Annotated in this window: 54 protein-coding genes and 1 riboswitch (2 of these 55 only partly in view); of the genes, 41 read left to right on the top strand and 13 right to left on the bottom strand. The window is 42.2% G+C overall.

The window, feature by feature from the left end; translation table 11 throughout:
- From NSQ25_RS15420 to NSQ25_RS15390, 7 genes are all read left to right on the top strand, one after another.
- A protein-coding gene (locus tag NSQ25_RS15420; protein WP_326135804.1) for a heavy metal translocating P-type ATPase crosses the window boundary here: on the top strand, positions 1 to 1,655 show its 3' portion. Its footprint begins 445 nt before the window's first position; only the last 1,655 of its 2,100 coding nucleotides appear in the window; the start codon falls outside the window, past its left edge; it ends in the stop codon at positions 1,653 to 1,655.
- A 141-nt stretch (positions 1,656 to 1,796) separates the two neighbouring features.
- Positions 1,797 to 2,483, top strand: coding sequence for a DsbA family protein (locus NSQ25_RS15415; protein ID WP_034280910.1), 687 nt, complete (start codon positions 1,797 to 1,799; stop codon positions 2,481 to 2,483).
- Complete coding sequence (locus tag NSQ25_RS15410) at positions 2,480 to 2,893, top strand: disulfide oxidoreductase (RefSeq protein WP_024423464.1); 414 nt, start codon at positions 2,480 to 2,482, stop codon at positions 2,891 to 2,893. The genes NSQ25_RS15415 and NSQ25_RS15410 overlap by 4 nt, the downstream gene beginning before the upstream one ends.
- A 149-nt stretch (positions 2,894 to 3,042) precedes the next feature.
- Complete coding sequence (locus tag NSQ25_RS15405; RefSeq protein ID WP_024423463.1) at positions 3,043 to 3,654, top strand: trimeric intracellular cation channel family protein; 612 nt, start codon at positions 3,043 to 3,045, stop codon at positions 3,652 to 3,654.
- A gap of 308 nt (positions 3,655 to 3,962) precedes the next feature.
- Entirely contained in the window at positions 3,963 to 5,978 is a 2,016-nt protein-coding gene (locus NSQ25_RS15400; RefSeq protein WP_041115673.1) for a Na+/H+ antiporter, read from the top strand.
- Between the two features lie 62 nt (positions 5,979 to 6,040).
- Positions 6,041 to 6,910 carry an ROK family protein gene (locus NSQ25_RS15395; protein ID WP_326135802.1) on the top strand — a complete coding sequence of 290 codons (870 nt, stop codon included), beginning with the start codon at positions 6,041 to 6,043 and terminating at the stop codon, positions 6,908 to 6,910.
- A gap of 69 nt (positions 6,911 to 6,979) precedes the next feature.
- Positions 6,980 to 7,825, top strand: a complete 846-nt coding sequence (locus NSQ25_RS15390; RefSeq protein ID WP_039181397.1) for an aldo/keto reductase — start codon at positions 6,980 to 6,982, stop codon at positions 7,823 to 7,825.
- Positions 7,826 to 7,864: 39 nt separating this feature from the next.
- Here NSQ25_RS15390 and modB read toward each other — a convergent pair whose 3' ends face one another.
- The 4 genes from modB to NSQ25_RS15370 form a co-directional block, all read right to left on the bottom strand.
- Positions 7,865 to 8,530, bottom strand: a complete 666-nt coding sequence (modB, locus tag NSQ25_RS15385; RefSeq protein ID WP_326135801.1) for a molybdate ABC transporter permease subunit — start codon at positions 8,528 to 8,530, stop codon at positions 7,865 to 7,867.
- Entirely contained in the window at positions 8,530 to 9,309 is a 780-nt protein-coding gene (modA, locus tag NSQ25_RS15380; RefSeq protein WP_326135800.1) for a molybdate ABC transporter substrate-binding protein, read from the bottom strand. Before modA ends, modB begins: the two co-directional genes overlap by 1 nt.
- Positions 9,310 to 9,424: 115 nt before the next feature.
- The gene (locus NSQ25_RS15375; protein WP_061110085.1) at positions 9,425 to 11,275 is read right to left on the bottom strand and encodes an LTA synthase family protein; all 1,851 of its coding nucleotides are present in this window, start codon (positions 11,273 to 11,275) and stop codon (positions 9,425 to 9,427) included.
- A 123-nt stretch (positions 11,276 to 11,398) separates the two neighbouring features.
- Positions 11,399 to 11,884 (bottom strand): metal-dependent hydrolase, encoded by a 486-nt coding sequence (locus NSQ25_RS15370; protein WP_034280902.1) that lies wholly within the window; start codon positions 11,882 to 11,884, stop codon positions 11,399 to 11,401.
- 171 nt (positions 11,885 to 12,055) lie between these two features.
- Here NSQ25_RS15370 and NSQ25_RS15365 point away from each other — a divergent pair, with 171 nt between their 5' ends.
- The 3 genes from NSQ25_RS15365 to NSQ25_RS15355 all read left to right on the top strand — a co-directional run bounded on the left by NSQ25_RS15365 (position 12,056) and on the right by NSQ25_RS15355 (position 14,608).
- Positions 12,056 to 12,484, top strand: a complete 429-nt coding sequence (locus NSQ25_RS15365; protein WP_034280901.1) for a MarR family transcriptional regulator — start codon at positions 12,056 to 12,058, stop codon at positions 12,482 to 12,484.
- Between the two features lie 81 nt (positions 12,485 to 12,565).
- A complete protein-coding gene (sspJ, locus tag NSQ25_RS15360; protein WP_034280900.1) occupies positions 12,566 to 12,709 on the top strand; it encodes a small acid-soluble spore protein SspJ in 144 nt (47 codons plus the stop codon).
- 121 nt (positions 12,710 to 12,830) lie between these two features.
- Positions 12,831 to 13,009: riboswitch (Lysine riboswitch) on the top strand.
- A gap of 192 nt (positions 13,010 to 13,201) precedes the next feature.
- Complete coding sequence (locus NSQ25_RS15355; protein WP_326135784.1) at positions 13,202 to 14,608, top strand: amino acid permease; 1,407 nt, start codon at positions 13,202 to 13,204, stop codon at positions 14,606 to 14,608.
- Between the two features lie 40 nt (positions 14,609 to 14,648).
- On the opposite strand, the gene NSQ25_RS15350 is transcribed toward NSQ25_RS15355, so the two are convergent.
- Positions 14,649 to 15,587, bottom strand: coding sequence for an iron-hydroxamate ABC transporter substrate-binding protein (locus NSQ25_RS15350; protein WP_326135783.1), 939 nt, complete (start codon positions 15,585 to 15,587; stop codon positions 14,649 to 14,651).
- Positions 15,588 to 15,846: 259 nt separating this feature from the next.
- On the opposite strand from NSQ25_RS15350, the gene NSQ25_RS15345 reads away from it, so the two are divergent.
- The 20 genes from NSQ25_RS15345 to pdxA all read left to right on the top strand — a co-directional run bounded on the left by NSQ25_RS15345 (position 15,847) and on the right by pdxA (position 41,106).
- Complete coding sequence (locus NSQ25_RS15345) at positions 15,847 to 16,899, top strand: iron ABC transporter permease (RefSeq protein WP_065215170.1); 1,053 nt, start codon at positions 15,847 to 15,849, stop codon at positions 16,897 to 16,899.
- Positions 16,900 to 17,922, top strand: a complete 1,023-nt coding sequence (locus tag NSQ25_RS15340) for an iron ABC transporter permease (RefSeq protein ID WP_034280896.1) — start codon at positions 16,900 to 16,902, stop codon at positions 17,920 to 17,922.
- A gap of 20 nt (positions 17,923 to 17,942) precedes the next feature.
- Positions 17,943 to 18,758, top strand: a complete 816-nt coding sequence (locus NSQ25_RS15335) for an ABC transporter ATP-binding protein (RefSeq protein ID WP_024423449.1) — start codon at positions 17,943 to 17,945, stop codon at positions 18,756 to 18,758.
- Between the two features lie 175 nt (positions 18,759 to 18,933).
- Entirely contained in the window at positions 18,934 to 19,656 is a 723-nt protein-coding gene (locus NSQ25_RS15330) for a response regulator transcription factor (RefSeq protein WP_024423448.1), read from the top strand.
- A 3-nt stretch (positions 19,657 to 19,659) separates the two neighbouring features.
- Positions 19,660 to 21,414, top strand: coding sequence for a HAMP domain-containing sensor histidine kinase (locus NSQ25_RS15325; RefSeq protein WP_034280895.1), 1,755 nt, complete (start codon positions 19,660 to 19,662; stop codon positions 21,412 to 21,414).
- A gap of 135 nt (positions 21,415 to 21,549) precedes the next feature.
- The gene (gene uxaC / locus NSQ25_RS15320) at positions 21,550 to 22,989 is read left to right on the top strand and encodes a glucuronate isomerase (RefSeq protein ID WP_326135781.1); all 1,440 of its coding nucleotides are present in this window, start codon (positions 21,550 to 21,552) and stop codon (positions 22,987 to 22,989) included.
- 57 nt (positions 22,990 to 23,046) lie between these two features.
- On the top strand, positions 23,047 to 24,057 hold the full coding sequence (locus NSQ25_RS15315; protein WP_034280892.1) for a LacI family DNA-binding transcriptional regulator: 1,011 nt from the start codon (positions 23,047 to 23,049) through the stop codon (positions 24,055 to 24,057).
- A gap of 58 nt (positions 24,058 to 24,115) precedes the next feature.
- Positions 24,116 to 25,573 carry a tagaturonate reductase gene (locus NSQ25_RS15310; protein ID WP_326135779.1) on the top strand — a complete coding sequence of 486 codons (1,458 nt, stop codon included), beginning with the start codon at positions 24,116 to 24,118 and terminating at the stop codon, positions 25,571 to 25,573.
- Positions 25,570 to 27,063, top strand: a complete 1,494-nt coding sequence (locus NSQ25_RS15305) for an altronate dehydratase family protein (protein WP_034280890.1) — start codon at positions 25,570 to 25,572, stop codon at positions 27,061 to 27,063. The genes NSQ25_RS15310 and NSQ25_RS15305 overlap by 4 nt, the downstream gene beginning before the upstream one ends.
- 20 nt (positions 27,064 to 27,083) lie before the next feature.
- Positions 27,084 to 28,499 carry a glycoside hydrolase family 28 protein gene (locus NSQ25_RS15300; RefSeq protein ID WP_326135778.1) on the top strand — a complete coding sequence of 472 codons (1,416 nt, stop codon included), beginning with the start codon at positions 27,084 to 27,086 and terminating at the stop codon, positions 28,497 to 28,499.
- 148 nt (positions 28,500 to 28,647) lie between these two features.
- Complete coding sequence (locus NSQ25_RS15295) at positions 28,648 to 29,598, top strand: ABC transporter substrate-binding protein (protein ID WP_065215175.1); 951 nt, start codon at positions 28,648 to 28,650, stop codon at positions 29,596 to 29,598.
- Positions 29,564 to 30,622 carry an iron ABC transporter permease gene (locus NSQ25_RS15290; protein ID WP_252049804.1) on the top strand — a complete coding sequence of 353 codons (1,059 nt, stop codon included), beginning with the start codon at positions 29,564 to 29,566 and terminating at the stop codon, positions 30,620 to 30,622. Before NSQ25_RS15295 ends, NSQ25_RS15290 begins: the two co-directional genes overlap by 35 nt.
- Positions 30,619 to 31,905 (top strand): heme ABC transporter ATP-binding protein, encoded by a 1,287-nt coding sequence (locus NSQ25_RS15285; RefSeq protein ID WP_326135776.1) that lies wholly within the window; start codon positions 30,619 to 30,621, stop codon positions 31,903 to 31,905. The genes NSQ25_RS15290 and NSQ25_RS15285 overlap by 4 nt, the downstream gene beginning before the upstream one ends.
- Positions 31,906 to 32,085: 180 nt before the next feature.
- Complete coding sequence (gene dapA, locus NSQ25_RS15280) at positions 32,086 to 32,985, top strand: 4-hydroxy-tetrahydrodipicolinate synthase (RefSeq protein ID WP_326135774.1); 900 nt, start codon at positions 32,086 to 32,088, stop codon at positions 32,983 to 32,985.
- Between the two features lie 7 nt (positions 32,986 to 32,992).
- The gene (locus tag NSQ25_RS15275; RefSeq protein WP_326135773.1) at positions 32,993 to 34,165 is read left to right on the top strand and encodes an iron-containing alcohol dehydrogenase; all 1,173 of its coding nucleotides are present in this window, start codon (positions 32,993 to 32,995) and stop codon (positions 34,163 to 34,165) included.
- A gap of 63 nt (positions 34,166 to 34,228) precedes the next feature.
- Positions 34,229 to 35,635 (top strand): sodium:solute symporter family protein, encoded by a 1,407-nt coding sequence (locus NSQ25_RS15270; protein ID WP_034280883.1) that lies wholly within the window; start codon positions 34,229 to 34,231, stop codon positions 35,633 to 35,635.
- The gene (locus tag NSQ25_RS15265; protein ID WP_211043463.1) at positions 35,632 to 36,807 is read left to right on the top strand and encodes a sialidase family protein; all 1,176 of its coding nucleotides are present in this window, start codon (positions 35,632 to 35,634) and stop codon (positions 36,805 to 36,807) included. Before NSQ25_RS15270 ends, NSQ25_RS15265 begins: the two co-directional genes overlap by 4 nt.
- Positions 36,808 to 36,954: 147 nt before the next feature.
- The gene (locus NSQ25_RS15260; protein WP_326135771.1) at positions 36,955 to 38,736 is read left to right on the top strand and encodes a PrpR N-terminal domain-containing protein; all 1,782 of its coding nucleotides are present in this window, start codon (positions 36,955 to 36,957) and stop codon (positions 38,734 to 38,736) included.
- A gap of 25 nt (positions 38,737 to 38,761) precedes the next feature.
- Positions 38,762 to 40,105 carry a four-carbon acid sugar kinase family protein gene (locus NSQ25_RS15255; RefSeq protein WP_046313231.1) on the top strand — a complete coding sequence of 448 codons (1,344 nt, stop codon included), beginning with the start codon at positions 38,762 to 38,764 and terminating at the stop codon, positions 40,103 to 40,105.
- Complete coding sequence (gene pdxA / locus NSQ25_RS15250) at positions 40,081 to 41,106, top strand: 4-hydroxythreonine-4-phosphate dehydrogenase PdxA (RefSeq protein WP_326135769.1); 1,026 nt, start codon at positions 40,081 to 40,083, stop codon at positions 41,104 to 41,106. The genes NSQ25_RS15255 and pdxA overlap by 25 nt, the downstream gene beginning before the upstream one ends.
- Before the next feature lie 17 nt (positions 41,107 to 41,123).
- Here pdxA and NSQ25_RS15245 read toward each other — a convergent pair whose 3' ends face one another.
- Entirely contained in the window at positions 41,124 to 41,870 is a 747-nt protein-coding gene (locus NSQ25_RS15245; RefSeq protein WP_217008747.1) for a 3-oxoacyl-ACP reductase family protein, read from the bottom strand.
- 187 nt (positions 41,871 to 42,057) lie between these two features.
- Between NSQ25_RS15245 and NSQ25_RS15240 the strand changes: the two genes are divergently transcribed.
- From NSQ25_RS15240 to NSQ25_RS15210, 7 genes are all read left to right on the top strand, one after another.
- Positions 42,058 to 42,627, top strand: coding sequence for a cob(I)yrinic acid a,c-diamide adenosyltransferase (locus NSQ25_RS15240; RefSeq protein WP_326133253.1), 570 nt, complete (start codon positions 42,058 to 42,060; stop codon positions 42,625 to 42,627).
- A gap of 164 nt (positions 42,628 to 42,791) precedes the next feature.
- Complete coding sequence (locus tag NSQ25_RS15235; protein ID WP_041115718.1) at positions 42,792 to 43,184, top strand: membrane protein; 393 nt, start codon at positions 42,792 to 42,794, stop codon at positions 43,182 to 43,184.
- 15 nt (positions 43,185 to 43,199) lie between these two features.
- Positions 43,200 to 43,868 (top strand): PspA/IM30 family protein, encoded by a 669-nt coding sequence (locus NSQ25_RS15230; protein ID WP_024423427.1) that lies wholly within the window; start codon positions 43,200 to 43,202, stop codon positions 43,866 to 43,868.
- A gap of 104 nt (positions 43,869 to 43,972) precedes the next feature.
- A complete protein-coding gene (locus NSQ25_RS15225; RefSeq protein ID WP_034280875.1) occupies positions 43,973 to 44,842 on the top strand; it encodes a DUF4097 domain-containing protein in 870 nt (289 codons plus the stop codon).
- Between the two features lie 30 nt (positions 44,843 to 44,872).
- Complete coding sequence (gene liaF, locus NSQ25_RS15220) at positions 44,873 to 45,637, top strand: cell wall-active antibiotics response protein LiaF (RefSeq protein WP_034281438.1); 765 nt, start codon at positions 44,873 to 44,875, stop codon at positions 45,635 to 45,637.
- Entirely contained in the window at positions 45,634 to 46,698 is a 1,065-nt protein-coding gene (gene liaS / locus NSQ25_RS15215; protein WP_034280874.1) for a two-component system sensor histidine kinase LiaS, read from the top strand. The genes liaF and liaS overlap by 4 nt, the downstream gene beginning before the upstream one ends.
- Positions 46,695 to 47,330: a response regulator transcription factor gene (locus NSQ25_RS15210; protein ID WP_024423423.1), complete on the top strand. Its 636-nt coding sequence runs from the start codon at positions 46,695 to 46,697 to the stop codon at positions 47,328 to 47,330. The genes liaS and NSQ25_RS15210 overlap by 4 nt, the downstream gene beginning before the upstream one ends.
- 42 nt (positions 47,331 to 47,372) lie before the next feature.
- Here the strand turns inward: NSQ25_RS15210 and NSQ25_RS15205 are convergent, their stop codons facing one another.
- From NSQ25_RS15205 to NSQ25_RS15190, 4 genes are read right to left on the bottom strand one after another with little or no spacing between them, the layout of a single operon-like run.
- Positions 47,373 to 47,741, bottom strand: a complete 369-nt coding sequence (locus NSQ25_RS15205; RefSeq protein ID WP_034280872.1) for a hypothetical protein — start codon at positions 47,739 to 47,741, stop codon at positions 47,373 to 47,375.
- A gap of 37 nt (positions 47,742 to 47,778) precedes the next feature.
- Positions 47,779 to 48,900 carry a Ger(x)C family spore germination protein gene (locus NSQ25_RS15200; RefSeq protein ID WP_081124817.1) on the bottom strand — a complete coding sequence of 374 codons (1,122 nt, stop codon included), beginning with the start codon at positions 48,898 to 48,900 and terminating at the stop codon, positions 47,779 to 47,781.
- Positions 48,897 to 49,991: an endospore germination permease gene (locus NSQ25_RS15195; protein ID WP_065215187.1), complete on the bottom strand. Its 1,095-nt coding sequence runs from the start codon at positions 49,989 to 49,991 to the stop codon at positions 48,897 to 48,899. Before NSQ25_RS15195 ends, NSQ25_RS15200 begins: the two co-directional genes overlap by 4 nt.
- Complete coding sequence (locus tag NSQ25_RS15190; protein ID WP_065215188.1) at positions 49,978 to 51,402, bottom strand: spore germination protein; 1,425 nt, start codon at positions 51,400 to 51,402, stop codon at positions 49,978 to 49,980. Before NSQ25_RS15190 ends, NSQ25_RS15195 begins: the two co-directional genes overlap by 14 nt.
- 112 nt (positions 51,403 to 51,514) lie before the next feature.
- On the opposite strand from NSQ25_RS15190, the gene NSQ25_RS15185 reads away from it, so the two are divergent.
- Positions 51,515 to 51,682 carry a YvzF family protein gene (locus tag NSQ25_RS15185; RefSeq protein ID WP_003213147.1) on the top strand — a complete coding sequence of 56 codons (168 nt, stop codon included), beginning with the start codon at positions 51,515 to 51,517 and terminating at the stop codon, positions 51,680 to 51,682.
- Positions 51,683 to 51,771: 89 nt separating this feature from the next.
- Entirely contained in the window at positions 51,772 to 53,166 is a 1,395-nt protein-coding gene (gene fumC, locus NSQ25_RS15180; RefSeq protein ID WP_024423418.1) for a class II fumarate hydratase, read from the top strand.
- A gap of 46 nt (positions 53,167 to 53,212) precedes the next feature.
- Here fumC and NSQ25_RS15175 read toward each other — a convergent pair whose 3' ends face one another.
- Positions 53,213 to 54,091, bottom strand: a complete 879-nt coding sequence (locus tag NSQ25_RS15175; RefSeq protein ID WP_034280864.1) for a TetR/AcrR family transcriptional regulator — start codon at positions 54,089 to 54,091, stop codon at positions 53,213 to 53,215.
- Positions 54,092 to 54,283: 192 nt separating this feature from the next.
- Between NSQ25_RS15175 and spxO the strand changes: the two genes are divergently transcribed.
- The gene (gene spxO, locus NSQ25_RS15170; protein WP_003212782.1) at positions 54,284 to 54,448 is read left to right on the top strand and encodes an anti-adapter protein SpxO; all 165 of its coding nucleotides are present in this window, start codon (positions 54,284 to 54,286) and stop codon (positions 54,446 to 54,448) included.
- 20 nt (positions 54,449 to 54,468) lie between these two features.
- On the opposite strand, the gene NSQ25_RS15165 is transcribed toward spxO, so the two are convergent.
- Both NSQ25_RS15165 and NSQ25_RS15160 read right to left on the bottom strand, forming a co-directional pair.
- A complete protein-coding gene (locus NSQ25_RS15165) occupies positions 54,469 to 55,800 on the bottom strand; it encodes a HAMP domain-containing sensor histidine kinase (protein ID WP_034280863.1) in 1,332 nt (443 codons plus the stop codon).
- On the bottom strand, positions 55,797 to 56,471 hold the full coding sequence (locus NSQ25_RS15160) for a response regulator transcription factor (protein WP_034280861.1): 675 nt from the start codon (positions 56,469 to 56,471) through the stop codon (positions 55,797 to 55,799). Before NSQ25_RS15160 ends, NSQ25_RS15165 begins: the two co-directional genes overlap by 4 nt.
- Positions 56,472 to 56,798: 327 nt before the next feature.
- On the opposite strand from NSQ25_RS15160, the gene NSQ25_RS15155 reads away from it, so the two are divergent.
- A protein-coding gene (locus tag NSQ25_RS15155) for a trypsin-like peptidase domain-containing protein (protein ID WP_326135767.1) crosses the window boundary here: on the top strand, positions 56,799 to 57,671 show its 5' portion. Its footprint extends 528 nt past the window's final position; 873 of the gene's 1,401 nt are visible here — the first part of the coding sequence; the start codon lies at positions 56,799 to 56,801; its stop codon lies off the right edge, out of view.

Genomic DNA, 57,671 nt, shown 5'->3' with positions numbered 1-57,671 from the left:
ACTTCTTAATGACCACTGCAACAGCTGGCGCTTTTGTGATTCAGCAATATCCAGAGGCACTGGCAGTGATGCTGTTTTACCAAATTGGAGAGCTATTCCAAGGGGCAGCAGTGAATCGTTCAAGACGATCCATTAGTGAATTAATGAATATTCGCCCTGAATATGCAAATCTCAAAGTAGGAAATGAAACAAAAAAAGTGAAGCCGGAAGAAGTAAAAGTCGGTGACCGTATCGTCGTAAAACCGGGCGAAAAAGTTCCACTTGATGGTCTTGTCATTGAAGGATTTTCACTTGTGGATACCTCTGCATTAACAGGTGAGTCTGTGCCGCGGGATGTAGAAGCAGGGAAAGAAGTTCTTGCAGGATTTGTGAATCAAAACGGTATTCTTGAAATTGAAGTGCAAAAAGGGCTAAGTGAATCGGCCGTGACGAAAATTTTAGATTTGGTTGAAAATGCGAGCAGCCGAAAAGCACAGACAGAAAACTTTATCACAAAGTTTGCAAAATACTATACACCGGCTGTCGTTGTATTAGCATTGCTGCTTGCCTTTGTGCCGCCGCTTCTCATTCCATCAGCACAATTGTCTGACTGGGTTTACCGGGCACTCGTTTTCCTAGTGATTTCTTGTCCTTGTGCGCTTGTCGTGTCCATCCCATTAGGGTTCTTCGGGGGAATTGGGGCAGCTTCTAAACGAGGCATCTTAGTAAAGGGCAGTAACTATTTAGAAGCACTAAACTCTGTGAGTTATGCTGTATTTGATAAGACGGGCACACTCACAAAAGGGAACTTTACGGTGACCAATATCGTGACAACGAACGACAAGTGGTCAGAAGAGGAGCTGCTTTCTTTTGCAGCTTTAGCAGAAGCTCACTCATCACATCCGATTGCTGAATCGATTAAAGCGGCATATGGTTCGCCGCTTGATGAAAGCCAGATCGAAGCCTATGAGGATATTGCGGGACATGGAATTAAAGCGACCATCAGTGGTTCACAAGTGTTAGCGGGTAATCATCGCTTGATGGAACGAGAAGGCATTTCGTATGAAAAAGAAAAACGAAGCGGAACAGTTGTGTACATGGCCATTAACGGTGAGTTTGCCGGATCGATCTTGATTGCAGATGAATTAAAGGATGATGCAATTGAAGCGGTCTCAGCTCTAAAAGCATCTGGCATTCAAACAGTCATGCTGACTGGTGATGCCAAGCAAGTTGGAACAGCGGTCGCCCAGCAAATTGGCATTGATGAAGTACATGCCGAATTATTACCGCAGGATAAAGTAATGAAATTAGAAGAAATTGATCAGAAAAAAGCGCCTCAAGAAAAATTATTATTTGTTGGGGACGGCATTAATGATACACCGGTATTAGCAAGAGCAGACATAGGAATTGCGATGGGCGGACTTGGTTCAGATGCAGCGGTAGAAGCGGCTGATATCGTCATTATGACAGACCAGCCGTCAAAAGTAGCAGAAGCCATCGCTGTCGCTAAACGAACAAGAAGAATTGTATGGCAGAACATTGCATTTGCTCTTGGAGTTAAAGGGGTTTTCCTATTACTCGGAGCATTTGGTATTGCGACCATGTGGGAAGCCGTCTTCTCGGATGTCGGTGTGACTGTACTCGCTGTTTTAAATGCCATGAGGGTAATGAAATAAAATTGTTAGGAAAAATTCATGAATACCATCTTTCATAATGAATCCCCTCTTGTTAAAATAGAAGAAGTTGGATAATGGCATTATTCTAAGCTATTATCCTTTTTCTTTTGAAGGAATGAAAAAGATAAGGTAGGTGCTTATGTGAGTAAAAAAAATAATCAATCATCATCCATTAAATTTGCTGTCATTTTAACCATTATCGCAGCTCTTCTCATCGGATTATTCGTCGTCATTGGAAACAACAACAGCAAAGAAGCACAAACGGTTGACAGTAAGCCTTCTATTAAAGGACAGCCTGTCATGGGAGATAAAAACGCAGCCGTACAAATTGTCGAGTTTGGGGATTATAAATGTCCATCATGTAAATCATTTGAAACAGACATTTTCCCAAAGCTGAAAGCGGACTACATAGATAAAGGCGATGTATCATTTTCGTTTATTAACTTGCCACTTCCTGTTCATGGAGATGGCGCAGTGCTGGCAGCACTAGCTTCTGAAGAAGTGTGGAAAGAAGATCCGAAAAACTTTTGGGCATTTCATGAAGCTGTCTATCAAGCACAGCCAGATAGTGAAGCAGAATGGGTCACGCCTGCTAAGCTGACAGAGCTAGCGAAAAAGACAACAAAAATAGACACGGACAAGCTTAAAGATCATCTATCAAAGAAAACATATCAGCCGCAGCTGAACACAGACGATCAGCTTGTGAACCAATATAAAGTGAATGCAACACCAACTCTTTTCATTAACAATAAACAAGTCGAAAACTTTTATGACTATGATGAAATCAAAGAATTAATTGATCAAGAGCTCAAAGGGAAAAAATCATGAAGAATAAACTTGTTTACTTATACAGTGCTTGGATCGTTTCTATCGTTGCGACGATGAGCAGCCTGTATTTAAGTGAAGTAAAGAAGTTTATCCCATGTGATATGTGCTGGTTTCAGCGCATTTTCATGTACCCGCTCGTGCTTTTACTTGGAATTGCGACATTCAGAGGCGATGTGAAAGTGAAATATTACGTTCTGCCTCTGGCTGTGATTGGCGCTTGTTTTTCTATCTATCATTATATGGAACAAAAGATACCTGGCTTTGCATCGATCCGCCCTTGCCTGAGCGGTATTCCTTGTTCTGTTGATTATTTGAACTGGTTTGGTTTTATCACCATTCCACTGCTAGCCCTTATTGCATTTATTCTCATCATCATTAGTATGCTGCTGTTAAATGCAAAAGAAGATTGAAAGAGATAGCCTGCTTATAAGCGGGCTATTTTTTATTTTTGCAAAAAGATAAAATTTAAAGAAAATTTGTATTGCTTTTCACCTGTGTCAGATATACATTAAGGGAGTAGTGTTAGATGATCAGATAAAGGTAAGGAGATAAGCGGAAAATGGCATGGGAAGTCTTAAGTATCATTGGCATTGTCGCATTCGCTATTAGTGGTGCGATTGTGGCAATGGAGGAAGAGTACGATATTCTTGGTGTGTACATTTTAGGGATTGTGACAGCATTTGGCGGTGGAGCGATTCGGAATCTATTAATTGGTCTTCCGGTGTCTGCTTTATGGTCACAGGGCAAAATGTTTACGATTGCCCTTGTATCCATTACGATTGTGTTTCTTTTTCCAAAGCTTTTGCTCAAGCACTGGAGCACATGGGGAAATTTCTCGGATGCGATCGGTTTAGCAGCGTTTGCGATTCAAGGCGCATTATTTGCTGTGCAAAGAGAACTCCCGCTCAGTGCAGTCATTGTGGCAGCCATATTGACTGGAAGCGGCGGCGGAATTGTGCGTGATTTATTAGCAGGGCGAAAGCCGCTTGTGCTAAAAGCAGAGATTTACGCCGTATGGGCAGCCCTTGGCGGCTTATTCGTTGGACTCGGCTTAGCGCAAGGAGAGCTTGCTTTATATTTGCTGTTTGTCATCCTCGTCGTATGCAGGGTTTGTTCCTACTTATTCAAATGGCGCCTTCCCGCCAGGTCTTATTTTTTAAATAAAGGGTAAAACGAAAAAGGGCGATTCCGCTCTTTTTTTGTGTTTAATAAGAGCTGAATATCAGCAGATGATGGAGTTTTCGTGTAAAATAAAAGCAGGGTCTTTTGTTCATCATTTGAACAATACATATGATGAAAATTTTGTCAGCAGGCTGAATATCTGGATTCAGCCTTTTTTTGCCTAGATGGATTGTTATGTGTTGGTTTCACTTTTTGCGGAATACTAAAGAAGCACTTCTGAGCGGACGGATGTAATGAACACATCTTTGCATGTAAGCAAAACTTGACGAAAAATATACATAGGAGGGACATGTACTAGTGGAGATTTTTTTGGCAGTGCTCGTACTACTGGCACTCATTGCAGCATCTAATATTATCAATCGTTTTGTCCCCTTTATTCCCGTTCCGTTAATTCAAGTGGGCTTAGGAATATTGGTGGCAGCTTTTCCTTCAGGTTTACATATTTCTTTAAATCCTGAACTCTTCTTCGTTCTATTTATTGCGCCGCTGTTATTTAATGACGGGAAGCGTACCCCAAGGGACGAGCTATGGAAATTAAGAGCACCGATTCTTCTTTTAGCGCTTGGTTTAGTGTTTGCAACCGTCATTGTAGCGGGATATACCATTCATTGGATGATTCCAAGCATACCGCTTCCAGCCGCATTTGCGCTTGCAGCAATTTTATCACCGACAGATGTGGTGGCAGTAAGTGCTTTATCCAGCCGTGTGAATATGCCAAAGGGCATCATGAGACTGCTGGAAGGCGAAGGGCTGATGAACGATGCATCAGGACTTGTCGCCTTTAAATTTGCCATTGCTGCAACGGTGACGGGAGCTTTTTCAATTGCTCAGGCATCCTTTAGTTTTGTACTGATTGCAGCAGGCGGGTTATTGACTGGATTTATTCTATCCTTTTTTATCATTCGTTTTCGCTATTTCCTCCGCCGTTTAGGAATGGACGATGTCACAATGCATATCATCCTGCAAATCCTTACACCATTTGTGATTTATTTAGCAGCGGAAGAAATCGGTGTATCCGGCATTTTAGCTGTTGTGGCTGGCGGTGTGACACATGCCATTGAGCAGGACCGAATGGAAGCGAATTTAGCCAAGCTGCAAATTGCTTCTTCAAACACCTGGAATATTATTTTATTTATTTTAAACGGCCTTGTTTTCGTCATACTTGGACTGCAGATTCCGGATGTTTCCACAGTTATTTTCCAGGATGAAGCCTTTAACAACATGCAGGTGATTGGCTACATCTTAATTATTACACTATGTCTCATGGTGCTGCGGTTCTTATGGGTATGGCTGTTCTGGGCAGGAAAATGGAGTGCAACGAAAAAGCAAAATGTGAAAAAGCCGAAGCTTCGCGCCTCGATGCTCATGACATTCTCTGGTGTCCGCGGGGCTGTGACATTGGCCGGTGCCTTCTCTATTCCATTTACGCTTGCGGACGGATCACCATTTCCAGAGCGGCACTTGATTATTTTCCTCGCAGCTGGTGTGATTTTATGTACGCTCATTTTAGCCAGTGTGTTACTGCCTCTTTTATCAGAGAAAAAAGACAAGCAAGTCGACGTGGACTTGGATACAAAGATTCAGCATGCAAAACGAAAGCTGCTGAGAAGTGCCATTAAAACCTTAAAAGAAGGAATGAATGAGGACAACAGGGAAGTATCCCTTGCACTCATCAATGATTACCGAATGAAGCTGAGAAATATCCAGCGTGAACCATACCAATTTGGGATGAGAAGACAAGAGCGGAAAATCAGACTGCACGGTATCAAAGCAGAACAGATGAAACTTCAACAATTAATTGAGGAAGAGAAAATTGACAAGGAAGAAGCCTATGAGCTGCAAGAAAGATTTCATGAGCTGGAAATGCTGTATTCAAACTCCTTCAAAATTCGCTTTTCAAAGGTGAAGTTTCTGCGCTTGCTTCAATGGCTGCAATTATGGCGGCCGAATCAGCACATTTCAAGCGGCATTTTAGAAAACGAGGAATCGTACAAACAAATCCGTAAGAAAACCGCTGAAGCTGCAGTAGATTCGATCAAACATCATATGACAGATGAAAACCAACAAACGTGCCACCAAGTCATTGGTTTTTACAATCAAGTGATTTTCCGCTGTGAACACGGTCCAAGCTTCTTCCAGCAAAAAGACCGTTCATTTGACCGGAAGAAAAAAGAGCTGAACTTCCAAGCTGTACAGACGATTCGAAATGAAATTCAAACCTTATATGAAGACGGTGAGATCAATCGTGATATTGCCCATCATTTAAGGGAGTATATCAATGACATGGAAGCTGTTCTGCTCACCAATACGTGATGTTGTCATCTTCTCCCCCATGTTTTATGATGAAGAAAGAGAACAAGCAGGGGGGATCAATGATGGCGTATTATGGAGCAATTGAAGCTGGGGGTACAAAATTTTGTTGTGCAATCGGCAATGAGCATGGAGACATCTTAGAGGAAATGACGATTCCGACAGAGCACCCGGAGAAAACAATACAAAAGCTCATTCCATTTTTTGAGCAGCATGACATTGCAGCATTAGGGGTTGGCTCCTTTGGACCCATTTGTGTTCAAAAGGATGATCCTTTATACGGTTATATCATGAACACGCCAAAAGTGGAGTGGAAGCATTATCCGTTCATTCCTGAGCTTGAGAAGCAATTAGGTGTCCCAGTATCTTTTACAACCGATGTCAATGCTGCAGCACTAGGTGAATTAACAAAAGGGGCAGCCAAAGGGCTAAGCAGCTGTTTGTATATCACGGTCGGTACAGGCATTGGTGCGGGAGCCGTTGTGAAAAATGAGCTTCTACACGGCCATTCACATCCTGAGATGGGACATATCCTAATCAGACCGGATGAATCGGATTCGTTTGCAGGTATCTGTCCGGCACATGGAAATTGTTTAGAAGGACTGGCAGCTGGACCAGCGATTGAGAAAAGGTGGGGGAAACCTGCCAAAGAGCTTACGAAGGAAGAAGCGGTTTGGTCACTTGAGGCGGATTATTTAGCGCAGGCGCTTATGCAGTACTCGCTCATTTTAAGCCCAGAGCGCATCATCATGGGCGGAGGCGTCATGAAGCAAAAGCAGCTATTCCCACTAATTCGTGAGAAGCTGGCTGCTTATGTCAATGATTATGTGGACCTGCCGCCGCTTGATACATACATTGTCTCCCCTGGACTTGAGGACAAGGCTGGCATGACAGGTGCGCTGCTCTTAGCCATCGAAGCGAAGAGAAACGCCTGATAATAGAGTTTTGAAGTACAACATGAGATAATGAAAGAGATGGAATCTATAAAAAAGGTGGTTGTTAAAATGGTCAAAAGCTTGAATGATACCGTAACATTGAATAACGGAGTCGAAATGCCTTGGTTTGGTTTAGGTGTATTCAAAGTGGAGGACGGCAATCAAGTGGTAGATGCCGTAAAAGCAGCCATACGAAACGGATATCGCAGCATTGATACGGCAGCTGTTTATAAAAATGAGACAGGCGTAGGAAAAGCGATTAAAGAGTCTGGCGTGAAACGAGAAGACTTATTTATCACATCTAAAGTATGGAACACAGATCAAGGCTATGACAAAGCGCTTGAAGCGTTTGACGCAAGCTTAAACCGATTAGGTCTTGATTACTTAGACCTCTATTTGATTCATTGGCCTGGACCAAATGCAGATACATTTAAAGACACATGGCGCGCACTTGAGAAGCTTTATAAAGACGGGAAAGTCAGAGCCATTGGAGTCAGCAATTTCTACATTCAGCATTTAGAAGAGCTGTTAAAAGATGCTGAGGTTGTTCCAGCTGTGAACCAAGTTGAATTTCATCCGAAACTGACACTTGTTGAACTGCGTCAATATGCAAAGGAAAAAGGCATTCAAATTGAGGCATGGTCTCCGCTGATGCAAGGGAAGCTATTAGATCATGACGTATTGAAAGACATTGCTGCACGCTACAACAAGTCTGTTGCTCAAGTCATCTTGCGCTGGGATCTGCAAAGCGGTGTTGTGACAATTCCTAAATCAATCAATGAAGAACGCATTAAACAAAATGCAGACATCTTTGACTTCGAGCTTTCCAAAGAAGACATGGAAAAAATCGATGCATTAAACAATAACGAACGCGTCGGCTCAAATCCAGAGACAATGACGGTTGGGTTTGAATAAATAATAAAATCCTCTTTCTTATATGAGAAAGAGGATTTTTTACGTACTGCTTCGGCGCACAGCCAAGAGCATGATAAAAGATAAGATCACAATACAAATCGTCCAGGCCCAAGCGAGCTCCATTCGTCCAGAATCAATCGCCACATAGATAGCGGTTGGGAGAGTTTGCGTTTTTCCTGGGATGTTGCCGGCAAACATTAAGGTCGCCCCAAATTCTCCAAGGGCTCTGGCAAAGCTGAGGACGCTGCCTGACAAGAGGGAAGGCAGGGCAAGTGGTACTGTAATATAGGCAAAGACTTGGAATGAATGAGCACCATCTACTTTTGCAGCCCCTTCAATATCTGACTCAATCGTAGAAAATCCAGCTTTTGCTGATTGATACATAAGCGGGAATGCCACAACCGTTGATGCAATTACCGCCGCCCACCATGTGAAAATGACCGGCTGGTGAAAGATCCATTCAATCGCGTCCCCGATCATGCTATGCCTTCCGAATATGACGAGCAATAAGAACCCTACAACCGTTGGCGGGAGGACAAGCGGCATCATCAAGAGTGTTTCTACGATCATTTTCCCTTTAAATGATGTTCGCGCCATCCAATAGCCAATCATTGTACCAAAAACAGTTGCCAGCAGCCCGCTCACAACGGCAACTTGCACGGACAGCCAGATGGGAGATAGAAATTCTTCAGTCAGCATGGGCATTATGTCACTTGAAAACCGTACTTTTTAAAAATGGATTTGGCTGCTTTTGATTGTAGAAATTGAAAAAAGGACTTGGTTTCCTCTAAATGTTCTGTCCCTTTTACGATCCCTACTGGGTAAATGATCGGGGAATGCATGTCCTGATTGGCTTCAGCCGCAATCTTTACTTTTTTGGAAACGAGGGCATCTGTCTTATACACAACACCTGCTTCCACATTTCCTGTTTCTACGTAGCTTAAAACCTGCCGTACATCCTTGCCGTACACAGTATTCTTTTTCACTTGATCCCAGATGTTCAGTTTTGTAAAAATCTCTTTGCCGTATGTACCAGCAGGAACGGATTCAGGGGTGCCAAGAGCAACCTTTCCTTTTATGTGCTCGACATCTTGAAAGCTTTTAATAGAGGAAGAGTGATCTTTTGGCACAATGAGTACAAGCTCATTTTGGATGGCATCCTTAATAAAATGTTGATCGATGTCTCCAGATTTCACAAGCTCATCAAAGGGCGCTTCAGCTGCTGAGAAAAAGAGATCCGCCTTTGCCCCTTGTGCAATTTGCTGCTTCAATGCGCCGGATGACCCGAAATTATTTGTTAATGTCACATTCGGATGCTCATCGTTAAAGGCAGATTCAATTTCTTTAAGTGCATCCTGAAGACTTGCCGCAGCTGAAATGACAAGCTCTGTTTTTTTGGTTGTTGTATCCGATGACTTCATCTCTGTTTGACACCCGCTCAGGAGCAAACAGATGGCGATGAAGGCGAAGAACGTATACTTCATGTTCACACCTCTTATTATTCAATATCATCTGTATCCTTTATTATAAGCAAACTTATTTGACCATTCATAGGCTTTCAGTAAAAAGAGAAAAGAAAAAGCCGCCAGAAGGCGGCTTTTATTGCTGATAAAAACGGAGCAAATTCCCATTGATCACTTTGTCTGATAAGGAAAGCTCTTTATTGGCTTTTTCGATATAAGGCTGACACACCTCATCCTGTTCAACAGGTTCTTTTGTTTTTTGATCATAGCAGGTGTTCTTTGTATAGAGATAATCATCTGTAATAAAGTTCCCGTTTCTCAAAACAGCAAAAGGCGTCCGTTCGTTTGAAAATAAATCATTGCCAAATTGAATGGCATCCTTCGTTTCAATACCGAGTAAGTGCAGGAGTGTCGGCTTCACGTCGATTTGCCCAGCTGTTTCAGAGATTGTCTGCGGTGCTTGATCTGTGACTCCCGGAATGTAAATCAAAAAGGGAACCCGCTGCAATTTCACAGCATCATACGGTGTAATCTCATCTTTTTTGAGCAGCTCTGCCATTGCCTGATGATGTGCCTCGGAGATGCCATAGTGATCTCCCATGAGAACAAACATTGTATTGTCATACAGTCCTTCTTCTTTCATACGGTCAAAAAAGTTCTTAATGGCTTCATCCTGATAGCGGACGGTCGTCACATAGCGGTTTAAAATGGCGCTGGACGAATCATATTCATCGATCAATTGATCCTTTGGATCAATTTCAAATGGAAAGTGATTGGTCAAGGTAATGAACGTGCTGTAATAAGGCGCCTTCAACTTTTTTAAATAATCAATGGATTGGTCAAAGAAGTCGATATCCTTTAAGCCCCAGCCAGTTGAATTCTGTTCATTGACCTGATACGAATCGACATCATAAAAGCGGTCAATCCCAAACGCTTCATACATCACATCACGATTCCAAAACGTTTTATTATTCGCATGAAATTGGACGGATTGATAGTTCTCTTTTTTCAACTGCTTGTATAACGTGTCGTATTCGTTGTCACTAGCTGTGAAAAAGACAGCGCCGCTGCTAGATGGATAGAGGGAATTTGCGACAATAAACTCTGAATCCGACGTCTTCCCTTGCTCAGTCTGCTGATAAAATTCATCAAAATAAAAACTCTTTTTAGCGAGTTGATTTAAAAAGGGGGTGATGTATTGTCCATTCACCTTTTGATCAACGACAAATTGCTGGGTTGATTCGAGTGAAATGAACACAACGTTCTTGCCTTTAGCAAGTCCAAAATACTCTTCGTTTGGTGCACTGTAATCAGCTTTTGTGTAGTTTGCTACGGTTGAAAGTGTATCTTCATCTGCAAAGGCTTTTTGTCCAATACGCGCTGTTTGGGCAGCGCCGTCATACAGGTGGAACTGGAACAGCCCAAGGTTTCGAACAATCACTTCTCGATCATAAGAGCTTGTCAGAAAGCGAGGGTGATCCAGCATGGCTGAACTGACATGAAACAATAGAAAGCTGCAGCACACGGCATAATATGTTTTGATCGTCTTGAAGGAGGCTTTTGGCGCTAAAGGTTTGCGCTTTAACAGCCAAGCCAGCACCACGAAATCAATGAGCATCAGCAAGAACAGCGGGTGGAATAATTCTGTCATACTGCTGCCCATATCTCCCATGTTTTTCGCTTGGAATAATACAGGGATCGTAATGAAATCAATATAAAATCCATAAAAAATCGTATTCGATATGAGAATCGCCGTCAAAATCAAATTTGCGGTCAATAAAAAAAACTTTTGCTTCGTTTCATTTAAAAAAAGAGCAATCCCAAACAAAGGGAGCAAAAAGCTAAGTGGATTGATCAAAAGCAGCCATTCATGAAACAGATTGGCTGTTCGTATGTGAAATCCGAATTGATAAATGATGTATGTTTTCATCCACATGAAGAGGATGGAGTACACTAAAAACCAGTGATCTTTGAAAAACGCTTTCATTTATGTAGCTCCTCACCATTCTGTATTCAGCTGCAAGGCAAAAACACTTATCTTAAACCTACTAAAAAAATGAGGAATGATCAATTCATATCCTGTGTTTTTTGGAAATCTCTTTTTGATTCATTAGAATGGGATGGATATGCCGCAGATGACAGCGATGTAATAGCAGGTAACGACGGTAAGAGCAGCCAGTACGACTTGTTCTCCTGCGCTGCCTGTTTTGACATAGAAGGGAAGACGCACTTTAATAGAAGCTGGAAATAAAAATTTAATCCCGTTCACTGTTCCTGCATCCAGGATGAGATGGCTTGCCATCCCGACTAGTAAACCGATACTTAGGCTGTCATTTGGAATGTATGTTGTCGCTAGAAAATAAATGATCAGCAAAAATAATAAACTGTGTGTAAACGTGCGATGACCGAACACACTGCTGATCAGTGCCGAGAGCAGCGGGAATTTTCTGCCGATCTTACTTTTTGTATGGCAAAGGTCAGGGATCAGGGCACCTGCTGATCCAGCGGCAGCCATTATCACTGGGTCGAATCCATAATAGTAGGCAACGGCAGTGGAGGCGGCAATTCCGCCCATGATGTGTGTTTTTCCTGTCATGATGCGTACTCCTGTTCTATCTTAGTTCAAGTACTCACTATATCAAGGGTGGATTCATTCAGCAAGGCTTATTTTCTAAAGAAAAAGAGGCCAAAAGGGTTGGCTGAATGGAAAAACATTCTATAATAAGGGGGAAGTCATGTTGATACTAACGATAAGGATGCGATTCGGATGGGTAATGCAGACATTTTAAAAGAAATTGTTCTTGTACATTATGAAGTCAGCCGTAAATTAAACCGCAAGTTACTTGAGTTAGAGAAAGACATCACGCCTCCGCAGATATATGCTCTTTCTATTTTGATACAAGGAAAAGTATCACATGCTGAAGAGCTGAAGCAAAGACTCTCCTTAAACCCTGGTGCAGCCTCTATTGCGCTCAATAAATTATGTGAGCAGGGTTATATTCAGAGAGAACGGGACAAGGACGATTCATCACTTGTTCGTTTAGAAGTCACGGAAAAAGGGATGGCGATTTATGAAAAGCATACACGTCTTTTCGGAAAAGTGATTCAGCATATGATGTCAGACTTCACAAAGGAAGATTTAAAAACCTTTCTGTCGTACTTGCAAAAAATGAGACAGACCTTTCATGATGATTGAGCCTCTTCCCTTGAATAAGTCTGAGCGCTGTAGCACAAATTAAACAGGCAATCGCATTTTATGAAAAGGGAGGAAACAGCGATGTCATTTTTCCAAAAGGATAAAAAGGCGAAAAGTGAGAAAGACCATCAGCAGGTAGATCAGCTGTTAGAGGAAGCAAGTAAAGAGCTAGCAGGCGACCCGCTTCAGGAAGCTGTACAAAAGAAGAAAAACAACCAACAATAAGCAGGTAAAGGGCAGAGAAACACTTCTCTGCCTTTTTTCTATGTTTTTCCCTTTGACAGATGTGAGAATGTTTGATAACCTTCGTGTAGTAAAAATGAATAGAAATCCTCACGCTATGTCTCAGTGAGGTAGAGGTTGCGCGGATGATGAGTCACTCATAGGAGAGATGGAATCGTAGATCATGAGAAAAAAGGCATCAGCGCCGAAGTGTAAAGAGAGCTCCAACTTTCTTTATGCTGGGTCTGCATTGAATAAATGCAGGACTGCCACGTCTTTAAAGCGTGGAGGGCTATCCGGAGATCAAGGTGTATGTTTTGAAAAGCATGGACTTTTGTTCAGGCTTTTTTTTATGTTCTGAGTAACAAAAATAAGGGTATGCTGTTAAAAAGGTAATCCATGATGAACATAAAGAATGCAAGTCATTGCTTCACAAATATATCAATGAAGATACTGCCGGGTCTGGTCCAAAGTGAATAAAACGGAGGTACGGAAATGGAACAGACAAAAAAATGGGGTTTTTGGTTATTGACGGCCTTTGTCGTCGGAAATATGGTAGGTTCAGGCATCTTTATGCTGCCAAGTACGCTTGCCCAGCACGCCAGTCCTTTAGGTGTGACGATGGCATGGCTTGTCACAGGCGGCGGTGTGCTGATGATTGCGCTTGTATTAGGGCATTTGTCCATTCATAAGCCGCAGCTGACGGCTGGACCACAAAGTTATGCAAGGGCGCTTTTTAAAGATCCGAAAAAAGGGAAAGCGGCCGGTTTTACAATGGTTTGGGGATATTGGGTGGCAAGCTGGATTAGTAATGTCGCGATTATTACGAGCCTTGCTGGTTATTTAACGACTTTTTTCCCTATTCTCACCGTGAAGACTGAGGTTTTTACCTTTGGAAAAGAAGCGGTCACACTTGGCCAGCTCATGACGTTTATCGTATGTACTCTTCTTCTATGGGGAACACATACCATTTTAATCACAAGCTTAAGTGCTGCGAGTAAATTGAATTTTATTACGACCTTTTCGAAGGTGCTTGGATTTGTCCTTTTTATTGTTGCGGGATTATTTGCTTTTCAAACGGCATTATTTGAACATTATTACTTCCCGGTTGAAACAGGCGGGGAAGGAGTGCTCGGACTTGGAGGCCAAATTCATCATGCGGCTATTTCCACACTTTGGGCATTTATTGGGATTGAATCAGCTGTCATTTTATCAGGAAGAGCATCCTCACAGCGTGATGTGAAACGTGCGACGATTACAGGTCTTTTAATCGCACTTTCGATCTACATGATTATCACATTGATTACAATGGGCGTTCTGCCGCATGATCAACTGCAAGGCTCTGACAAACCATTCGTGGATGTGCTTCAGCTTATTATTGGGCCGGCTGGCGGAATTGTCATGGCACTGTTGGCGATTATTTGTTTGTTTGGTTCGATGCTTGGCTGGATTTTACTTGGTTCAGAAGTACCGTATCAAGCAGCAAAGGCTGGTGATTTTCCAGCAGTATTTGCAAAAACAAACAAAAAAGGAAGCCCTGCTTTCGCTTTGACTGTTACAAATATTATGTCACAGCTGTTTATCTTCTCTGTGATGTCACGTACGATTAATGAAGCTTTTACCTTTTTAACCACATCAGCGACACTTGCGTATCTTATTCCGTATATTGTGTCTTCCATCTACAGCTTTAAGGTCATCATGCAAGGTGACACATATGAGCTTCAAAAAGGAAATCGAACAAGAGACGGCATCATTGCACTTGTTGCGATGGGGTATTCGGCTTGGGTCATTATTTCAGGAACAGCCGACTTGAAAACTTTTGGTCTTGGAATCGGTCTATTCTTAGTGGGTATTTTGCTTTATCCATTCATGTCAAAAGGATTTGCCAAAGAAACGGTATAAGATAAGGAAGACGTTTCTCCAGAGATGGAGAAACGTTTTTTTATGATGCAGATGTCAATCGGTCCACAATGAACTCTAGCTGACCTTCTAGTGACACTGGGTCATTAAAGAAGTAACCGACGGGATCTATTTCAAATACACGTTTATTTTTGACGGCAGGAAGTGATGTCCAAATGCTGCTTTGATAGACTTGGTCACCATTACTTTTTGAGCCGCTCCATGGACCTGTGAAAATATAGTCGCCTGCGAATTCTGGCAGCTTCTCAAGAGAAATGTTTGCATAGCCGACACCGCTGTCGATCGCTTCTTTTTTGACGACTTTCGGTGCTTTTAATTTCAGCTCGTCATAAATGATTTCTCCCCCGCGGCCAAAGGTGTTTCCAAAGATATAAATACCTTTATCAAATGGCGATACGATCGAAACCGTTTTGCTGCCGACAGCTTTTGTTACCTTTGGTTTCACCTCAGCAATTTTAGTATCCCATTTCGTGATCCATTCTGTTGCTTTTTTTGGTGTACCTGTCATTTTACCGAATTCTTTTAGCTGGTCTTTGAAGGAATATTGGTTGTATTTAACCGCTACAGTTGGGGCGATTTTTTTGTATTGATCAAACTTCTCGTCTTCTCCCCATGCAATAATCATATCTGGCTTCAAAGCGGCTACCTTTTCGACTGATGGGGTCCTTCCGAGATTCTTCACTCCATCTGTTTTCCCTTTATAAAAAGGGTTTTTAAAGATGGGTGATGTCGTAGCAACCGGCGTCTTGCCGAGTGTGACGAGGTCCCCGTAATAGCTTTCTGCAAGAAGCACTATTCGCTTCGGATTTTTCGGAAGCTTCACTTCTCCTTTGGCATCCTGATATGTGATCATGTCTTTCTTTTTCGTTGCAGATTGTTTATTTGAAGTGCTGCCGCAAGCGGCTGTAAAGATCATAAGGATGGATAAAGAAATCAAAAGAAATCCAGTTCGTTTTTTCACAAAAATTCTCTCCTATTCACTTTTACTTGATAATGATTCTCATTTTCAATTTTATCGTACCATGATAGGAATAAAAATGCATCGGCTAATTTAGAACCAAAAGAAAAATGATGAAATTCTCACAGTTTTTTGCGGAAAATAAAGAAATTTATCAGAACAGTGATTTCAAAAAGAAAAGAAAGTGATATACTAGACTTCGAGATTGATAATCATTATCACTAATAGAGAATAGACATGAACGGAAAGGAAGAGACTGGTTTTGGGCTCACAATCGAATAAACAGCTGCCAGCCAGAGATGATACGATCGATATTGTCACGAAGCCTTTTGGAACAGCAGCTGTTATCATCATAGGAATGATCGCTTTAGCATTTGGTCTTTTTTTATCAGTATCATTAGGAGCGGCAAACATTCATCTACAGACTGTATGGGAAGCCGTTTTTCATTTTGATCCACATCAAACTTCACATCAAATCATTCGGGAATTGAGGCTGCCGCGTACAGTTGGAGCTGCTCTCGTCGGTGCCTTTTTAGCCGTATCAGGTGCCATTATGCAAGGAATGACGAGAAATGCGCTTGCGTCACCTGAGATTATGGGTGTGACAAATGGTTCCGCATTTGCGATTGCCATTGCACTAGCATTTTTCCCTGGCCAATCTTCTTTTACATTAATTCTTTGGTCATTTGTTGGAGCCGCACTCGGTGCCTCTATTGTATTTGGTGTTGGTACTATGTCAAAAGGGGGGCTGACTCCTGTAAAGCTCGCACTAGCTGGTACAGCGGTTGGAGCACTTTTGAGCTCCATCTCCTCAGCCATTGCCATCCGTTTTGACGTCGCTCAAGATATGAGCTTTTGGTATGCTGGCGGAGTGGCAGGTGTGAATTGGAGTAACATTCATATCATCATTCCAGTTGCCATTGCAGGACTAATCATTGCAATGATCCTTGCCCGTTCGATCACGGTTTTAAGCTTAGGTGAAGAACTGGCGAAAGGGCTTGGACAGTATACGAAAACGGTCAAGGTGCTTGGTATAGTGGTTGTTATTCTTTTAACGGGTGCTGCCGTGTCGGTAGCAGGCTCTATTGGTTTTATTGGGCTTGTGATCCCTCATGTCACTCGGTTCTTGGTCGGAGTGGACTATCGCTGGATTATCCCATGCTCCGCTATCTTAGGGGCCACATTGTTAATTTATGCAGACATTGCTGCAAGGCTGGTCAATGCTCCGTTTGAAACGCCAGTCGGTGCCATTACGGCGATTATAGGCGTTCCTTTCTTCTTATACTTAGCTAGACGTGAAAGGAGCGGGATTTAAATGGAAATGGTGCAGCAAGCAAAGAAAAAGAAATATCAACGAACGATGCTCATGATTTTTTTCGCGATCGTAGCTGTGTTTCTCATTAGTTTAAATACCGGAGAAATTCGGATCTCTCCGATGGATACATTGAAAACACTTTTTGGATTCGGAAGTGAAATGGATGAACTCGTATTATTCGAGTTCAGGCTTCCAAGAATGGTCATCGCTTTACTTGTCGGCGCTTCTATCGCTGTATCAGGAGCGATTTGGCAAGGTGTTTCTCAAAATGGTTTAGCTGACCCAGGTATTCTTGGTGTCAATGCCGGTGCAGGCTTTGCCGTTGTGCTATTTATCTTTGCATTTCAAGGCACGATGACAAATTTAGGTGATCTTACGATTTTTATACTGCCGCTTTTCGCGTTCGTAGGTGCAGGCTTTGCTGCATTTCTCATCTATGTGTTAGCGTGGAAAAAAGGCATCACACCTGTTCGATTGATTTTAACTGGTATTGGTGTGAATGCTGCGTTTTCAGCAGCAATTGTGGTCATCCAGTTGAAAATGAGCCCAAATGATTTTAACCAAGCTATCGTGTGGTTATCTGGAAGCATTTATGGCTCGAGCTGGACGTATGTCCTATCTGTTCTGCCATGGATGCTGATTTTCCTTATATTAGCGCTTGTCAGATCACGCTACTTAAACATTATGAATTTAGGTGATCAGCTGTCGTATGGATTGGGCATTTCTGTTCATAAAGAAAGAAGTCTTCTCATGCTGATTGCCGTTGCATTAGCAGGTGCGAGTGTTGCTGTTGCAGGAAGTATCTCTTTCCTAGGATTAGCCGCACCGCACTTGGCTAGAAAGCTTGTTGGGCCAAAGCATCAAGGAATGATACCGGCCTCCGCGCTGATTGGCGCGCTGTTATTATTACTGGCAGATACAATTGGCCGCGTCATCCTTGCACCATCAGAAGTGCCAGTTGGCCTTGTCGTTTCTGCTTTAGGCGCACCTTACTTCATTTACTTATTGATGAAATCGAACTAATGAGGAAGGAGAGACAACATATGAAATCGCTCGAAACAGAAAAGCTTTGTATCGGTTATCAAGACCGTTTGATTGTAGAAGATTTGAATGTCAGCATCCCAAAAGGCAAGGTGACAACACTGATTGGACCGAATGGCTGCGGGAAATCAACCATTTTAAAAACGATGTCTCGTATTATGAAATCCAATCGAGGAGCTGTTTACTTAAATGGCAAGGCTATCCATGAGACGCCGACAAAAGAAATTTCAAAACAAATGGCGATCTTACCGCAAACGCCCGAAGCACCAAGTGGATTGACAGTGTATGAGCTCGTGTCATATGGACGTTTCCCGCATCAAAATGGGTTTGGCCGCTTATCAAATGAAGATAAACGAATCATTAGGTGGGCACTTGAGGAAACGGGAATGATTGCTTTTCATGATCGGCCAATTGAAGCACTTTCCGGCGGACAGCGTCAGCGTGTATGGATTGCGATGGCACTTGCCCAGGAAACAGAGCTGCTCCTATTAGATGAACCTACGACGTATTTGGATCTTGCACATCAGCTCGAGATTCTTCAGCTGTTAGAACGCTTAAATAGAGAGCAGGGCCGAACTGTGTTGATGGTCATCCATGATTTGAATCATGCGGCGCGTTTTTCACATTACATGATTGCCCTCAATCAAGGGAAAGTCATAAAAGATGGTACGCCTCATGAGGTCATGACCAAAGATGTACTCAGTCGGGTATTCCATATTGATGCAGAAATTGTGCTTGATCCTAGAACGAATAAGCCGATCTGTTTAACCTATGACTTAATGAATCATGAACGAAAGCTAGAAGCTGTGAATGGATAATAGATGTAAAGGAACCCGGTGCAGCTGCCGGGTTTTTTTGCATGTTTGAAACTTCCTCGTGCTGCCATTTTCTCCAGTTGATATTTTTTCGCTTTTATGCGGAAAAGAGGTACTTTTTTACTTTAGACAATGGTAATATACGGTTAGAGATCATAGCTAGAAAGGAAAGAGATGCGTGGAAACAGCAAAAATATTGATTGCAGATGACGAAGAAGCAATTGTGAAAATGGTTGAACGCGTATTAAAAAAAGAAGGATTCAAGCATATTTATAAAGCCTACCATGCAGATGAAGCATTAGATATTGTCAAAAACGAGGACATCCACCTCTTACTTCTAGATGTAATGATGCCCGGTAAGTCTGGTTTTGACGTTCTGCCTGAAATCAGAAAGTTAACGAAAGTGCCTATTTTCTATTTAACTGCAAGAACGTCTGATGTCGATAAACTGACGGGCTTTGCACAGGGGGCAGATGATTACATCACAAAGCCATTTAACCCGCTTGAGCTAGTGGCTAGAATTAAGGCTCACCTAAACCGAACTTATATCTCCTTACAGGAGGAGCAAGAAGACACTCAAAGCCAATATCATTATGCCCATTTCTCCTATCATCCTCATGCAGCCGAATTGAAAGTAAGAGGAGAGGTGACGGCATGTTCTGCTCAGCTTCTTTCTTTGCTGAAGTACTTTTGTGACCATCCGAATGTGGTTCTCTCAAAAGATCAAATCTATGAGAAAGTATGGGGCGTCCCATCATATGGTGATAACAACACTGTCATGGTTCATATTCGAAAGCTGAGGGAAAAGATTGAATTAGATCCGAGTCAGCCAGAATATATTGTGACGATCCGTGGTATGGGATATAAATTTATACCGCACCCTGCAAAGGTCCTTCAATAATTTATGAATTTACGAGCAAAACTTTTCTTTCACTTTGTCGGACAAATGTTTATTGTGATTGCCATTCTGACGATCGGCAATACGTTCTCTGAGAACTTATATTTAAATAAATACTATGAGAACATGACCGAAACTGGTTTAACAAAAGCTGATGGAGATACACTCATGAGCTGGCTTTATTTTAACGAGGATGGAAAAATGGAAGCCGACGATCAGCTCAAGCAAGCAGTGGAAAAAAGAGACGGCTGGCTGCAAGTGATTGATTCAAAGAAGAATACCGTTTATAGCTATCACCGCCCTAAATCAATTCCAACGTCTTATCAAAAGGATGAAATGATCAAGATCTTTGAAAAAAGGGAATTTAAAGATTACAAGATGTACTTCTGGCCAATTGAGATTGATCAAGAAAGTTTTACTGTGTTATATGGGTTCAAAACGAACAGCACAAAGGTAGCCAATTATCTGAAACAGCACGAGAAGAATTTGGCTGCATTATCTCAATATTCGGTTGAAACGAAAGAATTCTTGAAGAGAATGAATGGATCGGTTCATTTGTTCAATGAAGAAGGAAAATATTTAAAAGGCATTCGGGCCAACACTAGTTTGAAACATAACGTAACAGATGTTGAATTGCTCAAGTATCAATCGAAGCCTTGGGAGTTTAGAAGTGACCTCACTTATATGAAGGTGAATAAAAACCTGTATATCATCGTCTCGGTACCAAATAAAGTATACAGCCCAGACGAGCTTTACGATAAAGAGAGAGACGCTTTAAATCAATATACAACCATCTTAATTGCAGGTCTTGCACTCACTATTATTATTGTCATGACATTGTGGTATTCGTATCGTTATGGGCTGCCAATTTATCACATTATTCGCTGGCTGATTTTCTTATCAAAAAATAAATTGCAGGAACCAACAAATAGAAAGGGAATTCCAGTCAGTAAAAATAAAAAAGGCCGTATTAAGCGGGAATACCGATTATTTGAGGATATCCTAAAAACAATGGATCAGCTCACGCTTACATTAAAAGAGAATGAAGCAAACCGAAGAAAAATTCAAACCACAAGGGAAGAATGGATTGCAGGATTGTCTCATGATTTGAAAACGCCTCTAAGTACGATTTACGGCTATGGACTCATGCTTGAATCCGATCAATATCAATGGTCCAAAGAAGAAGTCATGGAAATGGGACAGGTGATTCGTGAGAAATCAGAATACATGTCGACACTGATTGAGGATTTAAACCTCACGTACCGATTGAAGAATGGTGCCCTGCCTATTAATCGGAAACCGGTTGAACTCAGTGAATTTTTAACTTCCATTATGGACGAGTTTTCAAGAAGCTCTTCATCTGAGGATTATCCATGCTCCTTTGAAGATCAAACAGATGGTGTCATATTTGAGATCGATAAAGCATGGTTCAGACGAGTGATTGAGAACCTGCTGGCGAATGCAGTGAAGCATAACGAAAAAGGCACCCATATTACAGCTGTTTTATCTGAAACAGAGGAAGAAGTTCGGATCGAAATGAAAGACAATGGCCGCGGAATGGCACAGGAAACGGTGGATCACCTATTTAACCGCTATTACAGAGGGACAAATACAAATGATCCAACGAACGGAACAGGTCTCGGGCTTGCGATAGCAAAAGAGCTCGTCTTGCTGCATGACGGTGATATTCAAGTTGAAAGTGAACTAGGCACTGGAACAACTATTGCGATTATCCTAAAAAAATCATCACCTGTAAAATAGCCAAAAAACGATTTTCTTTTCTAAAGGAGATCGTTTTTTCCTGTTTTAGGATTGAAATCAATTTTGTAAACGATTACAATAAAATTGTTAACGTGAACAAATTATTTTTATCTATATGAGAAATGGGGGAGTTTGATGAAAGCCTTTTTAGATGAACAGTTTTTACTCAACAGTCAGACGGCGGAAAAGCTATACCATGAGTTTGCTAAGGACCTTCCAATTATAGATTACCATTGTCATTTAAGCCCCGAAGAAATCTATGAAAATAAAACCTTCCATAATATCACCGAAGCATGGCTTTACGGAGATCATTACAAATGGCGTGCCATGAGAGCTAATGGCATACCCGAATCGCACGTCACAGGGGATGCCTCAGACTATGAGAAATTTCTGGCGTGGGCGAAGACCGTTCCCATGACCATTGGAAACCCGCTCTATCACTGGACTCATTTAGAGCTGAGACGATATTTTGGAGTTGAAGAACTTTTAAACAAAAAAACCGCACACATCATCTGGCAAAAAGTAAATGAAAAGCTGCAAGGAGAGGGTTTTGGTGCAAGAGACTTCATTGTGAAATCGAACGTTGAAACAGTCGTGACAACAGATGATCCAGTCGACTCGCTTTGCTATCATCAAAAACTGCGGGAAGAAGGATTCACTGTGCAAGTACTGCCCGGATTTCGGCCTGATAAGGCACTTGATATAACGAATCACCTATTTATAGCGTATGTTCACGAACTGGCAGAGGCTTCATCTACTCCAATCCAATCCTACCAAGACTTTTTGAAAGCACTCCGTACAAGAATTGATTTTTTCCATAAACAGGGCTGCCTGATCTCAGATCATGCCATTAACGAAATGACGTTTGAAGAAACGACGGAAGAAGAAGTGGAAGCCATCTTTCATAAAAGAATGTCTGGGCATTCATTGACGGAAAAAGAGAAGATCAAATTTAAAACACAAACATTCATAAAGCTAGGTCAGGCTTACTATGAGCGGGGCTGGGCGATGCAGCTTCATATCAATGCGCTTAGGAACAACAATACGAAAATGTTTGAGCGGCTTGGGCCAGATACAGGGTATGATGCGATGAATGATGAAGACATTGCCAAGCCGCTTTGCAGAATATTGGACCGTTTAGAACAAGAACAGGCACTGCCAAAAACCATTCTTTATTCCTTGAATCCTAGGGATCATGTTGTGATTTCCACATTGGCTGGAAGCTTTCAAGACGGGACGACACCTGGGAAGATCCAGCACGGCACAGCTTGGTGGTTTAATGATACGAAACAAGGGATGACAGAGCAGATGATGGCTCTATCCAGTATTGGGCTGATCAGCCGTTTCATTGGGATGCTGACAGATTCACGAAGCTTTTTGTCGTATACAAGGCATGAATATTTTCGAAGACTGCTTTGCGATATCATTGGAGATTGGGTAGAAAAAGGAGAAGCCCCTTATGATCTTGAGCTGTTAGGGGGAATCGTGAAAGGAATCAGCTATGAAAATGCCAGGCAGTATTTCCAATTTGACCGGGCAAATAAGCTCAAGCATCACCCAAACAAAATGACATGAAGAAAATGAAAGCGGTTTTATGATAAGATGGTAAAAAATCATAAAAGGCGGAATAGCATGACAGTCACAATTAAAGACATAGCAAAATTGGCAAACGTCTCTCATACCACGGTATCAAGGGCTTTGAATAACAGTCCTTTTATTAAAGAGAAGACAAAACAAAAGATTTTGTCGATTGCAAAACAGCTGAATTATTCACCGAATGTCCATGCGAGAGGCCTAGTATCACAAAAATCATTTACAATCGGTCTGTTTTTTACGAGTTTAACAGAAGGCACATCTTCAAGCTTCTTTGTGGATGCGTTAAAAGGTGTCAACAGCGTCATGACAGAGTATTATAATCTCTTTGTAAGAGGAATTGACGACTTTCACGATTACACAACCATTCATAAACAACGCTACGATGGCATTTTGCTCATGAGTCAAAGCGAACACGATGAAGCATTTATCCATCATGTGAAGAAACAGGGCATTCCCATCATTGTGCTGAATCGCCGTGTAGAAAGTCATGAGGTCATGAATATATTAGCAGATGATAGTCAAGGAGCTTACCAGGCTGCACACCATTTCATTCAGCAAGGTCATGAACAAATCGCCATCATTGAAGGGAAAGAAGGCTTTAAATCAACTCAAGAAAGAAAAGCTGGTTTCCTGCAAGCGTTAATTGATCACCAAATACCTATGAAGAAAGAATATATGATGAAAGGCGACTATCACATGAAAAGCGGCTATGAATCAATGGAATCGCTGCTGGCCCTTGATGATCCGCCAACAGCGCTCTTTTGCTCAAACGATGACATGGCGATTGGTGCAATGAATGCATTATTTGCAAAAGGCAAAACGTGTCCAGGTGATATTTCTATTATTGGTTTTGATGATATTGCCTTTTCATCCTATACCACACCTGCATTGACAACGGTGAAAAAACCGATTGAAAAAATGTGTGCACTTGGAGCAGAAGCTATCCTTTCAGTGATAAACGGTGAAGAGCAAGAAGAAGATCATATGGAAAAAGTGTATGTCCACACAGAGCTGATGATAAGAGATTCAGTCAAAAAGGTGCAGTAATCAGCACCTTCTCAGAAAAATGTTCACGTGTGCATAATACTTGGAGAGGGGAATCCATTTGAAACGATTATCAGAAGCCATATACCCGGCACCTGAGTATCCGGAAACGATTTTGCAGATTGGTGAAGGAAATTTTATGCGAGGATTTATCAATTGGCACATCCAGAAGCTGAACGACTGCACAGATTTTAAAGGAAGAGCGGTTGTTGTTCCTCCTCGAAAAGGATCGGTAGCAGCATTAAATGAACAAGATGGCTTGTACACATTATGTATTCAGGGATATCATGACCAGCAAGAAATGAATGAACGTATGATCATCCAATCGATTAGCAGAGGAATTAGTACGTATACGGATTACGAGGAATTTTTACACGTAGCGGAAAACCCGAATCTCCGCTTTGTTTTCTCAAACACGACAGAGGCAGGACTTGTGCTCAGAAAGGAGGATCGTTTGGAGGATCGGCCGCAAGCCAGTTTTCCAGGAAAGCTGACAGCGTTCTTGTATCACCGGTTTAAAGCATTTGCTGGAGATGAGCAGAAAGGACTGATCATTCTGCCTTGTGAATTGGTTGAACAAAATGGTGATCGATTGAAGGAATATGTGATCAGTATGGCAGCTGAGTGGGAACTGCCGCCTGCGTTTTTTACATGGATTAAGGAAGCCAACACGTTTTGTAATACGCTTGTGGACCGGATTGTCCCTGGATTCTCTAAGAAAGCGGCTGACATCGTACGAAAGGAAGAAGGGTATATCGACGAATTGCTTGTCACGGCAGAATATTATCATCTTTTTGTCATTGAAGCGCCCGCTTTTGTGAAAAAGGAGCTCCCCTTTCAAGAAGCAGGATTAAATGTACTTTTTGTAGAGGATATTGCGCCTTATCGTATGAGCAAGGTACGAATTTTAAATGGTGCACATACGGCGATGGTGCCGATTGCCTATTCATGCGGTTTAGAAACTGTAAAGGAAGCTGTGGATGATGAGCATGTTGGTCCGTTCATCCGGCGTATGCTGAAGGAGGAAGTATTGCCAGGGCTTGAACTCCCTGAAGATGAGCTTCTTCTTTATACACAATCCGTTTGGGATCGTTTTTGCAATCCATTTGTAAAGCATCAATTGCTGGATATTGCGCTGAATGGGGTATCCAAATTCCGAACCCGTAATCTTCCGTCATTGCTTGATTATGTCGAGCGAAAGAAACAGCTGCCAATGAAACTTGTGTTTTCACTTAGCAGTCTCATTTATTTCTACAGAGCACATGCAGGAAGGGTAAAGGATGATGAAACTGTGCTAACGCTCATGAAGGAAGCATGGGACGAGGAAAACCATTCTAATGAAGGAGTTGCAGCGAAAATTCTTTCATGCGAGTCATTATGGGGCAGAGATTTAACAGATATAAATGGATTGAGTCAAGCTGTAGCTGATCAGCTTACCCTCATACAGACGCATGGGATGAGAGCAGCTGTTCATCGAATGATGCTTCATCAATATGAAAGTCAGGGGGAGAAAGCATGAAAGACTTTATTGTCATCCACCCTTCAGATAATGTCGGTATTGCTTTAAAAGGACTTGAGCAAGGGGAGGAGCTGCAGCATCAAGGACATACGATTATCTTAAAAGAGACCGTCGCCAAAGGTCATAAGTTTGCATTGGCTGAAATCAAGCAAAGAGAGAATATTATCAAATATGGCTATCCCATTGGTCATGCAGTGACTGCCATTTCTGCTGGAGAATGGGTGCATACGCATAATATCAAAACCAATCTATCTGGCAAGCTGGAATACGAATACCAGCCTTCATTATCAGAAAACCCCTATGAAAAAACGAATCTTACATTTAAAGGGTATAAACGAAAAAATGGCGGAAGCGGAATCCGCAATGAGCTTTGGATTGTTCCTACCGTTGGATGCGTGAATGGCATCGCCGATCAAATGATCCAAATATTCATCGCTGAAATGGGTGGAAACATCCATCCTTTTGAAACAGCCCTTGTATTAAAGCACAATTATGGCTGCTCACAGCTTGGGGACGATCATGAAAATACCAAAACCATTTTACAAAATGCGGTGAAGCATCCTAACGCTGGAGGAGTACTCGTTCTTGGGCTTGGGTGTGAAAACAATGACATTGAGGATTTTCAGTCCACATTAGGTGAATATGACCGTACGAGAGTGAAATTTTTAAGAAGCCAAGAAGTAGGAGATGAGATTGAGACGGGAGTCGCTTTACTCAAGGAAATTTATGATGCGGCGAAAGAAGATCATCGTGAAGACATTCCGTTATCTGAGCTGAAAATTGGCTTGAAGTGCGGAGGATCAGATGGATTCTCTGGTATTACCGCAAATCCGCTTTTAGGCAGACTGTCCGATTTTCTTGTCGCGCAAGGCGGAACAACTGTGCTGACAGAAGTGCCAGAAATGTTTGGTGCTGAAACGATTTTAATGGAGAGAGCGGAATCAGAAAAGACTTTCGACAATATTGTGCAAATGATCAATGACTTTAAACAATACTTCATGGATCATCGACAGCCGGTATATGAAAATCCTTCCCCGGGAAATAAAGCAGGTGGAATTTCGACATTAGAGGATAAATCTCTTGGCTGTACACAAAAAGCAGGTACTTCTGATATTAAAGATGTATTGAAATATGGAGAGCTGCTGAAACAAAAGGGATTGAACCTATTAAGTGCACCTGGTAATGATTTAGTTGCTTCATCTGCACTTGCTGCTTCTGGCTGTCAAATGGTCCTGTTTACAACAGGCCGGGGGACACCATTTGGTACGTTTGTGCCAACAATGAAGATCTCAACCAACACAGCCTTATATGAAACAAAAAAGCACTGGATTGACTTTAATGCCGGAGAACTGCTTGAAGATGTACCGGAAGATGTTGTATTAGAAAAATTCATTTCAACTGTCATTGATGTGGCGAGCGGGAAGCTGTTAAATCATGAAAAAAACAATTTTAGAGAGCTGGCTATTTTCAAAACAGGTGTCACACTTTAAGGCGACTGGGGGATGAGAAAGTGTCTAAAAAACGGGATTTGATGTATATCACAGCAGGAACGGTACTAACTGGAGTCGGAATTGCTCGTTTAGCAAAGCAAGTGAAGAAAAATAAGAAAGCAAACGGAATTGATCAAGTGCTAAAGCAGATAAAAGCACCGCAGTTCCAAGATCGTGAATTGAATGTGGTGCATTATGGAGCAGATGCGGAAGGGCAAGAGCTTTCTACAAATGCCATTCAGTCTGCCATTGATGATGCGCATCGGTTGAAAGGGGGACGGGTGCTGATCCCAGCAGGGACATTTTTGACAGGTGCTTTAGAATTGAAAAGCAATGTAGAACTTCATCTGCATGAGAAAGCCTATGTGACATTCAGCCAAGACCCAAAGGATTACTTGCCTCTTGTACTGACAAGATATGAAGGGGTTGAACTTTATAATTATTCACCTCTCATTTATGCACACCATGCAGAAAACATCGCTATAACTGGAGCCGGAACCCTTGATGGCAGAGGGGATGAGCATCATTGGTGGCCCTGGAAGTATGGGACAAATGGCCAGCCCTCTCAGGATCGGGATCGCCAGCTTTTGTTTGAAATGGCGGAAAAGAGAATACCGGTAGAAGAAAGGGTATTTGGAGAAGGTCATTATTTAAGGTCGAGCTTTATTCAGCCATACCAATGTCAGCATGTGCTAATCGAAGGAGTGACAGTGAAGGATTCACCGATGTGGCAAATTCATCCTGTGTTAAGTGATAACGTCATCGTCCGCGGCGTTAAAATCATTGGGCATGGACCAAACACAGATGGTGTCAATCCGGAATCTTGCCGGAATGTGCTCATTGAAGATTGTTATTTTGATAACGGAGATGATTGTATTGCCATCAAATCGGGCAGAAACGAGGATGGACGGAGATTAGGGATTCCATCTGAAAACATTGTCATTCGTAGAAATGAGATGCGGGATGGACACGGCGGTGTGACGATCGGGAGCGAAATCTCTGGCGGAGTAAGGCATGTTTATGCAGAAGATAATGTCATGGACAGTCCGAACCTTGACCGGGCACTGCGTATTAAAACCAACTCTGTCAGAGGCGGCACCATTGAACATATTTATTTTAAAAACAATACAGTCAAAAGTCTAAAGCATGAAGTGGTCTGTATCGACATGATGTATGAGGAAGGAGATGCTGGTCCGCATCGTCCTGTTGTACGTCATATTGAAGTGGAAGGACTCAAAAGCAGCGGCGGACGATATGGTGTGAAAATAGCCGCATATGCACATTCTCCTGTGACTCACTTTAAAATGAAAGATTGTGTCATAGATGATGTGGCGTATCCATTATCTTTAGAGCATGCCGTTTCTCCTGCTTTTCAGAAAGTCGTCATCAATGGAGAACAAATCAATTCATTGAAGAGTGAAAAACAGTCTTTTTAGAGGCTGTTTTTTTGTTTTATGAACAGAAAAGACGCTTTTAGAAATCACATATACAACCTATCTGCACTGTAGTATAATATTCCCGAAATTAGAAAAGAATTGACGAAAGAGATTTCGTTAAGCAGTACATAAACCAGGGGGTTCACTCATGAAAAAGTTAACAGCTATTTGGCTATCGTTATTGCTTGTGATGGGTGTTTTAGCAGGATGTGCAGGCGCTGAGACAGATCACAAAGCAAAAGGGTCACAAAATAAAGAAACGGCCACTGCGGCATTTCCCGTATCGATAAAAGATGCAGCTGGCAAAACAGTCGAAATCAAAGAACAGCCTAAACGAATTGTTTCGTTAATTCCAAGTAATACGGAGATTGCTTATGCACTCGGTCTTGGAGATAAAATGGTTGGACGATCAGACTTTGACAATTATCCAAAGGAAGTCGAAAAGGTAGAGAAGATTGGCGGACTTGAATTCAATGTCGAGAAGGTCATTTCCTTAAAGCCAGATCTTGTCTTAGCACATGCATCTCAGATGGGATCAAAAAATGGATTTAAACAGCTTGAAGATGCAGGGATCCAAGTGCTGACTGTAAATGATGCAACGTCCTTTAAGGATGTGTACAAATCAATCAATATGATCGGTGAAGCAGCTGGCGTGAAAGAAGCATCAACAAAGCTTGTAGACGAAATGAAAACAAAGCTGAATGACATCAAGAAACAAGCAGAGGGGATTTCGAAAGACAAGCAAAAAACAGTCTTTGTCGAAGTATCAGGTGCACCTGAAATCTATACAACTGGTAAAAATACATTTATGGATGAAATGCTTTCTGTTATCCATGCCAAAAATGCTGCAGGTGATCAAACTGGCTGGGTGCAAATGACGGAAGAATCGATCATCAAGCGAAATCCTGATGTCATCGTTACAATTGATGGATCAGGCTTATCTGATTTGAAAAAAAGAGACGGCTGGAATGCAATGAAAGCAGTGAAAGAAAAACAAGTCTTTCAATTGAATACGGATCTCGCATCAAGACCGGGACCGCGATTGGTTGAAGGAGTCGAGGCTCTTGCGAAAAACGTCTATCCTGACACGTTCAAATAAATTGATCATCGCATATACACTAAGTGTTTTACTTCTTGTGATGAGCATTGGAATGGGAATCTCCTTTGGAAGCTTAGGGATTCCCATTCCTTCTATTCTTCGTATATTTGTTCATGAACTATTCGGAGTGCAGTTTGGAACCATTGATTCCATTGATCGCAATATTATGATGAACATTCGGCTGCCAAGAGTCATATTAGCGGCATTAGTCGGAGCAGCACTTGCGTTATCTGGTGCAGCTTTTCAAGGTTTATTAAAAAATCCTCTCGCTGACCCTTATACGCTGGGGGTATCTCAAGGGGCATCAGTTGGAGCCGTAGCGACCCTGTTTTTCAGCTTGCAGCTCCCGCTTTTTGGCAGTTTCACACTGCCATTATTCAGTATGACAACAGCGCTTGTGACCCTCTGTCTCGTTCTCTTTTTTGCGCGTCTTGTTCATCGGGGGATGAGCATTTCTTCTTTAATTTTGACAGGAGTAATTTTCAGCTCTTTTTTGGGTGCGCTCATTTCATTGATGATTGCTTTAACAGGTGATGATCTAAAAGAGATCATTCATTGGCTGCTTGGCAGTGTGTCCATGAGGGGCTGGCGTTATATTGTGCTTTTTCTTCCTTTCTTTCTTATTGGGACCTTTGCGTTAATGTTGATGGGGCGGGATTTGAATGTGATGACGTATGGCGAGGAGAAGGCAAAGCTATTAGGTGTTCATGTGAAAAGGAGCAAATATATTGTGCTGCTGGCGGGCTCGATCCTGACCGGAAGTGCAGTAGCGGTATCAGGGACGATCGGTTTTGTAGGACTTGTGATTCCGCATTTTATCCGCCTCTTCACTATCACAGATCATCGGCATCTGCTGCCTTTATCTATGCTGAACGGTGCTTCCTTTCTTGTATTAGCAGATGTGTTATCCCGTACCATCATTGAGCCGACTGAATTACCGATTGGCATCATTACTGCGTTAATTGGTGCACCTGTATTTGGCATCATCCTCATTCGTAAATATAGAGGGGGGACGCACGTATGATTCAAGTGAAGGAAATCAGAGGTGGATATGGAGAGAAAGAGGTCATTCGAGGCATTAATCTTGAAGTAAAGCAAGGAGAATTTCTCGGTATACTCGGTCCAAACGGGAGCGGTAAGACGACCCTTCTTAAAATGATGGCAGGGATTTTAGCACCTAATAGCGGAGAGGTGCGTATCGGCGGTCACCTTATTCAATCCTATCCGCCAAAGGCGCTTGCGCAAAAGGTGGCAGTTCTGCCGCAGAAAACGGACCAAGCTTTTTCATTTACGGTGGAAGAAACCGTCCAATTCGGTCGTTATCCATATCAAAAAGGGTGGCTGCAATCTGTCACGCGAGAAGATGTGCAGGTCGTCAGCAAAGTAATGGAACAAACGGGTGTTGCACAGTTTAAGAATCAATCCATCCATGAGTTAAGCGGAGGAGAACAGCAGCGTGTATATTTAGCACAGGCATTGGCGCAGCAGCCTGAATATTTATTGCTGGATGAACCAACGAGTTTCCTTGATTTAGCCTATCAAAAAGATTTGCTTGATTTAATTAAAGAAGAAACTGATTCCTCTAGGTTAACGGTCATTGGTGTATTCCATGATGTGAACATCGCTAGTTTATATTGTGATCGGCTGCTTCTGCTTCATGAAGGAAAGACAGACATGTTAGGACTGCCGCATCACGTCTTGACCACTGAACGAATCAACCGTGTGTATGAAACAAATGTGACACCGCTCCAGCATCCATTTAGGGCTAACCCCCAGCTGATGGTTGAGCCTGCAGCCCCTTCAAAAGCATCAATTGTAAACATAGCGGATGGCTGGAGGACTTATAGCTCAGAAGGAATGACGTTTTCCATTAATCAGCCTCTTCGCATCCTTTCCTCACATAAGAAAAACGGCGGGTTCTTTTGGAAAAGGTCTATTGGAACGGGAAAGAAGACGCTTCATGAGCAGCTAGAGTCATCTGAAGATATGCTGTTTTTCGAGCAAGCTAACGGATTAGCACAATTTGCCGCAGAAGACGCCGAAGACGATATGATCCTTTGCGGCATGCTTCAGCAAGAAGAGTTGGCCATTTGGCTTATCCTGAAACGATCTTTATCAGACGGAGCAGCTGTTCAGCTCATGGGGCAGCTTATGCACATCATGAAGCAAGAAACAAGCATTCCAATCCATCATCTTTGTATTGCTACACCCAATACGCATGAAACGGAAGATGCTGACCTTTTACACGAGAGATTAGGACAAAAGGTGCATGGGCTTCTTCAAAAGTTGAATGCCATTCAAAAGTGAACCAAAATGGTTCGCTTTTTTTGTTGAAAACATCAACAGCTGCATAAGAAATGAACTTAATATAACGAAAAATCAAAAAAGTGTTGCTAATTAAATCACAATCCTTTTATAATAAAAAATATGAAAGCGCTTAAAATATGACGTGTTTAAAAATGCAACACATAAGAAAGGGAGGATTATTTGGACATTCAAGGGATTATACCAGCTATTTTGACACCGCTTACTGAGGAAGAACATTTTCATCCCGAAGTGGCAACGCAATTAGTGAATCGTTTGATCGACTCAGGTGTACACGGCATCTTTGCTTTAGGCACAAATGGAGAGTTTCATTTGTTTTCAGAGGAAGAAAAGCTTCAAATTGCTGAAACTGTCGTGAATGCTGTTGGCAGACGAGTGCCGGTATTCATTGGAGCAGGTGAAAATAGTACGGAGGCAACCATCAGGCTGTCAAACAAACTGGCAGATCGAGGGGTAGATGTTCTGTCTATCATTACACCTTACTTTGTTGCACCAACCCAAGAAGAGCTGTATGAGCACTTTCGTCACATATCTGAGAATGTAGATATTCCGATTCTGCTTTATAACATTCCATCTAGAACAGGAGTATCTCTAGCACCAGAGACGGTTGCGCAGCTCAGTGCACTGCCGAATGTGCTAGGCATTAAAGATAGCAGTGGAAACATTGAAAATATCAAGGCATATCTGGATGTCACAAAAGATGAAGATTTTGTTGTCCTTGCAGGTACGGACTCACTCATTTTGGAGACATTGAAACTCGGCGGAGCAGGGGCGGTCGCAGCAACTGCAAATGTACTTCCTGAAACTGTCGTTGGACTCTATGAATCTTTTCGAAAAGGGAAGCTTGACGAAAGTGAGCACTTCCAGAAGCAGCTGCAGCCATTAAGAGCAACATTCGGTTTAGGGACATTACCAGCGCCTTTGAAAAAGGCAGCAGAGCTTTATGGAATTCCAGTTGGCCCGCCCAAAAGCCCTGTAAAAGAGCTGTCAGGTGAGGCATTAGAAGCTGTGGCACAAATGGTTGAAGACTATCGCAAACAAGGAAAAGGGGCAAAGGAGTAGTGAAGAGATGACGATCACGCATTATCACTTTCAGACGGCATCACACATTGTATCTGGCGCAGGTTCTTTAGACCTTCTTGGGGAGAAATTAGATAGTTTAGGGCTTAGCAGACTCACATCCATTTTTATATTAACGCAGCCATCTATCGTATCACTTGGTTATGCAGATCACATCAAAAGAGAACTTGCGAAAAAGGGGATAGCAAGTGAGATAAGTACAGAAATCAAACCTGAACCAACAGAAGAAAATATCGAGGACGTATTACACACATTTTTAAGAGGAGAGCATGACGCCATTATTGGAATTGGTGGCGGGAGTGTCCTTGATGCTGCAAAAATTTTAGCTGTTCTTAAGACAAACGATCAGCCGATTTCTGCTCTCGTTGGCACAAATCTTGTGGAAAAAAGGGGAGTGCCAACGATTCTCATTCCGACAACATCTGGTACGGGATCTGAGGTGACACCAAATGCAATTGTGACTTTTCCAGAAAAGGAATTGAAAATTGGAATGGTTAGTCCGCATCTTTTGCCAGACCTTGTCATCTTAGATCCAGCACTTACTCTCAACTTGCCGAAATCTATTACCGCAGCTACAGGTATGGATGCTTTTACGCATGCGCTTGAATCTTATATTTCAAATAAAGCCAACCCATTCAGTGATATGTTTGCACTGGAATCGATGCGGCTGATTTCAGGAAGTATTCAGGAGGCATATCATCACGGGGAGAACATGAAGGCAAGAGAAAATATGCTTGTTGGTGCAATGTATGGAGGAATGGCGCTTACAAGTGCCGGAACTGCTGCTGTTCACGCTATGGCTTATCCATTAGGGGGGAAATACAAGATTTCTCATGGTGTTGCTAATTCCATGCTGCTTCCGCATGTCACTGCTTTTAATGCAGATCATATCATTGATCGGCTTGAACATGTGGCAAGAGCAATAGGACTAGCGGGAGCTCACACAAAGCAGGATCTTGCAGAGCGTGTGATTCATCAAATTGAAGAATGGACAGCGGATTTACACATTCCACAGCAGCTCAAAGCTTTTGGCGTGTCCAAGGAGGATGTACCGGCACTTGCTCAAGCAGCTTCAGAGGTGAAGAGGTTAATGGACAACAATCCAAAGCCAATGTCTGTTTCTGATATTGAACAGGTATACATGAAACTGCTCGACGCTTAACGCTTCATTGGGATGGGAATGAGAAGTTGCTTCACACGGCTTGCACACAAAGGGGGATTTTAAATGAATGTCTTAAGCAGTTCTGTCATCACATTTATTTTGATCGTCATTATTCTCTATATACTATTTACGACTTGGCTGACGATGCGTTTCCGCAGTAAATCCAATTCAGAATTTAACAATGCTGCTAAGTCACTTCCAGCCATTGTAGTCGGTATTTTGCTCATGAGTGAATTCATTGGAACGAAATCCACTGTTGGAACTGCAGAATCTGCCTTTACGCATGGGCTTTCTGCTTCATGGTCTATTGTGACTGTTGCTATCGCCTTTTTTATCTTTTCCTTTTTCTTAGTAGGCAAGTTTTATCGAACAGGACAGTACACCATTTCAGGTATTATCGATCAGAAGTTTGGAAAATCAACGAAGCTAGTTGTTTCTGTTATTATGATTGCTGCATTACTGCTTGTGAATCTAGGAAACTATTTAAGTGGGTCAGCTGCTATTGCATCCATTTTGGGGCTTCCTTTAATGACCTGTGCGATCATTACGGCCGTTGTGAGTACATTTTATTTTACATTTGGAGGAATGAAAGGGGTTGCATGGGTCACGATCCTTCATTCGATCGTGAAGTATGCGGGGATTTTAATTACACTAGGGGTAGCTCTTTACTTAACAAAAGGCTTTGAACCAATGAAACAAACGATGCCTGATCATTTCTTTACATGGGACGGGACAATTGGATGGGGGACGATAGGAGCTTGGTTTATAGGAAACATGGGTGCCATCTTTGCTACGCAGTTTATCATTCAAGCAATCACTTCGTCGAAAAGTGAGCGTGAGGCAAAGAAATCAACACTTTATGCGGCTCTGCTTTGTTTGCCGCTCGCCATTGCAATCGGTGTGATCGGCGTAGCTGCACATTATTTGTATCCAGACATTGATCCTATTTATGCCTTCCCTGTCTTTTTACAGCATATGAATCCAATTTTGAGTGCCATTGTGGCAACATCGCTTGTGGCATCCATCTTTGTCGGTGTGTCGACGGTTGCGCTTGCGACAACAACCTTAATTATGGATGATTTTTATGTACCGAAAATGAAACCAACACCGGAGCAGAGAATGAAAGTCACGAGGTATGTGGCTGTACTCGTTGGAATTGTGCCTCTTGTAGGAGTAGCACTTGCGCCGGAGCTGCTGTCCCTTTCCTTTTTTACAAGGGCGCTTCGAACATCGATCGCTGTTGTAGCAGCAATGGGCTTTTACTTGCCGTACTTTAATTCAAATAGAGGGGCGACCATTGGCCTTGCTGCTTCAGGTGTTACCACGACGGTTTGGTATTTACTCGATAATCCATTCGGAATCGATAATATGTATATTGCCATTATCATTCCTTTCCTTGTGCTGGTAATCGATCGACTTTTCAGTCCGCCTGCTAAAAAGGATCAACCATTGAAAGGAGAATTGTCATGAAAAATGAAGAGACTGTGATAAAAATAGATGGAATTTTGCGACAAAATGAACAAGATACAGAGAGAAAAGAAGCCTTTCTGCCAACAGACTGTGTGCAGAATCATGCGGCCAATCTACTTGAGCTGGATAATGGAGATGTATTATGTGTTTGGTTTGGCGGAACGCAGGAGGGAATACCTGATATCTCAATCTATATGTCGAGACTCAAACGGGGAAGTAACAAGTGGACAGAGGCAGTGAAGTTATCTAACGATCTTGCACGCTCTGAACAAAATCCAGTTCTGTTTCAAGAGGAAAATGGCAGGCTATGGCTGCTGTATACCGCACAGCTATCTGGGAATCAAGATACGGCCATCGTGAGATACCGGCTATCAGAGGATAGAGGTGAGACATGGGGTGAGATTGATACTTTGTTTGAACAGCCGGGTACGTTTATACGTCAGCCGATTGTTGTACTGGATAATCAAGATTGGCTGCTGCCGGTCTTCTATTGTAAGACCATTCCAGGCGTCAAATGGACGGGGAACCGGGATGTCAGTGCTGTGAAGATTTCATCCGACCAAGGAAAGACATGGGATGAGGTCATTGTACCAAACAGCACGGGCTGTGTTCATATGAATATTGGAAAGTGTGCAGACGGCTCCCTCATAGCCCTCTTTAGAAGCCGGTTTGCTGATTCGATTTATATCAGCCGTTCCGTCGATCATGGGCGGACATGGTCTGAGCCAAAGGCGACGGAGCTGCCCAATAATAATTCATCCATTCAATTTACCGTGCTCCAAAATGGGCATCTTGCCCTCGTCTATAATCATATCAATGCGGATGAGCAAACAGAACGAAGAGCTTCTTTATATGATGAAATTGAGGATGAAGGCGATACGCGCACGGCTGTTGATACAGAAGCACGTCCAGCCTTTTGGGGAACACCGCGTGCACCGATGACTTTGGCGCTCTCTGAGGATAATGGTGATACATGGCCTATCAGACGTAACCTTGAAGTGGGTGATGGATATGCGATGACAAACAATTCAAAGGACAAACTAAATCGAGAGTATTCTTATCCATCCATCACGGAAGGAAAAGACGGGAAGCTGCATATTGCGTTTACGTATTATCGGCAGGCGATCAAATATGTGTGTGTGACAGAAGAATGGGTCAATCGCACTTCTTAACTGCAAGAGGGCCCTGCTTCTGGTGAATTGTAACCCTCATTTGCTTCATTTATAATTGATGTTTGGAGGGTTGTCCCCATTTTCTATCGGCTGGACTCCCTCAAGCTATGTCTCGTGATGAAGAGATAAAAAATGGGGGTCCTTTTCATGAATATCAAAGTGTTAGGTGTTGCGCCGTATAAAGGGTTGGGCGATGTGTTAATCGACCTTGCCAAAGAAGAAGAAAATATGACATTCCAGCTTGTAGTCGGAGATCTCCGGTCTGGTGTTGCTCTTGCAGAACAAGCAGAAGCTCAAGGAATGGATATCATTATGAGCCGGGGCGGAACAGCTGCGCTCATTCAAAAACATGTGAACATCCCAGTAGTTGATATCCCTGTGTCAGGGTATGACTTGCTTCGTGCCTTAACACTGATAAAAGATTATCAAGGTAAAAAAGCGGTCGTGGGTTTTGAAAATATTACACAAGGTGTACGCACCATTGGGGAATTATACGGGATTAAAATTGATATTTACACAGTGCAGCAAGAGGAAGAGGTATGGGATCTCTTAAAACAATTACAAGAACAAGGGACTCAGGTCGTGCTTGGAGATGTCATTACTGATAAAGCGGCTAAAGAGCTGGGAATGCAGAGTATGCTCATTACATCAGGTCGTGAATCGGTCAAAGAAGCATTTCATCAAGCAAAACAAATGTATCGTTTATATAAAGAGGCGACAGCTGAACAGCGTCTCTTTCGTGAAATGATTGATCAAGAGCCGAAAGGGATGCTCATCATTGATCCGCACAACCAGCTACATTTTATGAATCAACAAATGAAACAATGGACAGAAAAAGGATTATTTGCACCGTCTACTTCTCATGCTGATGTGATTGCGTGGTGTCCAGCACTTGAACCGGCACTAAAGGCGATTCGAGAAGGGAAACAAAATGGCTATTCTCAAATATCCCATCAGCAGCAAGTGTGGCATGTCAAAGGAAGCATGCTATCGAAAGGCGAGTTGCTTGTCACGATTGAAAAGCCTTCGGCTGTGATGAATCAAGAAGGTCATCGTATTTGGACGCTTGCGTCGCCTATTCATTCAGAACATCCATTTGCTCTTTTTACAGATCAAAGCCCAAAAATGAAAGATGTGATCAATAGGGCAAAAGCGTTTAGTCAAACGGAGCGCTCGATTTGCCTGTATGGTGAACAAGGAACGGGTAAATCATGCCTTGCATTTGCTATCCATCAAATGAGCGAGAGGAAAAATGAGAGCTTTACGACAGTACATTGCAGACGTTTGACAAAACCGGAAGATATAAAATCAATCCCTCTGCATCAAAAAGGGACGATGTTTCTAAAGGATATTGAGAGCGTTCCAATGGATATACAGCAGCTCATTGCCGAGCAATTGCATTATCATCAGAATATTCGCTGGATGGCTGCGTCTCAAGTGGATTTGTTCAAATTGATGCAATCTGGAGAGTTTAGTGAGGAATTATATACAGGCTTACAGGAGCTCACAATTCATGTCCCTGCGTTGTCTGAACGGCCGGAAGATATTGAGGACATGAGCAGGTTATTTATTGCGGAACTGAATTCTCTTTACGGGACGCAGGTGGTTGGGCTGTCAGCAGATGTGATTGAAGCCTTTCAACACCAGAAATTCAGAGAAAATGTCAGGCAGTTCAAGCGGATCATTGAGGAACTGGTACTGACAACAAAAAGTGGATATATCACGTTGAATAGGGCAAAGGCAGCAATTGATCAGCTTGCCTTTGAAAATGAAGAAAAACAGCTGTCCAGCTATTTGAATGGAACGCTTGATGAGATTGAAAGACGGATTATCAAAACGGTGCTGGAAGAAGAAAATATGAATCAATCAAAGGCGGCAAAGCGGTTGAATATCAATCGTACGACGCTATGGAGAAAGCTAAAGGAATAATATGTAATGAGGCCGAGGTGTCTAAATGACAAACGATCTATTAAAAAAAGGAGCGAAATTAGAGCAAAAGGTAATCATTGTGGCGGATGATTTGACAGGTGCCAACGATACAGGTGTTCAATTTGTCAAAGCGGGCTTCACAGCCTCTGTCCTGTTTCAGCCGTCATTTGAAGGCATTGACAGGTATAAAGAGGATGTGCTGATTGTGGATACCGATTCACGAAGTATGTCTTCAGAGAACGCCTACCATGAGGTCAGCCAAATGGTGCAGCCATTTCTCCAAGATGAATCGCACCTTTTCTTTAAAAAAATAGATTCAACGTTAAGAGGCAATATAGGAATTGAACTGCAAGCACTAATGGATATTGGCCCATTTGATGCGGCGGTTATCGCTCCTGCCTACCCAGATGCACAAAGAGCAACCAATAATGGCATACATTATGTGGAAGGAGTGCCTGTTCATCTGTCAGAGGCAGCAAAGGATCCGAAAACACCAGTGTTGACATCCAGCATATCAGATTTAATTGAGGAGCAGACGAACGTCAGACCAAAAAACCTTTCTCAACAGACAATCGGCGAAGAGCTAAAAGTAACGAGTGATGAGGTATCATCCTTATTGAAGCATGGTCATCAATGGTTTGTGTGTGATGCAGAAACAAGTGATGATTTAGGGCGGATTGTGGAAGTGTTTATGAAGATGGATAAAAGAATACTATGGGTCGGTTCAGCGGGACTAGCTGGTGCATTATCTGCATATGTCGCTAAAAATAGAAATACTTCTCGCCTTAAAAAACAGAGACCTGTCCTCATCGTATCTGGAAGTGCCTCTCAAAAAACAAATGAGCAGTTTGCTTATTTAAGAGAAACTCACGATTGTTTTGAGATAAAAGTGAACCCGCTGAATGTATTAAACGGCCGTGAAGCATGGGAACGAAAATCAGTTCTCGATCAACTGCGTAAGCGTCAGAACGAAGATATTCTCCTTTACACAGATGCACGGCCAGAGATGGTTGAAAAGATGCTGATTTACGGAGAAAAGAAAGGGCTGACAAGACAAGAGGTTGGAAGTGCTTTGTCCGTCTTTCTTGGAATGATCACAAAAGACATTGTCACATTATCAGGAATGAGACGACTTTTCCTAACTGGCGGAGATACAGCGCGGGCGATTTGCCAGGGGCTTGGAGCAGGAGGTATTCGGCTGCTGAAAGAAATTGAACCTGGCATCCCGCTCGGTCAGCTTGTTGATACGAATTTATATGCGGTTACGAAAGCTGGAGCTTACGGTCAAAAAAATTCAGTACTCCATGCGGTAGAAGTGCTGAAAAAGATAGAGGGGGAAGTCGAATGTCAAAACCAATCATTGCTGTAACGATGGGAGATGCGGCTGGCGTTGGTCCTGAAATTATTTTAAAAGCTTTTCAGCAAACGCGTTTACATGAAGAAGCCGTTCTATTTGTGATCGGAGATACCAGTATATTAAATAGGGCAAAAGACTTTGTGAGTACAGATGTGGAGATTGTAAGTATCAAAGAACCAGAGGAAGCGGAGCAGGTGAAAGCCGGAGCAGTTCCGTGCTTAGACCTTAAGCTCTTAACGAACGAGATTCCAATTGGGGACATATCAAAAGAAGCAGGAAATGCTGCTTTCCGATATCTTGAAAAAGCCATTAGTCTTGCAAATGACCGTAGAATTGACGGCATTTGCACAGCGCCGCTAAACAAAGAAGCACTTCATAAGGCAGGTCATATGTATCCAGGACATACAGAAATTTTAGCTGACCTGACAGGTACAGAAGATTATGCGATGATGCTGGCGGCCCCTAACTTAAAGGTAGTTCATGTCACCACACATATTGGATTAATGGATGCCATTTTAAAAATTAATCCTGAGCGTGTATACACGACGATTAAGCTGGCACATGATACACTCGTCCGTTCTGGGATCTCTGCTCCTAAAATCGCTGTATGCGGGATTAACCCGCACGCTGGGGAGAATGGGTTGTTTGGGAACGGAGAAGAAGAGGAGAAGATCATCCCAGCGGTTGAACTAGCGCAGGAAGAAGGGATTCAAGTATTTGGGCCGCTGCCTGCTGATACCTTGTTCTTTAGGGCAGTAAGAGGTGACTTTGATATCGTTGTGGCGATGTATCATGATCAAGGGCACGGACCGATTAAGGTGCTTGGCTTAGAGTCGGGTGTAAACATTACAGTTGGGCTGCCGATTATTCGTACAAGTGTCGATCATGGGACGGCATTTGATATCGCAGGAACAGGAAAAGCCGATTCTGCGAGCATGGAAGAAGCTATTAGACAGGCCATCATGCTTTCTGGTACGAGAGAAAATCAATATGAGAAGAAAAAGAGCCTTTAAGAGGAGGCTCTTTTTTTCTAGTTCATATACGTTCCGCCATTCATATTGATGGTTTCTCCTGTGATAAAATCCGACTGGTCAGAAGCTAAAAATGTCACAACATTTGCGACTTGTTCTGGTGTTCCAATCGTTTTCAAAGGAATTCTATCTAAAACCGAACGCCGGTATTCATCGCTCCACTGTTTGCTCATGTCTGTTTCAATTGGACCAGGGCAGACAGCATTCACATGAATGTGGTGCTCTGCTAATTCTTTGGCAAGATGCATGGTTAAATAATTGATGCCTGCCTTTGATGCACCGTATGCAGGTGATGCATTGTGATGAGGGGTTTTGCCAGTTGTAGAACTCATATTAATAATCTTTCCGCCTTGTTGTTTGATCATGTCAGGAATGACCGCTTGGCACATGAGGAACGTGCCGGTCAAATTAATATCAATCAATCGTTTCCACTCATCAAGGGATGTCTCGACTGTGGATTTTCGTAAATTGATCCCAGCATTGTTGACCAGCAGATCAATCTGTCCAAAATGTGTTTTCGCTTGCTCCACGAGTGAAAATGCTGTCTCTGGTAAACTAGCATCACCTGCAACATAAACGGCTCGTTTCTCTTTTTTATTCAGTAAGGAGCAAACCTCTTGAAGCAGCATGTCGTTTGTTCCATTGAGAACGACGTGCGCTCCTTCGCAGGCAAGTGCCTCCGCAATGGCGCGGCCAATCCCTCTGCTTGCACCTGTAATGATCGCTACTTTATTTTGTAAACTCACGTACATCCCACCCATCTCTCATTTTAAAAAGCGCTTTCATTCATTATAAAACGGTATGTTTCATCATTCAACATATATAAGGGGGTTAGGGGGATTTTCAGTTAAGATGTTTCATAATTAAACAAATACTTCCTTTTAACTTCAGGTTATACTAAAAGGACAAAGCAGTAGAAAAGGGGGCAAACCGTTGAAACTTTATACGAAAACCGGGGATCAGGGTCAAACAGGCTTGATCGGCGGAAGAGCTGATAAAGATGATGTGAGAGTAGAGGCGTATGGAACGCTAGATGAGGCGAATAGCTTTATTGGACTCGCGCATGCAAATTTACGGCAGCATGGCGAATTGTTTCAGGATCTTTTGTCAGAGCTGATTGTTATTCAGCATGAGCTGTTTGACTGCGGCGGTGATTTGGCAGCAGTCAAACCACGTAAAGAAGGCAAATTAACAGAAGCCTCTGTGACAGCCCTTGAGAAAAGGATGGATGTCTATGTAGAAGAGGCCGCGCCGCTCACCAAGTTTATTTTACCAGGCGGTCAGGAAGGCGCTGCTCTCTTACATGTGGCGCGGACAGTCGTCAGAAGAGCCGAGCGGCATATTGTGACACTTGCGAAACAGGAGGAGATTCCAGCCGCTGCGCTCACATACGTAAACCGTCTATCCGATTATTTATTTGCAGCCGCCCGAATCGTGAATCATCGGCTTGGTGAAGCTGATGTTGAATATGAACGAAGTGCCGACGTGTTTCGTTCTAAATAAGGAAAGCACTCTTCAAATAGAAGAGTGCTTTTTTATTAGGTTTTGCCGCTCAGTCTGAGCATTGTTACGACTCTAGTCGCAATCAAAGATCAATCTGTGACACGTTTTGCCGGCTTTCTTTTTTGACTATAGTTAAAGCAAGGAGCAAGAAAGGAGGCATGAAGATGAAAATAACAAGTAAAACCATTATCGGTTCAATTTTATTGTTTGTCGGTTTATCCATCTTCTTTGGTGGTTCATTTGGTGGACTGATCCCGGTTTTGATTGGGGCAGGCCTCATCTATGTAGGTGTTAAAAAATACGAAAAAGGCAGTAAAACCTTAGGTGTCATTCTAGCAGTCATTGGTGTATTGATCGTCGTGCAATTTTTGCCGTTTATACTTGGCATCGCATTTGCAGGGGTACTTCTTTATTTTGGCTGGTCGATGATCAATGGTGAATCTACCAAAAAATCATCAAGCAGAGCATATATGGAGCCAAACACGGCACCTAATACGGAAGAACCGCTTCACACGTCTTTTGATCAAGAATGGGAAGACTTTTTAAAGAAAAAATAAAAGGAGGAACATCAAATGGTATTAAGAAGAGTAAGAGATATGTTTGTTGCAACTGTCAATGAAGGCTTAGATAAATTGGAGAATCCGCGTGTCATGCTGAATCAATACGTTCGTGATATGGAGGATGATGTTGCGAAAGCGAAACATGCCATCATCAAACAGCAAACGATTCAGCAAGGCTTCCTGCGCAAAGCAGAAGAGACGGAAGCATTTGCTGAAAAGCGAAAGAAGCAGGCCGAGCTGGCATATCATGCGGGAGAAGAGGAGCTTGCACGAAAAGCGCTCACAGAAATGAAGTATTTTGAAGAAAAGCACAACGAATATCAGGAAGCCTACCAGCAATCTGTGAAACAATTGAAAGAGCTGAAAGAGCAATTGCAGCACTTAGAAACGAAGCTGCGTGATATAAAAGACAAGAAGCAGGCACTGATTGCAAGAGCCAATGCCGCACAGGCAAAGCAGCATATGAATGATTCCATCAATAAAGTAGACAGTGAAAGTGCATATAAAGAGTTTCTCCGAATGGAGAACCGTATTGAAGAAATGGAAACAAAAGCAGGCAGCTATGCACAATTTGCGGATCAAGGTGCATATGCTCATTTAGATTATGCCGACGAGGTTGAAAAAGAATGGCAGAAGCTGAAGCTCGAGAAAAAGCCTGAACAACAGCAAGCAAACGTATAGAGATCACATCGGAAGAAAAGCAGGCTTTTTCTTCCGATATTTGATTTCTTTCTGTTTCGCTTTTCCTTATAATGAAAAGGTCAGAAGATAAAGGGATGGTATGAATGAAGCGATTAATCGGTCTAATTTGTATACTTGTAGGTATCTTTTTAATGATTGGCATGCTTTTCAAAAATGAAGATCTCTTTCATTTAAGTTTTTCCCGTGAAAAACCAGTGACAAAAGCTTCAGCGAAAAAAGAGGAGATTGATCAATTAGATATTTCTCTTTCTGGGTTTCGCGTGAAGGTAAAACCTGAAAATCGTTCCGATATTTCCGTGACTGCTCTCAATGGAAAAGGGAAAATGTATGCGGAGCAAACAGGCGGTACGTTCAAAATTCGTGCTGAAAATAAAAGCTTCTTGTTTTTCACTCAATTTGAAAAAGGAGAGCTTTTAGTTAAAATTCCAACAGATTATCATAAAAATGTGAAGATTACGGGTGGAAGCGGAGTCAGCGAGATGAACGGAGAAGGAAAGCTGTCCCTTCAAGATGTGATACTCAAATCAACGAGCGGAAACCTCACAGCTGAGAATTTCTCAGCAAAAAATGTAGAAATCAAAGCAACCTCTGGCAGGCTGGCAGTGTCGCACATTGATGCGAAGGATAGTGATATTGGGGCAACTTCAGGGCGTGCCGATATTAATGATGTCAAAGGCGAGCTGCAATTGGGTATGACAAGCGGCCGGTTGACAGCAAGTTTTGATACAATTGAGTCACCTGTCTCCTTTCATATGACATCAGGGAGCGCGAAATTTAATTTGCCAGATGACGGAGATTTCAACGTTCAGGTGAAAAAAACAAGTGGAAGCGTCGATCACTCGTATGACTTTGATCAAGTGGATAGTGAAGGTCGAGGCTTTACAGGTACGCGGGGGAAAGGGACACATTTAGTCGATATTGAAATGACAAGTGGTAACCTCAAGCTGCGGTAATGATTGAAAGAAAGGAAGGAGGCGAGTCAACTGCGTTTTACAAGGAATCAAATTTTAGGCATCATTGTCGTGATATTTGGTATTAATTTATTTCTCAAAATTATTGGGATCGGAGCAGATTTGTTTTGGCCTGTGTTTTTTGCGCTGGCAGGTTATTGGCTGCACTCACGATCCAAACGTTGGCTCGGTTCAGTTTCCTATATTTTTGCCGGCTTTCTCTTCTTAAAATTTCTGCTCAATATTACATTTAGTTTAACAGGTTACTTATTTGCGGCCTTTTTGATTTATGCCGGCTATCGCTTATTGAAAAATAAACCTGTTTTTGATGTCGATAAAAAGGAAACATCAGACGACGGGAAGCCTTCACTGAAAGTCAATCTTGAAAAAAAGGACGATCAGAAGAAAACAAAAAGCCAGACAAAGCCGCGCAAAGAGCATGACTTTTTTATCGGTGAAGTCAGGCTGATGAAAAAGCCGTTTCAATTAAGTGATTTGACGATTTCAGGTTTTATTGGCGATGTGAAAATCGATTTATCAAAGGCGATCATCGCAGAAGAAGAGAGTACGATCGTGATTAGCGGGCTGATCGGAGATGTGGATATTTACGTACCGCAGGATATTGAAGTATGTGTGAGTGCTTCCGCCGCGATTGGTGATATGAAAATCATAGATGAAAAAAGAAGCGGGTTCGGCAGTAAAGTGTACGTGATGACCAACGATTACGATGAGAGCAAACGAAAAGTGAAAATCTCCATCTCTCTATTGATCGGAGATGTGGATGTGAGATACTTATGAGGAAATTCCATTTAGGCCTCCAGTGGCAATCTGTTCGTCTTGGCGTCGGTATCTCGCTCGGTGTTGTGACGATGACGACACTGCCGATGTTTTTTTATTATCAGCTTGATCCGATGATTCTGCTTTCTACCCGCTGGTTTGGCATACCGTTTTTTTGTATTTTACTCATCGTTAGTCTTGCGATTGGGATTTCTGCCGGGAGTGTATTTGGCTATCAGCATAAGAAGCGCCTCGATCAGCTTGTAGAGTCGATTTTGAAATTTGAAAATGGAAACTTTGCATACAGACTGCCGTCTCTTGGCGACGATGAAATTGGCTTAGCCGCCGATCAATTAAATGAAATGGCGAAGCGGGTGGAAGGGCAAGTAGCCTCTTTACAAAAGCTTTCAAATGAACGGGCTGAATGGCAGGTTCAAATGAAGAAATCGGTCGTCTCAGAAGAGCGGCAGCGGCTTGCACGAGAGCTCCATGATGCGGTCAGCCAGCAGTTATTTGCGATTTCGATGATGACTTCAGCTATTCTTGAAGGCATGAAGGAAAAGGACGAAAAGATATTAAAGCAAATGCAGCTTGTCGAACGAATGGCTGGCGATGCACAAAATGAGATGCGTGCTCTTCTGCTTCATCTAAGACCGATCACGCTAGAAGGAAAAGACCTGAAAAAAGGCTTAATTGAGCTGCTAAATGAATTTCAAGCAAAGCAGCCGATTGATATTGATTGGGAAATCGAAGATGATGTTCCGTTATCTAAAGGAGTAGAGGACCACCTCTTCCGAATTGTGCAAGAAGCCCTGTCTAATGTATTTAGGCATGCAAAGGCGACAAAGGTAACTGTGCGCCTGCTCATAAGAAACCGGCAAGTGCAGCTAAAGATTATTGATAATGGTATCGGCTTTCAAACAGACCATGTGAAGACAGCCTCCTACGGACTTGAATCGATTCGAGAGAGAACAAGTGAAGTAGGCGGTGTCGCAGAGATTATGTCATTTGAGGGAAAAGGCACACAAATTGATGTGAAGGTTCCCATTTTTGATGAAGGAAAAGGAGAGAACGTTCGATGATTCGAGTGCTTTTAATCGACGATCACGAAATGGTGAGAATGGGTCTTGCGGCCTTTTTAGAGGCGCAGGCTGATATTGAAGTCATTGGTGAAGCGTCAGATGGACAAAAAGGTGTAGAGCTAGCCGTTGAATTAAAGCCAGATGTGATTTTAATGGATCTTGTCATGGAGGGGATGGATGGCATCGAAGCAACGAAAAGAATTTGTCAGGAAATTGAAGATGCCAAGATTATCGTTCTGACGAGCTTTATTGACGATGATAAAGTCTATCCAGTGATTGAGGCGGGTGCTTTAAGCTATTTATTAAAAACATCCAAGGCAGGAGAAATTGCTGATGCCATCAGATCTGCAAGTATCGGCGAACCAAGACTTGAATCAAAAGTGGCTGGAAAGGTCATGAATAAACTCCGTCATTCATCAAATGGGTCCATCCTTCACGATTCATTAACGGCAAGAGAAATGGAGATCTTGAAGCTGATTGCGGATGGGAAATCGAATAAGGTCATTGCCGAGGAATTATTTATTACAATTAAAACGGTGAAGACCCATATTACCAACATTCTTTCCAAACTTGATGTGGAAGATCGAACGCAGGCGGCTGTGTATGCGCACCGTCATAAGCTGATTCAATAAAAAAACAGCTTTCAAGTGAAAGCTGCTAGAACATGCGTAAAATTAGTCCTTCTGTCCTGTGATCGGACGTTCGGATAGTTGATGGAGCTCAGGAACTGGAAAAGCCTCCTGCTCCTTGGCCGGTTTTTCTTCCAGGGTTTTCTTCATTTCGGATAAAAGCTTTACGCTCTCCTTTGCTGCTGCCGCTTTTTTTTCCTGCAAATCAATGATCTGTGAAAGTCCGACGAATAATCCGCCTCCCAACAGAAGGAGCGCAGGGGTTTGTCCATAATAAACCACGATCAAAAATGTGCTTGAAAAGCTGTCGGCTTCAATGAAGAAATCTTCTTTTGATTGCGTGAATACAACGATTAACAGAAGTATCCCTAGAATCAAAAATAGAATGCCGGCCGAAAGTAAAGCTCGTTTCATGATTGACACCCTTTTTTTCTTACCATTTTAACATACTCTATAAAGATTGTGTTGCGCCCTTAGTCCCGAAGTCACGGATTTTCACATTTGCTTTGTAACGAATGTCCGATTCACTAAATATTTCATCCCAATGCTTCGCTTCTTTTCGAAAGTCCTTTGGATACGCAATACTCGCTTTTTGATAAAACCTGCAAATATCTGCTTTGATCTCATGCTGTAATTCCCCAATGAAATCTTTTACGTTTTTCTCTAATCGACGCTCCACAACACCTTCAATCTCTTGGAGATACTTTTCATTAAATGCATTTTCCCGCTCATTCCAATCCTCAGATAATCTTCCTTCAAGCGCCACTGACACATTAAATTGATATTTTCCGCTGGCTGTTTTATTCGTTTCAATGTTGTGTTTCAGTTTAAAAATCTCAAAAGAATAGATGCTGTGATCATATTCAAATTCAATGACTCCGCCTTCTCCGTCTCCGGTCAACAGGTTATACGACTGCACGGCTAACGGAGAGATGTTGGTGAGAAATCGTCTGTTCTTTATAATAGAGGCTCCGTCCAGCATTAATTTCCCTTGATCCACACCGACTTTCGGAACAGCAAAAGATACGTTGTTTTGCATAGCAGAAGAAATATCTCCTAATGAAGCGGGCTTGAGCATACGTATAGTCGATTTAGTATTCCTAGAAATATCATATAATGTAGAAGAAGCTGGCTGTCCATCGTCATTGATTTTCAGCAAGTCCCCAGGCTTCTCAGAAGTCATAAAGACAAGGCTTCCTCTCCGTGTTTCATTGTCGCGAATAAATTGATTAATGACGAGGTCGAAATTATTCTCATTGATGAGCTCCTCAGAAAATAAATACACCCTCAGCTGCTGGGCGAAAATCCGATGACTCTTGAGCGTTGTTGTTCGGAATATTTGATGTACGGAATCACCACTAGTTTCAATAATCTTTGTTGGGTCTTTTACGCTGGATTCTTGCTCAATTTTTTGAGGAACAAGGACTTGCATAGATATTTTAAGCTTATGACCGTCATCTCCTTTATCTAAGCCAAAACCAATCGCCATGTTGAGCTCCTCAATATTGGTACTATCCCAGCATCCACTTAATAGAACAAGGGCCAGGTATGCAAAGGCCGCCTTTTTTTTCATGCTGCTTTCCGCCTCCTTTTAAAAAACACGATGATAAATAAGAGAAACGGGAGGATGCCGAATAAAAGGAAAAATAAATGGTTCACATAGGTTAAATAATCACGCACTGTATCAACATCCTTTGGGAAAACGGCGGCAAAGTAGATGACAATTCCCATCAACGCGAGCACGATCTTTTTTGGTAATTTTGTTAGTTTGGATATCCCCATTGCAGCAAAAAACGTATATCCTACAAAGCTCGTATAAAGCTGAACAAGCCAAACGATAAGCAAAAAAGATTCAATTCGCTCAATAAAAATCCCCTGTATATCGAACGATTGAAATAAAGCAATCGTCGGCCAAGTCAACGTCGCAGTTTCTTTCACGGTGAACGCACCAACGACAAGAATATAGGTGAAAATATAGATGATCGCAGGAATCAAAAAGCCGATTGCGCCATAAGCAAAGGTGTGTTTTTGCGTGTTCATATAGACAGGCATAAACAGCATCATTTCAATGCCGACAAACGAAATGGCTGATGCGTTAAGGGATTTGAAGACAGGGGAGAATCCCTCTCCTAAAACAGGCCGGAGGTTATCTAACTTAAATTCTTGAACACTGAGTCCATATGCAACAAATAAGATAATCAAGGTCACAATGAGGAAAAAAGGGCACAGTCTGGCAAAATCACCAATCCCGCCGACTACGAGATAAAGACCAACCAAAATAAAGCTGATCATTGTCACCGCTACAGGTGTGTTTTGAAGCAGAAAGAACTTCACCATTTCTGACATAGCCCGTACTTCATAGCTGGCAACGCCAAGAAAATAAACAATAATGAGCAGGTTAGCAAGAGCACCAATCCACTTTCCAAGCCCCTCATTTGTATAATCATAGTAAGAGGAGAAGGGGACTTTTTTCATCATAAGGACATTCACAAAAATAAATACAATGTAAATGACGCTCATGAGTAAGAGTGCAATCCAGCCATCAGGTGTAGTTGCAGCCTGTGCCATTGCTCTGGGCAGAATCATCATACTTGCACCTAATGTTGTATTGGCAATAATGGCACTTGCCTGATAGCTGGTGATCGACTCTTTATGATTGACCATATCGTTCTCCTTTCTTTTGATTTTTCAAAGGCAATCGAATGATGGAATTGTCTTCATTTTTATAGCTGAACACAAAGTCTGGCGAAAAATAAGGCGTACCAAAACTTTTTTGCCGTGTTAAATGGGTAAGGAGAACGAGCATGAACAGCACAATCCCATATAAACCCAAGGTAGCTGCCGTAAACATGGACACAAAGCGGAGCACGCGGAACGACATGCCCATCCCGTATTGAGGCACAGTAAAGGAAGCAAGGGCAATCACACTGACGATAATCACCATAATCGAGCTCACAATATGAGCCTGAACGGCCGCCTGCCCAATGACGACTCCGCCTACAAGTCCAATCGTTTGACCGAGCGGATTTGGCAGCCTTAAACCAGCTTCCCGCAGCAGCTCAATCGTTATCTCCATGATGAGTGCCTCCACAATAGGCGGAAAGGGGACATTTTCTCTTGTACTTGAGATCGAAATAGCCAGTGTTGTTGGTAAAAGTCCTTGATGGAAGGACACAAGCGCAATATAAATGGCTGATAAAAATAATGTCAGAAAGATAGAGGTAAACCGCAGCATACGAATGAGAGAGGCGGCGATCCACCTTTCATAATAATCATCAGGTGATTGCATAATCGTCGCGAGAGAAGCAGGTACAATTAACACAAAAGGTGAATGATCAACAAAAATGGCGACACGTCCATTATTTAAAGCAGATGCCACTTTATCCGGCCGTTCTGTGTTTTGGATTTGCGGGAAAGGCGAGTACACATTGTCCTCAATCAGTTCCTCAAGAACACCAGAATCTTGTATATCATCAATCGTGACCTGTTTGAGCCTTTTTTTCACTTCTTTTAAAACAGACGATTGAGCCATACCGTCAATGTACATGATGGTCACTTGGGTGTACTTTTTTTGACCAATTTTCATGTCGACGGTTTTAAGATTGGGGTTTTTCAAGCGCTGTCTCACAAGAGCTAAGTTCGTATCTAAATCTTCAATAAAGCCAATTTTCGGACCTCTCACAATTGTTTCAGAGGTAGCATCACCTATACTGCGTTTCTTCGTTCCATGCGTTTCTAAAATATACGCATGCTGAAATCCGTTAATCAGTACCACACAATGCCCTTCAAAAATCGCATCGACCAATTCCTCGGAGGTCTTCACCGAACGGGTGGTCATCATCGATAAATTGGATTCCAGCTTCTCTTTTGTGAGAGACGTATGATCTTGGAGAAGCAGCTTTAAAAAGGTTTGAATCTCCATCGTTTCGTTCATTTCTTTTATGTATAAATAGTAAACCACCTGTCCGTGAGGCAGTGTTTTTTTCTCATGGACCAAATCGTCCATTTCTTTTAATTGTGGAAGGATGACGGAGAGATTATCGTATAAGTGCTCTTTTAATGGAGTTTGGTTCATTTGGATCACCCGCCTCAAATCTTTTTCTTAGCATTACCTGCTTGAAAAAACAATATTCTGTGTTACATTATTTTGTGGTAAAAGAAAGAATGAGGGTTTTGGAGGAAACAAGATGGCACAGATTCGTTTAGCAGGAACAAAAGAGGAGATCGACCGTATTCTACAGTCGTTTGACAAGCATTATGAGGTGACCTATACATCAAAGGATTACGGAAAAACGAACCCAAAATATAAATATTCGAAGGATGTTCGCGTTTATATTGAACTAAAATTAAAATAAAGATAAAATTTTAATTGAAAACGCTTAAAGGATTTTCGTTTTTTGTATAGAATAGAGTTGAGTGATGAGAAGCTATGGAGGGATACATAATGACGGAATTTAGAATCGAAAAAGACACAATGGGCGAAATCAAAGTGCCGAAGGACAAGTTCTGGGGTGCACAAACACAACGAAGCAAAGAAAATTTCAAAATCGGTTCTGAGAAAATGCCAAAGGAAGTTGTGAATGCGTTTGCAATTTTGAAACGTAGCACAGCGATTGCGAACGAACGACTTGGCAACCTTGAAAGCGAAAAAGCAGAAGCAATTGCTGCTGTATGTGATGATATCATCAGCGGAAAGTATGACGAGCATTTCCCGCTTGTTGTTTGGCAGACAGGCAGTGGAACACAAAGTAACATGAACATGAACGAAGTCGTTGCAAACAGAGCAACTGCTTACTTGAAAGATAAAAATAGCGAGTTCAGCATTCACCCGAATGATGACGTTAACCGCAGCCAAAGCTCAAATGATACATTCCCAACGGCTATGCACGTGGCAGCTGTTTTAGCTGTGTACAAAAAATTGCTGCCTGCAATTGACCAGTTAAGAACAACTCTTGATGAGAAAGCAAAAGCGTATCAAGAGATTGTGAAAATCGGCCGTACGCACTTGCAGGATGCAACACCGCTGACAGTTGGTCAAGAGATTAGCGGCTGGGTATACATGCTGGATCGTTCAAAAGAAATGATTCTAGAATCAACTGAAAAAATGAGAGAATTAGCCATTGGCGGAACTGCTGTTGGTACAGGAATTAACGCACATCCTGAGTTCGGTCAATATGTTGCTGAGGAAATCAGCCAGCTGACAGGTCAAACTTTCAATTCTTCACCAAACAAATTCCATGCGCTGACAAGCCATGATGAAATTACGTATGCACACGGTGCCTTAAAAGCACTTGCAGCTGATTTAATGAAAATTGCCAATGATGTAAGATGGCTTGCAAGTGGTCCTCGCTGCGGAATTGGCGAATTGATCATTCCTGAAAATGAGCCGGGAAGCTCCATTATGCCAGGAAAAGTTAACCCAACCCAAAGTGAAGCATTAACTATGATTGCAGCGCAAATCATGGGGAATGATGCCACAATCGGTTTTGCGGCAAGCCAAGGAAACTTTGAGCTGAACGTATTTAAGCCAGTCATCATTTATAACTTCCTGCAATCAGTTGAACTACTTGCTGACGGCATGAACTCATTCCATGACAAGTGTGCAGTTGGAATCGAACCAAACCTTGAAACGATTGAGAAAAACTTGAACAATTCATTGATGCTTGTGACGGCACTTAACCCGCACATCGGATATGAAAATGCAGCAAAAATTGCGAAGCTTGCGCACAAAGAAGGATTAACACTAAAAGAAGCAGCACTTCAATTAGAGCTGTTAACTGAAGAGCAATTCGAGCAATTTGTGAAACCAGAGGAAATGGTGACACCGAAAGCAAAATAAGAAACCAGGGGCAGCTGCCCCTGGTTTTTTCATTGAAAATATGTGTTTACAAATGATCCTCTTTCAAAATACGCAAAAGTGAATCAGAATTGGTTTGAAGCGGTGCATATAATTTCAATTGGTACAGCATGCCTTTCACGATGACTTGTCTTGGTTTTTGTTTGTTTAATTCATTTTCCAGGATGCCAAGCGCTTCAAATAACTCAGGCTCGTCTTTCACTTCATAGTGTGCTTCAGCAATCTCTCTTAATTCCTTTAAAAGAGATTCTGTGAGCGGATCGAATGACCGTTCATAAATTGGACCAAACCAATCGCTCGCTTGATCTACAGAAATGAGAGGAAGATCATTTCGCTTCATCATACCGCCCATCAAATCATCGATACGATGAATCATGGTTTTGGCAAGCTCTTCTGCTTCCAGCTGAAAATCATATAAAATGGCAAGCTCGAAATAAACGTGGCTCATGCCCTCAATCGTCAAACATAAATCAGCCATATATGGAATAGCAGCGTCTCCATACACTTGTTTAATGTTATCGATGTGAAGCTGGATGGTTGCAAGCCTAATTTGTTTTGCGAGCTGCTGCGTTTCTTCATTCAATGGAAGCGCCCTGTCGCTCAGCTGCATTTTAATAAAATCCTTTTGCTGCAAAATATTATCGTAATAGACAGTGAGCTGTTTGCGGTAGGCTTCTTTTGGTGTGCCGCCCTCTGTTTGAACCTCATGAATCCGGGTAAATACCTTATCGTAATAGTAATGAAGGATCGAAATGAGCAGTGCTTCCTTTGATTTAAAATAAAGATAAAAAGCACCCTTTGACATGTGGCATTCATCTGCAATTTCCTGAACAGACGTTGTGTTATAGCCTTTGCTGGCAAATAATTTCATGCCAGCCTCAATGATCATTTTTTCTTTCTTTTTCAAAATGAATGTCATCCTTTCTTACCGAGAGACAAATGTCTTAGGAAACGTGCGCAAAGAGATGTGACTTATCGGTCATAAACGACGAAAGTTTTCAAAAATTAATCAGATTGTAACTTGTTTTTTACAGTGTAATTCTTTATATTATAAAGTAAGGTGACCAACTGGTCAAAATATGTGAAAGGATGATGTTCCATGAGAGAAATCGATGATATGATTAGACGCCTGCGAACAAAAGGGATTCAAGTAGAAAAAGTCAAAATGCCGAAAGAGACAACCATTGAAAAGAAATGGATGTATCAAGCTGGCAAAAAGATCAAAGCCACATACCGTGATTTCAATGGGTATTCATTCATCTAAAAAAGACTGCGGTCAAAAACCTACAGTCTCTTCTTTGGAACCATAATTGTATAACGTACACCTAGATCATCATTTTCAATAGATATGGACGCTTGATGCATTGAAAGAATTCTTTTGACAATGCTTAATCCAATACCGAATTCGCCCTTTTTTCCCTTACTAAAAGGCTCGTATAGGTTGGACAGCATATGTTCTTCAATTGGAGGACCGTCATTACGAATGACAATGCGGATTTGATCCTCTTCCTGTTTCATCTGAATATCAATCTTACTTTTTGCGTACCGAAGTTGATTTTCTAGTACATTCTCAAATAATTTGCTCCATTGTTCTGGATCGCCTTCAAGAGCAGCCTCATCATCTAAGTCCACGTTCCACTGCAATTCATTTTTCGACCAGCGTATTCGGTCGACCACTTCCAGCATCGTATTACTGAGTAGGAAGGAAGAATGTGCGGGATGTTGTTTTGATAAATAATCAAGCTTTGTTAAGTACAGCAGATCCTTGATTTTCTTCTCAAGCTTTTCCGCTTCACCTTCAATGACTTCCACCGTTTGTTCAAGATCTCCCTTAGGAAAAATACCATCTTTAATGGACTGAGTGTAGCCGCGGATGACCATGACAGGTGTCTTTAAGTCATGTGAAATATTCTGCAAAAGTGTCCGTTCTGTTTCATCTTTTTGAATGAGTTTTTGTCTCATTTCTTCAATGGTATGACCAAGTTTGCCAATTTCATCTTGCCGGTCAACGATGACAGGATCGTCCCAGTCCTCTTGGGCAATCCGTTTGACGTGCTTTTCAAACGCAACGATTGGTCGGGATAAATAGCGGGCAAGCCAAATCGATGGAATCCAGCTTAGTAAAATAACGGTGCCTAAGATAAAGATCAGCTGTTTAAACAGGGTAAAGGACAGGTCATCTCGATAAGAATCTGGTGCATAGGACAGAAGAATATATTGTGTATTGCCTGATGATACCTTTTTGATGACAAAAAAGATATGCTGGCCGTTCACCTCTTCAGAATACCGTTTCGTTGCGCTTTTTTGTTTTTTCACAAACGATTGGATTTTCTCAATAAAAGCATGCGGAAAAAACTGCGCCATTTGATCTAATTCATCTGATGGGATCAAAATGTGCTGCACGGAGCGGTTTTCCGGTGTCGATTTTGGCGAGCCGTCTCGGTTCAATGGATATTCTGTCAGCACTTGCTGTTCATTTTCGATATTTTTATAAATTTCATTTGTGAAGAAGTCACGTAATGTATTGGAAAATAGAATAATCAGGACAATGGAAATGGTGAGCAAAATGCCAGAGATCACGACCCAAATTTGAAAAGCGAGCGGTTTGTTCTTCATCCTTTAAGCATCCTATAGCCAAATCCATAGATGGTCTCGACCTTTAAGTCGGGCATTTTTTTGCGCAGCCGTCTGACAAGGTCATCCACCACACGATCTGTCCCGAAGTAATCGTGTCCCCAAATCTTGACGAGGATATCTTCACGAGAAAAAGCATGTCCCTGGTGATGTGTAAATAAAAGCAGCAAGTCAAATTCCTTAGAAGTTAAGTTAATGAGCTGTCCCTCTTCATAGACCTCTCTTACATCCTCATGAATGACATAAGAAGAAACTGAAGTGACGCTTTGCTGCGGTGTATCGCTGTTTTTATACACAAGCTCCAGCAGCTTTTGAACCCGAATGATCAGCTCACGCGGAAGAAACGGCTTCGCAATATAATCACTGCTTCCCAGCTCTAAACCGAGGACACGGTCGATATCTGCATCCCGGGCTGAAATGAAAATGACCGGTACGTCAGGTGATGCGGCTTTAATTTCTTTTATGAGGGTATAGCCGTCTGTATCAGGCAGCATGATATCTAAAATCCATAGATGCGGCGGCTTGTTCATTGCCTCGCGTGCCGCTTCTCCGGTTAAAAAAGAGGAGACATTCCAACCTTCACTCTCTAAATATTTGGTTAACAGTTCATTTAAATTTTGTTCATCTTCAACTAAATAAATGGTGTACGACAAAGTCTTCCACATCCTCTCAACGTCATTATAACGGGATACGAAGGCGGCATGTCAACAATCACACGCTTTTTTCACAATTTCACATATTCTTCTCATCATTATCCCATAATGTTTGATTATGATAAGGTCAAGGGAAAAAAGGGCATAGACAAAAGGCGGATGAATAGGTGCTTTTCATCAATGTGCGCACCTTGCTTTTTTTCTATGAATAAGTATTATATAATTTGACATATTGCCATAAAGTATTTTTCAATGATCTTTCCAATAAGAGGACCTGAAGTCCTATCTAGACATATGAATGAAACATGATGTAAAGGAGTGCAAGCGATGGATTTCCGAAGAGAAGATGAAGAGAATAAGATGAATCATCCAGAAAATCAAGACAATGAAATGAATCATCAAAAAGATACCCATCAAGAGAATGAGAAACAAATAGACGCACCAGAAAAAGAGAAGGAACTTGTTTTTCACCAGCATGAAAACGAAGCATCTGCTACAGAGGAGAGTGTGACAAATCATTCTCCTCAAATGGTGGATGACCGTGCGTCGAAAAAAGAGAAAAAGCGGAAGGCGGCATGGCTGAGCCCGATTCTTGGAGGAATTATTGGCGGGGGTCTTGTACTTGGCATTACACCGCTTTTGCCGCAGTCACAGGATACAGCTGCCAACACGCAAACGCAGACAGCATCAAGCGAGCCGGCAGCCTCAGATAATTTCTCGACAAAACAAATCACCAATGCCACAAATGTGGCTGATATGGTAGAAGATTTAGAGCCAACCATTGTTGGGGTCTCAAACTATCAATCTACACAAAATTCGTTTGGCCTGAGCGGTGATCAAACAGAAGCTGAAGCTGGAACAGGCTCTGGTGTCATCTTCAAAAAAGATGGCAAAAAAGCGTACATTATTACAAATAACCATGTTGTCGAAGGTGCCAATAAAATCAAGGTCACCCTTTATGATGGAAAAACGAAAGACGCAAAGCTTGTCGGCAGTGATGTCATGACAGATTTAGCCGTTGTTGAAATGAACGCAGACGGTATTGATAAAGTGGCGAGCTTTGGTGATTCTTCTAAGCTTCGTGCTGGAGATAAAGTCATTGCCATTGGGAATCCGCTCGGTGCACAGTTCTCAGGTACTGTGACAGAAGGAATTATTAGTGGTCTTGATCGTACTGTAGAAGCAAATACGTCATCTGGT

Source organism: Bacillus sp. FSL R5-0512, from assembly GCF_038593295.1.
Taxonomy (GTDB): Bacteria; Bacillota; Bacilli; order Bacillales; family Bacillaceae; genus Bacillus; species Bacillus safensis.
This window is presented reverse-complemented; position numbering and strand designations above follow the sequence as displayed.

Excerpts from the sequence above, each read along its gene's own strand:
- NSQ25_RS15410 (WP_024423464.1), top strand. The coding sequence starts at position 2,480 with ATGAAGAATAAACTTGTTTACTTATACAGTGCTTGGATCGTTTCTATC.
- NSQ25_RS15405 (WP_024423463.1), top strand. The coding sequence starts at position 3,043 with ATGGCATGGGAAGTCTTAAGTATCATTGGCATTGTCGCATTCGCTATT.
- NSQ25_RS15395 (WP_326135802.1), top strand. The coding sequence starts at position 6,041 with ATGGCGTATTATGGAGCAATTGAAGCTGGGGGTACAAAATTTTGTTGT.
- NSQ25_RS15390 (WP_039181397.1), top strand. The coding sequence starts at position 6,980 with ATGGTCAAAAGCTTGAATGATACCGTAACATTGAATAACGGAGTCGAA.
- modB (WP_326135801.1), bottom strand. The coding sequence starts at position 8,530 with ATGCCCATGCTGACTGAAGAATTTCTATCTCCCATCTGGCTGTCCGTG.
- modA (WP_326135800.1), bottom strand. The coding sequence starts at position 9,309 with ATGAAGTATACGTTCTTCGCCTTCATCGCCATCTGTTTGCTCCTGAGC.
- NSQ25_RS15375 (WP_061110085.1), bottom strand. The coding sequence starts at position 11,275 with ATGAAAGCGTTTTTCAAAGATCACTGGTTTTTAGTGTACTCCATCCTC.
- NSQ25_RS15370 (WP_034280902.1), bottom strand. The coding sequence starts at position 11,884 with ATGACAGGAAAAACACACATCATGGGCGGAATTGCCGCCTCCACTGCC.
- NSQ25_RS15365 (WP_034280901.1), top strand. The coding sequence starts at position 12,056 with ATGGGTAATGCAGACATTTTAAAAGAAATTGTTCTTGTACATTATGAA.
- sspJ (WP_034280900.1), top strand. The coding sequence starts at position 12,566 with ATGTCATTTTTCCAAAAGGATAAAAAGGCGAAAAGTGAGAAAGACCAT.
- NSQ25_RS15355 (WP_326135784.1), top strand. The coding sequence starts at position 13,202 with ATGGAACAGACAAAAAAATGGGGTTTTTGGTTATTGACGGCCTTTGTC.
- NSQ25_RS15340 (WP_034280896.1), top strand. The coding sequence starts at position 16,900 with ATGGAAATGGTGCAGCAAGCAAAGAAAAAGAAATATCAACGAACGATG.
- NSQ25_RS15335 (WP_024423449.1), top strand. The coding sequence starts at position 17,943 with ATGAAATCGCTCGAAACAGAAAAGCTTTGTATCGGTTATCAAGACCGT.
- NSQ25_RS15325 (WP_034280895.1), top strand. The coding sequence starts at position 19,660 with ATGAATTTACGAGCAAAACTTTTCTTTCACTTTGTCGGACAAATGTTT.
- uxaC (WP_326135781.1), top strand. The coding sequence starts at position 21,550 with ATGAAAGCCTTTTTAGATGAACAGTTTTTACTCAACAGTCAGACGGCG.
- NSQ25_RS15315 (WP_034280892.1), top strand. The coding sequence starts at position 23,047 with ATGACAGTCACAATTAAAGACATAGCAAAATTGGCAAACGTCTCTCAT.
- NSQ25_RS15305 (WP_034280890.1), top strand. The coding sequence starts at position 25,570 with ATGAAAGACTTTATTGTCATCCACCCTTCAGATAATGTCGGTATTGCT.
- NSQ25_RS15295 (WP_065215175.1), top strand. The coding sequence starts at position 28,648 with ATGAAAAAGTTAACAGCTATTTGGCTATCGTTATTGCTTGTGATGGGT.
- NSQ25_RS15285 (WP_326135776.1), top strand. The coding sequence starts at position 30,619 with ATGATTCAAGTGAAGGAAATCAGAGGTGGATATGGAGAGAAAGAGGTC.
- NSQ25_RS15275 (WP_326135773.1), top strand. The coding sequence starts at position 32,993 with ATGACGATCACGCATTATCACTTTCAGACGGCATCACACATTGTATCT.
- NSQ25_RS15270 (WP_034280883.1), top strand. The coding sequence starts at position 34,229 with ATGAATGTCTTAAGCAGTTCTGTCATCACATTTATTTTGATCGTCATT.
- NSQ25_RS15265 (WP_211043463.1), top strand. The coding sequence starts at position 35,632 with ATGAAAAATGAAGAGACTGTGATAAAAATAGATGGAATTTTGCGACAA.
- NSQ25_RS15260 (WP_326135771.1), top strand. The coding sequence starts at position 36,955 with ATGAATATCAAAGTGTTAGGTGTTGCGCCGTATAAAGGGTTGGGCGAT.
- NSQ25_RS15255 (WP_046313231.1), top strand. The coding sequence starts at position 38,762 with ATGACAAACGATCTATTAAAAAAAGGAGCGAAATTAGAGCAAAAGGTA.
- pdxA (WP_326135769.1), top strand. The coding sequence starts at position 40,081 with ATGTCAAAACCAATCATTGCTGTAACGATGGGAGATGCGGCTGGCGTT.
- NSQ25_RS15235 (WP_041115718.1), top strand. The coding sequence starts at position 42,792 with ATGAAAATAACAAGTAAAACCATTATCGGTTCAATTTTATTGTTTGTC.
- NSQ25_RS15230 (WP_024423427.1), top strand. The coding sequence starts at position 43,200 with ATGGTATTAAGAAGAGTAAGAGATATGTTTGTTGCAACTGTCAATGAA.
- NSQ25_RS15225 (WP_034280875.1), top strand. The coding sequence starts at position 43,973 with ATGAAGCGATTAATCGGTCTAATTTGTATACTTGTAGGTATCTTTTTA.
- liaS (WP_034280874.1), top strand. The coding sequence starts at position 45,634 with ATGAGGAAATTCCATTTAGGCCTCCAGTGGCAATCTGTTCGTCTTGGC.
- NSQ25_RS15210 (WP_024423423.1), top strand. The coding sequence starts at position 46,695 with ATGATTCGAGTGCTTTTAATCGACGATCACGAAATGGTGAGAATGGGT.
- NSQ25_RS15205 (WP_034280872.1), bottom strand. The coding sequence starts at position 47,741 with ATGAAACGAGCTTTACTTTCGGCCGGCATTCTATTTTTGATTCTAGGG.
- NSQ25_RS15200 (WP_081124817.1), bottom strand. The coding sequence starts at position 48,900 with ATGAAAAAAAAGGCGGCCTTTGCATACCTGGCCCTTGTTCTATTAAGT.
- NSQ25_RS15195 (WP_065215187.1), bottom strand. The coding sequence starts at position 49,991 with ATGGTCAATCATAAAGAGTCGATCACCAGCTATCAGGCAAGTGCCATT.
- NSQ25_RS15190 (WP_065215188.1), bottom strand. The coding sequence starts at position 51,402 with ATGAACCAAACTCCATTAAAAGAGCACTTATACGATAATCTCTCCGTC.
- NSQ25_RS15185 (WP_003213147.1), top strand. The coding sequence starts at position 51,515 with ATGGCACAGATTCGTTTAGCAGGAACAAAAGAGGAGATCGACCGTATT.
- fumC (WP_024423418.1), top strand. The coding sequence starts at position 51,772 with ATGACGGAATTTAGAATCGAAAAAGACACAATGGGCGAAATCAAAGTG.
- spxO (WP_003212782.1), top strand. The coding sequence starts at position 54,284 with ATGAGAGAAATCGATGATATGATTAGACGCCTGCGAACAAAAGGGATT.
- NSQ25_RS15165 (WP_034280863.1), bottom strand. The coding sequence starts at position 55,800 with ATGAAGAACAAACCGCTCGCTTTTCAAATTTGGGTCGTGATCTCTGGC.